Source organism: Fictibacillus terranigra (assembly GCF_030412265.1).
Lineage (GTDB): Bacteria > Bacillota > Bacilli > Bacillales > Fictibacillaceae > Fictibacillus_C > Fictibacillus_C terrinigri.
The window spans coordinates 1-57,671 of sequence record NZ_JAUHLN010000009.1 but is presented as its reverse complement, the minus strand read 5'-3'; the positions used below and the strand labels follow the sequence as shown (position 1 = coordinate 57,671).

Sequence of the window (57,671 nt, the reverse complement as noted above, 5' to 3'; positions counted from 1 at the left end):
GTCAATGCCGATAAAATAGTCCATCATTCTAATTGCTCCTTTATTAGGAGGATTCAACCATCCCTTTCAAATGATAGCCTGCTGTTCTAGCAATCTTCTTTGCAAGCGCTTTACATTTAATGTGCGAAAGCTTGAATTTTCCTCTGCACAAAGGCTTGCCGCAACCCCTGCCGCCTGTCCCATTGCCATGCATTGGGCGGAATTTCGTGCAGATGCCTGAGCACCATGTGTTGCAGAAAGGCACCGTCCGGCTACAATTAGATTCTCAATATTTTGCGGCACAAGTGATTTGTACGGTATATGATAGATTCCATCCCCTTTAACATACGCCCAGCGTGTTCCGCTGCCTGAGTGATGATCTTCTACAGGAGCACTGCAGCAAGCGATCGCATCTTCAAATTTGGCCCCCCGCACAACATCTTCCTCCGTTAAAATATATTCTCCTAGAATTCTTCTTGTCTCCCGAACTCCGATATGCTGGCTCGTTGCTATTAAAAAAGACTGCTCAAATCCGCTGATATATTCTTTTAAAAAACGTGCATACTCCTGTGCTTGTTTTCTCCCTTCTACTTCAGCAAGAGTCAGCGCAAATGGATCTGTTGCATCCACTCCGGACACTCGGACCATATTACATTGAATAACACCTTTGTTCGGTGTCCTATGCCACGATCCGTCTTCTCTTGGAAGTTTGTATGTGCCTGATCGATTCGCTTCCTTCATTAAATCAGCCATCTTTTGATGAGGAATACTTTTCGCTTTTTCTACATCAACATTCGCCATAAAGAAAATAGTCGTAAGAGATTGCAAGTCTTCGGAATCCGCCTTGTCAAATGGCGCGCCGGAGCGAGCCGCTATGTCGCCGTCCCCCGTCGTATCAATATAAAATTTTGCTGATATTTCAGTTAATCCGCTTTTGTTTGCAATCACGACGCTCATGATATGATGATCTTCAACGTTTACCTGACAAGCATACGTATGGAACAACAGTTTAACCCCAGCCTCTAGGACCATATTCTCATACGTAATCTTCAGCTTCTCTACATCATACGTAATGCCCGTACCTGCACCATACGTATTCGGCCTTTCAAAACTTGAATGTTCAATAGACAGCTTCTGTGCGATTTCCCACGGGATCCCTCCGACTATGCGTTTTTGATTCTCACCTGGTGTATAAAACCCATAAAAGGTATCTACTCCGGCAGCCGTTCTTGAACCACCGAGACAACCTTGGGATTCAATCAAAACGACCTCTAACCCATGTCTTGCGGCAGCAATAGAGGCGTTTACACCTGCTGCCCCTCCCCCTAAAACAAGCACATCCGTATTCCTTTTTTCCATCTCCACATTTATCACCCACATGTTTTTATTAATGGCTCATTTTTTTAAATAAATGTCATAGGAATACTTGTCAGAACGTGCCAAACCCGTTTCGTAAACGATGGGCTGGCTAGAAGGATCATATCCTATTCTCCTAAAGCTTAAGAGAGGAAATCCTTCGTTTACATCTAAATAACTAGCCATATCTTGATTGGCTATTGAAGCTTCAATCGTATGTTTAGCTTCAACGACTGGCCTTCCAGTTATGACATGAAGAAGTTCATACAGTGATCCACTGAAATCATCATTTAATGTGAGACCAATATGATCTGGAAGATAGGAGTCTGAATAAACGATGGGCATGTCATCTCCAAGCCGAATCCTCCGAATGACAATCGTTTTCGCACGTTCACCAATTTGCAGAGCCTCAGACACAACATGAGGCGCATCAATTACCTCCACACTTAACAGCTTCGCGCTTGGCTTCTTTCCCCGTTTTTCCATCTCTTCACTAAAACTTAATAAATTCGGCAGATCCACACTGAGCTTTACGGGGGAGATAAAGATGCCCTTACCTGTCACTCGGAAAATTAAACCATTCGACTCGAGAGGTTCCAGCGCCTTACGAATCGTAGCTCTGCTTACGTTAAAGTCCTTTTGCAGTTCCATTTCTGTTGAGAAATGATCACCGGCCTTATAAAGGCCCTCTGTTATTTCTTTCTCTAAAATTTTAGTTATTTGATAATATAAAGGAACGGGATTTTGTCTTTCAAGTTGAATTCTCATTTATAAATAGCGGGTAGTTGCCCAATATTCCTCATAAGACTCCTCAAACAGCCGTTTCGATGCTTCCTCCCCTACAAACAAAGAACTCGTAATTACTTTTGGCGGCTTTCCATTTGCCGTTAATTTCTCTGCGATTTTGCATTTCATCGTATTTACAATGATGGTATTCCCTATAGTAGAACCTGGTCCTACAGGTGTTTCCAGGCCTGCGATTTCCACCATTGCATCACCCGGCACAGCACAGTTATCAATGGTTACGTCTGCAATTTCATAAAGCTTTTTGCCAGAACTGTGCTTGGATTTGGCGAGTTGGCTGTGAGCCAGTGATGTGACCGCAATGATAGGGATTTCCCTTTCTTTCATGCCCAGGGCGATATCCACAACCACATTGCTCGTTCCACTGTTGGAAAAGAGGATGATGCTGTCATATGCCTTATAATGATAGTTTGATAAAATCACATCCCCAAATCCTTCAACATTTTCCAAAAAGATCGCTTGTCTCTGGCCGTTATTGCCAACGACATTATGATGATTGGTTAATGACAGCTCCACCATGGGATGAAAGCCGGGGAAACTTCCATACCTCGGATAAATTTCTTCAACTGCCATCCTGGAATGCCCGCTTCCAAATAAATGAACGACACAATCATTTAGTATACTGTGTACACAAATGTCAACAGCCCGCTCGATGTTTTCCATCTGGGTACTTTCAATCCTGCTTACAATGTGCTTAACCCCTTCTAAATAATCTGATACAAGCTCAATGGGTTTTGCAGTTGTTTTACTGTTTTCCATTGGATAACCTCTCCTTCATCGTATATAGCGGCTACTGCGCAGTCCATCCACCATCAACAGGCAGGGTAATGCCCGTGACAAATTTCGCTTCATCGGATGCAAGGAACATAATGGCCTGTGCCACGTCATTTGGATAACCGACATGTGGAGCGAGCGGCTGAAAATAGGTGAGTGCATCCATAATCACCTCATCATTGATTGCCCTCTGGGACATCGGTGTATCTAATAAACCTGGACTGACAACATTAATGCGAATATGATCTTTGGCATAATAAACAGCGGCAGAACGGCTCATGGCAATCACTGCACCTCTGCTTGCAGCATAGGCATGTGTTGTAAAATGCGCTTGTGTGCCAACCAAGCCCAGAACCGAAGATATATTAATAATCGAACCATTTCGCTGTTTCTTCATCACTTGCAACGCGAAATGATTGGTCAGATATACACTTTTCAGATTGGCGTTCATGACGACATCAAAGCCCTCTTCGCTGCACTCATCAAGAGGTCCGTCTCCCCACTTTCGCCCGCTGATTCCCGCCACGTGAACGAGAACATCCACCCTTCCAAACTGATCCATCGTTTTTGAAAAAATATTCTCAACATCGCTGGCACATGTGGCATCTCCATGAATGGGGACAATAATAGCCCCTTCCCTTTTCATTACTTCTTCTGCCGCTGTCGTTGTCCTATCCTTGGTTCGGCCCGTGATGATGACCTTAGCTCCATGTTTGGCCATTTGCGTTGCTGTTTCCAAACCAATTCCGCCTGTTCCTCCTATGATAACGGCTACTTTGTCTTTAACATTCATCCCATCACTTCTTTCAGAACGTCCGAATAGCGTACGCTTTTTGAGGGTTTTCTCTTAGAATACGTGACAACATATCTTCGGGGATTCCTTCTTCCTTTAACCTCGGAACAAATGATTTCAAGAGGTAGGCCATACCAGGTCCTCCACCGTAAGCTTTCCAGTAGCTGCGAAGAGCAAAATCCGTGCCGAGTAAAAGCTTGTCCCCAAATCCTGACTCGATCATTTTCATAATTAACTGAACCGTGTGACTATCCGAATGATATTTGATCCGCGTAGCATTATCGTATTCGATGTAACATCCTGTACGAGCCAGTTCCTTATGGACGAACAGATCAGGATTTCGATCCATGTGGCAAATGATCACATTTTCGGGTTTCACCCCAAACCCCGACAGAAGCTCCACTTGTTCCATCCCGCACGTACCATGCTCTGTGTGTGTGGCAATAGGGACACCTGTTTCCAGATGAGCCAAAGCTACCGCTTCGAACAATTTTTTCGAAACCGGCGTCGTCACATTGTAATCAGAGGCTCCCTTAAGTACACCAGCCTTCGCTTGTATTCGTTCAATTAACGGACCATTGTAGCTATATCGATCCATCCCCTCTTCGCACTCTTTTATGAGAAGATCCGTGATTTGATCGATAGAATAATGATAAATCCAGTGAAGGTCATCATAATACATAGGCTTGTGGAAGCCCGTCGCTGCGATAATGTGTGTTTTTGTTCGATTCGCAATTTCAACCAGGGCTAATGGATTCCTCCCGCAGTCGAGGGGCATGAAGTCAACAAATGTCTGGGCTCCTGCTTGTTTACATTCCTCTACCTCCTCTATGGATTTATCTATACTGTCAAGCCGCAAATCACTTTTCTTCATAACGCCAAGTCCGCCTTGAATGATCAGGTGCTCATGAGCATAAACGATCCCAAGCTCCGTACTGGGAATGTCCCCAAGGACAGTCCGGACAATTTCTTTACTCATGGTTCCCTCCTCTTCTTTCATCACAAGATTGCTTGAAATCTATCTTTTTCTAAAATGAACGATATTACGTTTGTACGTACAAAGCTATCCATAAATGAACGAGATTGATTTAAGAGACCTTTACACCCGTATTTCTCCTTTTGGCAATCCGGACAAAGACGTTACGTGCTATATATGTCAGCCATAAGGATAACAAGCTCCCACTAAGAAAAAGGGAAAAGCCCGGAAAACGAAGGTTAAACACAACGATTAAAACCATTCCCCCAGCCATCACTAGACTATGCACCGGATAGGAAATACCCAATATCAACGCATTTTTGAAATAGGAAAGCAGATTGGTTTGAAAGTATGCGTATATCGGAAAAATAAACATGGCCGCTATTAAGTAAAAGACAATTAAGCTGAACATGGAAGCTATTAGGAATGGAGACTCCTTTACGGCAAAATGGCTTTGCATATAGTGATAGTCCACAAAAAAGATTACCCCTGTGGAAACAAGGACCAAGCCGAGACTCTGCACTTTAAAAAACTCCTTTTTATACGTACGCCAGAAGGTTGTAAAAACAGGAAGGTCGGTCTCCCCTTCGATCCACTTTCTGCTGATCTCAAACATCGCCGCTGTAGAAGGAAAGAGACCAAAAAGAATAAGCCCCGCCAATGTAAAGATTATCCATAGTACATTTAAATAGGCCAGGCGCATTATCCATTCGCATACTCTATAAAGCTTGCCAGCCAAGTTGTGATTTTCCATCTGTACTGCCTCCTAGTGATCTCCATCCCTACTCCCAGGGCAATTTTGCCGGTGAACCAATCTTTTCAAACCGGAATAATTCTTTCTCCTTTTGAGATAGCTGGTCATACGTCTCTTGCGGAATTTGAATAGACGAACCGTAGCAGTACCAGCTTCTGTTGTAAATTAGAGCGATGTTGGTTCTTCTTTCATTGGACCGGTTAGGAGTACCTCGGTGCCACATTCTTATATCCCTGATCACAATCGAACCGGCGGGCATAATGACTTTTTCGGAATGCATATGCTCAGCGGCCCGTACAATGTGGAGATGAGGGTTGACACTCCCGTTTAATGTATCGTGAACTGCCCAGTCCCCATGTAAGTGGGTACCGCCCGGCCAAATTTCCAGTGGACCGTTTTCCTCTGTTGTATCGACAAGCGGAATATTGAGTACAAGACTAAATGATGGAAGAGGAACGGACAATTCGGGAAACAGCGAATTTAAATCACAGTGCACCGCCTGGTAATCTGAACCTGGCATTGGTGTATCAGAAGCAAAATAGGTACATCTGCAATCATTGCCCAAAATCTGATCAATGACAGACATCGCAATCGGATGAGCAATCACATCTTTTGAAATATACGGCTTAGCGAAAGGAAGAAACATCTGTGCCCGGTTCGTTCCGGTATTGTATCCCTTGCGTTCAATATATTCATCAAACAACGCATTAAAGGATTCGCGGATTTCACTAATGAGTTCATCACTTAAAACCCTTTCAAACACAACATAGCCATTTACCTGGATCTGTTCGACTGCTATGTCCAAAGTTTCCTTTTTCAAAACACCTGTACTCAATTCTTCTTGTGTCAGTTTGATATGCAAAATTTTCCCCTCCTCAGATTGATGTGTATTTAGTGCTGGATTTTTATTTAAATGAAGTTAATGATGATCCGGCTTTCATAATATTCTTTTGCCCGATAAAGTATAGGATGACCGATGGAATAGTGAAAATCGCGGAACCCGCCATTAACAGCTCCCATTCGCCCCCATGCTGGGACATAAATCCTTGAAGGCCGAGAGTAATCGTCCATAACCTGTCATCATTCAAGTAAATCAGCGGACCCATAAAATCATTCCATACGCCTGAAAACGTAAAGATTGTAATCGTTGCCAATGGAGGCACGAGCAATGGATAGATGATTTGCCAGAAAATACGAATCTCGGATGCCCCATCAATACGTGCGGCTTCCGATAGTTCATTCGGAATACCCATAATAAACTGGCGCAGCAGGAAAATGTTAAAGGCAGATCCAAAAAATGCTCCAATGGTTAATGGAAGATACGTATTGACCCATCCGAGCTGTGCGAAAATAATGTATACCGGAATCATCGTTACCTGACCCGGGAGAATCATCGTGGCAATGATAATGCCAAAAACAACATTGCGCCCTTTCCATTTGATTTTTGAAATGGAGTACGCAGTAAGCGGAGATGAAATTAACTGCCCGACGATATTGGCTGCGCATAAAAACAGTGTATTTAAGGTGTACTGAAAAAACGGCATCGTTTCAAACGTTCGGATAAAATTGTTCCACTGCGGTTTTTCCGGAAAAATGGATGGCGGAAATTGAAAGATTTCTTGAGGCGTTTTAAGCGCCGATAAAAATAGCCACACGAAGGGAGCAATGAAAACTAACCCTATTAATGACAATACGATATGGGCCAGAATGGATTTTCTTATCTTCGTTTTTGGTTTAACCTCCACCGTTTTATGAGTGGTGTCCATTGATCTGGTTGAGAGCTCCATGCTATTCACCTCCATAGTAAACCCAGCGCAGTGAGGTTTTGAAAATGACAATCGTAATCAGCACGACGATAACAAATAAGATCCACGCCAATGCGCTCGCATAGCCCATATTCAAGTTCACAAATGCCTCGTTGTATAAGTAAACGGCATAAAACAACATGCTCTGATCTGGTCCGCCAAGTGCTCCGTTTGTAAGAATGAACGATTCGGTAAAGATTTGAAAGGCACCAATGAGGCCCATTATTAATTGGAAAAGGGTGACCGGCGATAAGGCAGGAAGAATAATGTACCTTAATTTGTGCCACCAGTTAGCACCGTCAATGGATGCCGCCTCATAAAATTCTTTAGGAATGCCCTGTAATGCAGCAAGGTAAATAAGTGCTCCGCCTCCAGATGCGAACAGCCCCATAATGATTAACGACGGTTTTGTGAAATTCGGATCTAACAGCCAAGCAGGATCTGGCAGGCCTAATGACCGTAGAAGGTTGTTTAAAATACCCATATCAGGATTTAAGATCCATAGCCAAAGAATGGAGGTGGCAATCGCCGGAACGACAGTCGGCAAATAATAGACTGTACGGTAAAAAGCAATGCCCTTTACCTTAATGTTCAACAACAGCGCAATCAACAAATTGGCCACCAACGTAATCGGTACAGCAATGAATGCCATATACGAGGTATTAGTTAAAGCTTTATAAAACCTTTCATCGTGGAATATATTTACATAGTTTTCTAACCCGATCCATTTTGGTTTCGTGAAAATATCGTATTCCGTAAAACTAAAATAGAGGGACTGTAAAAAAGGAATGACGGTTAACAATAAAAATCCGATAATAAACGGAGATGCGAACCCCAATCCAAGCCAGAATTGCTTATGGCTTCTTTTCAGAGTTAAGCCATTATGTCTCATAGCCCATGGCACCGTCCTTTCCTGTATATTCTTGGGGTTTAATAGGTAAGCGCTTACAATAATTGATCTTTTGCCTGTCTAGACTTGCCGGCAAGATGACCTCTTCACGAGTCGTGTTTCCAGCGTATAAAGCTGCTGCTCAAAGGATTCTCCACTGAGCGCACGAAAAATTAAATGAGCGGCCAGAGATCCCATTTCGTATTTTGGCTGATGGATGGTTGTCAAGGCAGGTGTCGTATATCTCGACAGCAATATATCGTCGAAGCCTATAATGGAAACATCCTCCGGCACTTTAATTCCTTTTTCACTAAACGCCTGAATCCCGCCAATGGCCATTTCATCATTTGCGTAAAAAATGGCACTCGGCAATTGCCCCTGCATGATCAGCATTTTTGTGGTATGATATCCGCCCTCTTCTGTGAAACTCCCGGATATATTCCATTTGTCCGGTTGCTCCAATCCAAATTCATCCATAGCCTTTTGAAAACCACGATAACGGCAATGATTGTCGGTGGATGTCGCATTTCCGCTGACATACGCAATGGACCGGTGACCCAAGCTAATTAGGTAATGAACGGCATTGTAAGCCCCTTGTTCATTATCCACCTGTATATGAATGGTATGTCTGCTGTCTAATTGCCTGTCCAATAACACAATGGGAAAGCCTTCCATGGACGCATGCAGAATCATTTCATTCTTCAGGGTATGAGCGAGGATAATAACTCCATCTGTTCTTTTCTCCAGCAGAAATCTAGTGGGAGTGGAATTTTCTCCGCCTATTGCACTGCACGTTATTAAATCATAACCCTTGGACAGCGTGACATCCTGCACACCTTTAATCAGCTCAGAGAAGAAAGGGCCCGATAAATCGTCTACGATTAGCGCCAATGTTTTTGTTTGACTTTTTTTTAAATCTGCCGCAGACCCATTTTTTCTATAATTCAGCTTTTTTGCGGCTTCAAGCACTCTAACCCTTGTTTCTGTCTTTACATTTTTATTGCCGTTTAAAGCAATCGAAGCCGTAGAAACAGACACAGACGCCAGTTTAGCTACATCCTTAATTGTTGCCATTTTCTCTCCCGTGTTCAGTACCTTATTCACTATGAACACCCTTTCTCTATCTGTAAATCGAAACGTTTTAAGACAATAAAAAAGAGAAAACGCACATCCAATTCATGCATTCATTCTCTAGTTGACGATCTTATGTTGACCTGCAATTTATCTAAAGACTCTAGTGTCATTCCCCTCCCTATCATTGAATTGGAAAATCCATCGTCGAATATCAATTATCGAAACGTTATAGGCCCATTATATTTCCAGAGTTCTTGCAAGTCAATTTAAAATATTCAGAATAATAAATTTATTGGAATTCCTTTTGTAAAAACCCCAATATAAAAGAAAATAAAAAAAGCGTTGACTTATCAAAATAACATTTCTATAATTCAAAATAGTCGAAACGTTCTGATTTTTAAGGAAAATCTATCACTGTGGTCTTTAAAATTAAAACAGGAGGTTTCAAATATGTGTCGTTTGCCCGTTAAAATTTTGTTGATTCCGTTTCTGATTTTAACTATCGTGTCAGGCTGTTCCGCAACTTCAAGCCAAACCGGTTCAGGTGCCAGCAGCAAGGATAAAGTAACGATTAATTTTTGGTATACGTGGGGAGGCGACGAAGCCAAAATCATTTCTGAACTGATTAATGAATACAACAAAAGCCAGGACAAGGTTTTTGTTAAGGGCTTGAATCAGGGTGATATTCAAAAACAAATGACCGCAATAGTTGGAGGCAATCCCCCTGACCTCGCGTCCCATTATGATGAAAATAAGTTGGCTTCATGGGCCGACCGCGGGGTGATGCTCCCTTTAGACAAATACATCAAAGAAGATAACTATGACATTAACGACTTTGTGCCAGCCGCAAGGTCCGCTGTGCAGTATAAAGATAAAACGTATGCCCTGCCTATCGTCATGAATACATGGATGCTCTACTACAACAAAGATATGCTTAAGAAAGCTGGATTTGACGGACCTCCGGAAACCATTCAGCAGCTGATGGAATATGACAAGAAACTAAGTAAAATGAAGGACGGCAGAATAGAACAATTAGGCATTTGGCCTTCCCAAAATCCTTACATGTGGATGAATGCCTTTAACGGGAAAATTTGGGATCCGGAGAAAAAAGAAGTGACTCCGCTTGACCCTGGATTTAAAAAAACCGTTGAAACCAATAAAAAAATGTGGGACCGCTACGGAACGAAGGCTCTTGACCGCTTTGCCAGCGGATCGGGACAGTATGCGTCAGCGCAAAATCCATTTCTCGCCGGTAAATACGCCATGCAATTTGACGGAGAGTGGATAGCTAAATTTGCAGAGCGATATGCGCCAAACCTAAATTATGGCGTCGCTCCTATGCCGTACGACGAAAATCATCCAGAATCCAAGAATGCAGGATTTATGAATGTTGGTACGTTGTATATTCCGAAAGGTGCGGATCACCCGGATGAAGCATGGAAGTTTTTAAATTGGATCACCCAAAAAGAACAGATGGCCAAGTTTGCTGCTAGTCTAGGGAACCTAGCTCCAAGGCAGAGTCTGCAGAATGATGCGATGCTGAAGAAAGAGGTTCCAAAGTATGAGGTGTTTATGAAATACGTTACTAACGGAAAAATCAAATCAGTCCCAAGTGTCCCATTTTTAGATGAATATCTGGAAAAAATCAATAAGACGCATGACGATATCCTTCGCGGGAAAGTATCTGTTGAAGAAGGCTTAACCCGATTGAAAAAGGAAGCTCAGCCGCTTGCCAATAAAACGAAACAATAACTAATAACATCGGGGTATCTCTTATTCTTTCATTTTCTATATAGATCACAGATGCCCCGTTTTTGAAAGCGCTAAGGAGTGAACAAATGAAAATTCACGGGTTTTCGTCGAACATGTTCGGCTGGTATACGAGAAACGAATTAGACGGCAAAGATCGGTCTTTGGAACAAATGATTTATGATTGTGCCCAAGCAGGTCTTGATGCTGTGGAAATTGACGCCACCCCTGAGACAGTTAGTATCTTAAAAGCAAATCAATTGCAGCTATCATCAAGTTATGCCGGTGGCCACTTTCATAAACCATGGGCAGCATTAGAGGTTGACCAAAATATCATGCCAATGGCTCACCGTCTTAAATCGTCAGGGGGGAAAGATTTTATCGTGAATGCCGATCCTAAAGGGGGCTGGTCTTCCCCACTTCCAAAAACGGAAGACGAATTAAAAATGCAGGGGGAAAACCTTGCCCGGCTGGGGGATTTAATTCAGCCACTCGGATTGAGACTTTGTTTCCATAATCATGCTGATACCCAGGACATGGCTGAGGGAGATATGCGTTCGGTCGTTGAATATTCCAGCCCTCTCGTAGGTTTATGCATTGACACGGGTTGGGCACATGCTGCAGGATGTGATCCGATAGCATGGGCGAAACAATATTCTAATCGTGTTTTCGCTGTCCATTTGCGAAATCAATTAGGATCCGTCCCGACTGAAAATGTTTTTGACGGGGAAATTGATATGGCTGAATTTATGGAAACATTGAACGAGATTCATTACGAGGGATGGCTTACGTTTGAATTATGGCATCGCAAAGATACCAACCCGCAGCTGACAATGATTGAAGCTGTAAAAGAATCGATTACTTATTTAAAAAATAGTATAAGCAGCATACAAAGCAATACTTTAAAAAGCACACTATAAAAAATAAAGGTGAGGATCATAATGCCACTTCGAATTTATTTAATCGGTGCAGGAGTCATTTCTCGTACACACGCAAAAGCGATTAGTGAATTAAACGTTGGGGATGACGTAGAACTTTCTGTTGCAGATACGAACACTAAAGCACTCCAGGATTTTTCAAAAGAGTTCCCTCATGCACGTTTGTTTGAAGACGTACCGTCCATGCTTGAGGAACCAGCCCAGCCTGATGATATCGTCGTTGTTGCGACACCCCCATTTACCCATTTCAAATTAGCTTGTGCTGCTCTTCATACAAAACGTCATGTATTATGTGAAAAACCTTTGGCTGTCAGTCAGGAACAAGCCGAGGAAATGCTGGAATTAGCGCGTTCACAAGACCGTTTCATCGGGTGCTGCAGTGATCGTTTTATAGGTACGCCTGCCACAGAGAAAGTGAAACAGCTTATTCAATCCGATCAATTAGGTAATCTGTATCATGTGACTTTCATTCATCGCGGGCAGCGGGGCAGACCGGGCATTGAGTATCAGCCAAATAGCAAATGGTTCCTTAATCACCAGCAAAGCGGCGGCGGAGTTGTTATGGATTGGGGACCTTATGACTTTGCGACATTAAATGATCTATTATCGCCGGTCAAAATTGAGGTATTAAGTGCATGGCTCGAAACTCCTGAAACCGATTTACAGCTACCTGAGAATACTGTTTTTGATGTAGAAACGCATGCAGGTGCTCAACTACTTTACTATTTATCCAACGGATCTACTGTTTCAGTGAACTATGAAAGATCTTCATGTACCCACGGATCCGAGCGCTCAATTGCTGAAATTGAAGGATTAAAGGGTGCCGTAAATTGGGACTGGCAATCATGGGAGGGGCCAGGTAAGGTCGATTATACCTTCGATAAAAATGGGATATTGGAATCCGATCAACATATCGCCAAAAGTGAAACTACCATCCACGCCATGGATCGGCCATTGATTTATTTTTATTGGAAAACCCAGGGGAAACCGTCCCCGGCTATCGTAAACGAGCAGGCTGTATTTAACTTCTCCTGTATCCAGGCCATTTATGAGTGTGTCGCTACAGGACGGCCTCAAACCGTGGATCTTAATTCTTTTCATAAGGCTTCTTTCTAAAAGATTGCTGCTAATGAATAAATAAAAAAGGAGTACCGTAAAGAGTAAGCGGTACTCCTTTTCATTTTATTTTGATTTTTTAAGTTGGATAATCTGCGTAGAACTTCTTTGTTTTATCAAAGAGCATATTTCGGCGGTAAAGCAGGATCACACTGGAACGGACTATAATGGTTTGATTTGGTTGTGGCATTGTAGTAGAAAGCATTCCAAAATAATTGAATATAGTAACGCCGTCTGCAGCAGCTGCACGCCTCAACCCACTTCATGGTTTCCATATTTTTTATGCGAAGCTGCGATCAAACTGCATGTTGATCCACCCTCTTTTTTTCTTTTCTATTGAATTGAAACATGGCGAGCAAAATCATGATCACGATACAAAGCAGAAAAGTAACAAACAGCCAGCCGTAAGTGTAGTTGCCGTTCATATCTACCATCAGGCCAAAAAAAGGAGGTGCTACCATTACACCAAGAGAACCGATCATGATGCTCAGTCCACTGGAAATGCCGGCATGTTCGGGACGAACGAGCTCACTCGCGAGATTCATCCAGATACCGTTAAAACCAGAAACCGCAAAACCAAAGACAGCAACGACCGGAACGAGAAATAGAAATTCCGTATTAGCAGGGATACTGACTATCACCAAACTGGATATGGCCGAAATGATTGTGATCAACAACAGAATGATGGTCCTCTCTCCGTTAAAAAGCCGGTCACTTACGACACCCCACGCAACCCTTCCGAAAGAACCGCACACTTCCGAAATAACGAGGAGCATTCCCGACAGTACCAAGGAAATGCCCATCTTTTCATGAGCATAAAGAACAAGATACGTGTTTAAGCACATTTGTGCTCCGTTTAGTCCAAACGCACTTAAACTAACAAGAAGCAACGGTTTATTACGAACCATCTTCCACATGGACCGGTAAAAAGCAGACAGTCGCTCACTATGGTTCGCTGAATGAGAATGTTCCGAATCTCTATACTGATAAAATGAAAGGAATCCCGCACCAATCAGCAAAGCGGACGCTCCTATGACCGCAGTTCGCCAGCCGTACTTTGCCGCCAGCGGCAGCAAAATAACCGCTGAGAGTGCAGAACCTAAAGTCACACCCATCTGCTTGATTCCCATGGCTGTTCCCCGCTGAACTTGAGAGAACCAATAGACGATTCCCCTGTTGGATACAGGGTGCATAGCACCGTAGCCGAGTCCCCCCAATACAACAAACAAGAGCATTGACCAGAATTCATTAAGGAAGGTTGACAGCATAAAATTGATCCCTAAACATAGCGACAGTGCCAGAAGCAGTCTTCTGGAGCCTAACCGGTCTGCCAAAAAACCAGCCGGAATGGAGGCGATCGCCTGCCCTAAAAAGAGACCCGCAGGAAGCATACCGATCTGAGCTTTCGTAAGAGAAAGATCATTTCCAATCAGCACACCCAGGGGGACAATACCGCGGCCCACAAAAGCCACAAGTATTTGAACAAATAAGAGCCAGATCAGCATCTGCCAATGTTCTTGTATTCGGATTTGTTTTACCTTCTTTGTTTGGTTTGCCACATGACTTCATCTCTTTTTTTAAATGCTAGGCTCTTTGAGTCATGCTGCGGTCTCCAATACGGCGATTTCTGCCTTTTTTAAAGCTGTACAGAAGAAACCTGTATCATTAAAGAGCCTGCGATAAAATAATAGATACCAAAATCCGTCTTTATTCGGAGAGTACCTCTACTACTAGGAGCGTCTCGAGAATACTGTCTAGGATTTTCATGTCGTTCCTACCTTTAAATAAAATGTTATTGATTTTTTGATTTATCCCATATAAATAATTCTCAAATTATTTATCCGTGATTGCTAAGGTTTTCGAAAAATTCTATCAGATTATTGTCGGGGTCTGATACACCAAAATCACGTACTCCCCACCACTTGTCAGTTAGCTGCGTATTAGGGTGCAAAATATCCAATGGCTGAATGTGTTGATACAGTTCATCAATACCCTCTACTTCTATTCGACAACTGGCAGTACCTGCAATAAACGATTCTGCACCCGAGACGATCGGTTTTAAGTTGCTACGAGTACGCCAGCTTTCATCACTGGCTTCCCAAAGATGAATAAGTCTAACGTCATTATAAAGAAGGACAGCGAAACCACCTTCATGGTAACCTAGGGAAAAACTAAGTTTTTCACAATAAAACTCTATGCTTCGTTTAATATCCCTTACTGGCAAAGCCGGAATGGCTTGCAACATCCTCATATTTTATTTCCCCTTTTATTACTTTATAAGTATCTACCATCGAAAAAATCATATGTTTATTCTTAATATCGTTTTAACTTAAGTAGCGTAACATCTGGAATTTTTCTAGCGGGGGGCATCTCGCCCACTTCATTCTTTCCATATTTCTTGAAACTTGACGAGCTGCGGACCATTTTCAGTGCGTAACATAACAGGACTTTTCTCTTGCGAATATTCATCCAAGGAAATAGCACCATGGAGAGTTTCAAGCTGAACATATACCCTAACCCGGTTCTTTTTGATTTGGCGGTTAAGCCTATTGCTCTTACTATAAATCTGAACCTAATCTCATCTTCAAACATAATATTCAGCTCATAAAACCCCATTTTTGGTTTTGTAGAAATATTAATCTTAATCATTTCATCCTGTTTATCAACATGCCCTAAAATTGGTTAGGATTGTGTTTTGATGATAATCCTCTTTAAAACCGTTGATTTATGCGGATGACGAAGTGTTCCACCAGAATACGGACCGTGATTTTAAAGAAAATCACAAATTATCATGGCCGCTTTGTATGCTCTTTTTCCATCGGTAGATTGATAGCCTTCTGATTTTGTCTCTAAGCAATTAGTTATTGAATTGATACGTTGGGCAACCTTTTACACTCGTTTTTATTCGGAACACGCCTCCAGCAATTGGAAATATTTTAGAGTGATTGTTTTCCATTCTTGCAGTGGTTATGTATAACTCGTTTAAATCTTTTCCACCAAACGTACAAGACGTTACATAAAATGCAGGTATAGGGACTGAAAGCATTTGTTTTCCACTTTTAGGATTCCACCTTGATATTTTAGAACCTCCCCAGTGGGCAATCCAAAGCATTCCTTCATCGTCTATGGTCATCCCATCAGGGAGCCCTTCATCGTCGACGAAGTAGATAACATCAATGGGATTTTCTATATGTCCAGAGTTTAGATCATACTCAAACTGAACGACCTTTCGTGTAGGTGTATCAATAAAATACATGTATTTATGATCAGGAGACCAAGCTAGTCCATTGGACGTACTTACTTTTCCTAATTTCTTTTTCGTAAGCAAGTCTTTTCCTAAACAATACAGAGCACCTGCCTCGTTGGTTCCGACCGAATCAGTGGTCCCCGCCCAAAAACGCCCCTTAGGATCACATTTTCCGTCATTAAACCGATTCTCTTCTAAATGACTTTCTGGATCAAAAATAGCTTGAAGACTTTTAGTTTCTAAGTCTAAAAAATAAAATCCTTTTTCTAGAGCAAGTACAACTCCTCCTGATTTTCTCGGTACTACTGATCCTACCAATTGCCCCAGAGCAATAGATTTATTTATACCAGTAGTTGGATTGTAAAGATGGAGCTTTTGACCTAGAATATCCACCCAATAAAGCAAGTGTCTTTTACTGTCCCAAGATGGTCCTTCCCCAAGCGTCGCTTTGGCATCAATAACTAATTCCACTTCACCTAACAAAAATAACCCTCCCTACTCGATTAAAAAATATGATATTTGATTTTGTATTTTGCGTTTTTTATAAAGGGACTGTCCCTAACGAAGTCATTGCGGGGAGAAATGTATATAACAAGAAAAGTAAGAGCCTACCAGGCCCGTACTTCTCTTTTTTTAATTGACCTTTTTTACTCAATTTTAGAGACCCTAACCAGTTCAGGTACATCTAATACCTTTTTATCTTTTAGATATTTCAAGAACGCCCAGCTTCCATTCTCTTCTTTTATCCTTATAGGGTTACGGTAGTTTTTAAATGAAGGATAACCGTCAGTTCCTACTACTAGAGAAGCCAATGCCGCAACACGGTAAGACTTTTTAGGATTTAATACTTTGTTGTTTATCACTATATCGTACGTATTTACCCTCTCTCCTATAGGTTTTTTATTGGTATATGAGTAACGAACGTTATGAGAAACAGCAAGTGGGTAAAAGCTAGTAGTCCCATCAGTATTTAATCTCCATTGTTCTTCGAGTACTTGCTTGATCTGCTTTCCGGTCAAAGTAACAACAAGAATAGGGTTAACATATTCATGCGCTTTCCACTGCTCTCCGAAGAGAATCCGTCCATCCTGGTCATTTACCTCTTTGCTTTTTGCATAAAGTAAATCACCTCCCCTCAAAGCACCTGGAGGAACTAACGCAAAATCTGCAGGATTTTTCATTTTTTTACCTGCAGCATAATGGGCATCCGCAATTAAGTCTGCGAGTGTGCTTTCTCCATTCTCATTTCGGATTCGTGTTATGTCACCTTTCAATTTGGCAACCGGCTGTGAATACTTTTCGTCCCCTCGCTTCTTCCAGTACGAGACCATATTATTTATCTTCGCATCAGCTGGTACATCTCTTGTTACTAAATGATTAGTAGAAGTGGTTTTGTCACGAACAACGTCTCTACTTTCAGGATCAATCCATAAGTTTACTTCATTGATGAGTTTTCCATGAAAACTTCCTTCTATAACCGGACGGGGGTTCCCTACAGGATCATCTACAACACAATTAAAAGAGGTATGCCAATGCCCTGCCAATACGGCATCAATGGCTGGTGTGGCTTCTTTTGCGAAATCAAACACCATTCCTTGAGGATTTGAGCAGCCATTAAAATCTGTCCCAGCTTCTCCTCCTTCATGAACAACAGCAATGATGGTTTCTACACCTTTGTTCTGCAGCTCTTTTGCATAATGATCAGCTGCTATCTTTAGCGGGTCCATGGTCAGAACTCCTTCCTGAAAGGAGAACGACTTGATCATTGCAGCAACTTCGGTAAGCCCAATAAAACCAACAGGAATTGTGCCACCTTTACCGTCCGAAAATTGTTTGATAACATAAGGCTTCAATAAAAGTTTTCCTGTTTTCTCCTCTATAACATTAGAAGCCAAGTATTCAAACTTGGCACCCTGAAACCGCCTGCCCGATGAATCTATAAAGCAGCTATCCTCATCAGGCCTGCCAAAACATTTTCCCTTGATCATATGATTGGTTAAAAATTTCTTTGACCAATCAAACTCATGATTTCCCGCAGCGGAGAGTTCTACATTGATGGTATTTAAAAATTCTACCGTCGGCTCATTACGATGAGCATAAACTTCAAACGGCCATCCCATGAAGTTATCACCCACGGAAATCCGAATGGAATTTTCATGCTCTTTTTCCAACTGGTTTAAGTGGGTGGTTAAATAAGCGGCCCCCCCTACCGTTACTAGTCCGTCTGGTGTATCTATTTTGCCATTAGCTGCATCGTTGAAGGCCTGAAGGTAACCATGGAGATCAGTCAGGCCAAGCAGCTGAAGGTTTACCAGATCTTGGTTACCTGGATTCTGTTTCCTGCTACTTCTGTCTGTTTGTGCACTTGCTTCAAAGCTGTAACTAATTCCCATTAAGAATGCAACCAATAATAAAATGAAGTTCCGAGAAAACTTTACTATTACCCGCACCTCCTGACAATTTAAGATCAAGATCAGTGATTAACTGGAAAATGTATTTTTTAATGATCCGATTTGCTCAATTTCTATCACGATTTCATCTCCATCTTTAAGATAATGCTGATCTTTTTCAGGGTATCCGTGAATGACTCCCTCCGGAGTTCCTGTCAGAATTAGATCCCCGGGGTACAAGGTCATGAGTTCTGAAATACTGCTTACTAGTGTCATACAATCAAAAATCATATCAGAGGTATTAGAGGATTGTCGCCGTTCTCCATTAAGAGTCGTTGTGATTTCTAAGAGGTTTGGATCCATAATATCGTCTTTAGTAACAACGCAAGGACCGAGGGGACAAAATCCGTCACCGTTCTTGCCGGCGAGCCACTGTGTTGTACGCATCTGTAAATCGCGGGCAGACAGGTCATTCGCTATGGTATAGCCAAAAATAAATTCTTGTGCCTTCTCAGGAGGGACATTCTTGGCTTCCTTGCCAATGACAATTGCCAGTTCAGCTTCATAGTCCAGTTTTTTAGTGACCTTTGGAATGTCAATAACCTGCTTGTGTCCTGCCAACGAATTTCGGAACTTACTGAACAAAATGGGGTGATCAGGTGGAAGTGTATTTGTTTCTTCAGCATGTTTCTTATAATTAAGACCTACACAAATAATCTTTTCCGGGTCGGGGATGCATGGTCCAAGTGTTATCGTCTCGAGCTTTAAACTACATCCACTTGTGCTCTCCATCGTTAAGTTCTCCAGTTCATTTAAGAGACATTCGTTTTTAATAATATCAATGATGGAAGTCACAGGGGCTACCCTATGCTTCCTGGACCATTTTTCTAAATCGATCACCTCTTCGTTAATAAGGATACCCGGATTACATTGATCATTTTTCATAAAACTTACCAATTTCAATATTTGGCCTCCTCTATGGGTATGTAGTGCCTTATAATTTAGTATTCAGTGCATCATCCACCCACCGTCTACATTAAGGATCTGGCCGCTGATGAAGTTGCTGTCCTGAGATGCGAAGAACACAAACGCACCTTCCACATCTTCAACTGTTTCACGTCGGGAAAAGCATTGCGCTTCCTTTAAATAGTTTGTAGAAGTTTCAATCGTTTCGGGGCTTACCTTTTCATATTCTGTTTCTGTTAACACCGCTCCCGGCGTTATACAATTAACTGTAATATTATATTCCCCCACTTCTCTGGCCAAGGCCCTCGTAAATCCTATGATGGCTCCTTTAGAAGAAACATAATGAAGAAAATTCTTTTGACCCGTAAAAAAGGTAACAGAGGAAACATTAATAATTTTTCCTTGCCCTTGATTTCTCATAAATGGAAACACAGCTTTTGAACATAAGAATTGTGATTTTACATTAACACCCATTACATGGTCCCAGTCTTCCTCGGTAATCTCATACCAAGCTTTTCTAGGATCGATAGCAGCATTGTTTACTAAAATATCAATTGTGCCGAATTGGGAGGCAGCTGCTGCCATCATGGCTTTTACATCTTCTTCCTGGGAAACATCTGCACGGAAAGTCATCGCCTGTCCGCCATTGTCAACTATATCGTTCATTACCTCTTCAGCTAGATCTGGATGTTTATTATAATTAATAACAACCTTTGCTCCTTCACGAGCAAACCGCTTGGCAACTGCTGCCCCGATGGAGCGAGATGACCCTGTAATTACTGCTACTTTCCCTTGTAATTTCATTCGATTGCCCCCTTCTTATGAATTGGAACAAGATCCTCCCTGCAACGCTGGCCTTGCTAATCTAGTGTATTGCCCAAGAACGCCTTTGTGGTTGAATTTCGGCGGATTCCAGCTTATTCTCCGTTCTCTAAAAGCAGCCAACACTTTTTCTTCGCTGCACTCCCTCCCCTCTAGACCAACAACATCAATTTTACGATTAGGTATATCAATCTTAATCAGGTCTTGATTTTTAACAAAAGCAAGAGGCCCTCCGTCCATGGCCTCTGGTTCCATATAACCAACACAAGGCCCTTTCGTCGCACCTGAAAATCTTCCATCTGTCAAAAGAGAAGTGGTTCGTGACAGAATGGGATCGGAAGCAATAAGTTCGGACATGAAAAACATCTCCGGCATTCCAATAGCCCGGGGACCTTGGTAGCGGATAATGACCACATCTCCTGGCTGAATTTCTTTCTTGATCAAGGCATCTACCGCCTCACGTTCATTGTCAAATACTTTTGCACTCCCCGTATGGACCATCATGTCCTTATCTACAGCAAATTTTTTGACAGTAGCCCCTTCTGGTGCAAGATTTCCTCTTAATACTGCAAGCGAGCCCTCAGATTGAAGCGGTTTGGAAATAGGATAGATAACATCCCTTCGGTTCAGCTTATAATTGGCTAAAAACATTTCTGCAAAGTTTTTCATTTCATTTTTACTGTAGTCAATGAGATTCTCACCCAAAGTCTTTCCAGTCACGGTCAAAACATCCAGATGCAATGTATCCTTAAGCTGTTCCATCACGAATGGCACACCACCTGCATACCAGAACAGTTCGGTAGGATAATGTCCTGCCGTTTTTGTATTTACGAGTACTGGTGTTTTTTGATGAATTTCATTAAATAGTTCAATATCAATCTCTACGCCCGCTTCCTTTGCGATCGCAATCAGATGCATGACGGCATTCAATGATCCGCCGATGGCGGAGTGAACCATTATCGCATTTTCAAACGCTTCGCGTGTTAAAATCATTTGAGGTTTAATTTCTTTGTCAACCAGATACATGATTTGCTGTCCTGCGGCTCTTGCCATTTTCCGTATCTCGGCATTAGTGGCAGGGATGAGCGCCGACCAGGGAAGAGCAAGACCAAGCGCTTCTGACATCACCTGCATCGTTGCAGCCGTACCCATGTACTGGCATGCCCCACAAGTCGGACAACAAGATCGCTGAAAAGCCAAAAATTCTTCTTTCGTCATTTTCTGCTGTTCCACTTCCACACTCATATGCCATAATTCTTCATTCGATCTCAGGCATGGGCCTGCTTCCATTGCGCCTCCGGGAATAAATACGGAGGGTACGTTTAGCCTGGCAATAGCCATTAAGTGGGCAGGCACAGCTTTATCCCCAGCCGATGATAATACCATGGCATCAAAAGGAGTGGCCATCGCATGGATTTCTACCATTGATGCAATCATGTCTCTCGAAAGCAGAGAATAATGCATGCCATTATGAGCCTGGGCGACCCCATCACAAATATCAGTAGTAGTATAAATGGCCGGTTTTCCCCCAGTCTGGAAAACCCCTTTTTCAGCCTCTCTTATTAATTCTGACAAATGATACGAACTCGGGTGGCTGGAACCATGGGAGCTTTCCACAAGGACTTGCACTCTTTCCAGGTCCTGTACCGTCCAATCCATTGACATTCGAAGGGCATCTCCTTCAAAACTGATTTTTCTTGTTTTTTGGCTTTGGTACTTCTCCTCCTCTGTTTCTGAACTTTTTGAATAACCGACAGTATGACTCATACGAGATCCCCCTTGAATAAATTAGCTGTATTCCTTGACAAGCGATGCTATGGCCCTGTCTGCTGCTTCCAAAGTGTTTTTCACATCTTGGTTACTATGTTCAGTTGAGATGTACCAGAGCCCATTTGGACGAATCAATACACCTTCTGACAACATCTTCTCGGCAAAGGTTTGATACGCTTTAGAATCACTGGTCATAAATTCATCATAGGAAGTCACAACATCGCAATTCGTAAACATCAGATGGAAGACAGGGCCAATCTGGTTAACTACTCCCTTGATTTGATGTTTTTCTAATAGATTCCTCAATCCCTCTACCAGATCTAGGGCAGTACGTTCCATACGGTCAAAAACAGCCCCGTGCTGTGCTGATAAGATGTTGATGGTCGAAATAGCAGCTGCTACAGCTATAGGGTTGCCATTTAACGTGCCTAGATGATTTACTTTTCCTTCTTCGATGAGCGCCATAATATCTTTTCTTCCGCCAACGGCACTTAGCGGAATACCACCAGCAATAGCCTTGCCCATCGTGGTCAAATCCGGTTTGATGTTAAATCGGCCCTGCGCGCCGCCAAGTCCCAGCCGAAAACCTGTAATTACTTCATCAAAAATTAAGATGATTCCCAACTCTTCAGTAAGCTCTCTCATTCTTTCAAGATAACCCTCTTTAGGAAGGATACATCCAGAATTACACATCACCGGCTCAGTAATAACGGCAGCGATTTCATTACGGCGGGCATATAGCGTTTCCTCCAGCACTTCAGTATTGTTCCATGGCAGAACAATGATATCTTCAAGGCTTTTTTCACTCTGCCCAGAAGTTCCAGGAACGGTTAATTTTCCGCCTGAGGAATAGTTATTATTCATATCTGCCGTTGGAAAAGAAGTGAATATGGAATCAGACCATCCATGATAGTGACCTTGGAACCGGACAATCTTAGTTTTTTTCGTAAACGATTTCGCAATCCTCAATGCAAGCATAACCGCTTCCGTACCAGATCCGCTGAACGTTACTCTCTCCGCAGAAGGAATAATATCAACCAGCAGTTTGGCCAATTCAATTTCCCCAGCATGCTGTAAGCCATAGGTATAACCTTTTTTCATTTGACTCTTCAGGTCTTCTGTTAATTGCGGATGACAGTGTCCTAGAATCAGTGGGCCGTAAGCCAATAAATAGTCAACATATTCATTGCCATCGACATCCCGTAGGCGAGATCCTTTTCCAGAAGTCGCAAACAGGGGGACAGGCTTCATTGAGGAACGCAATGAGCTTGAGACACCACCGGCTAAATAGTGTCTCGATTTCTCAAAATTTTTAGTGGAAAGATCACACTTCATATAATTTCCTCCTCCATTCAAAGTGATCTTGAAACGGATAACATGGAAAATCGATGTTTTTGTAATGAAGCGATGTTATATCTGCAGGACTACAGCCCGGAGTATCCAGAATAAAAATCTGTTTTGATAGCTTTTCATATTCGGCTCGAAACTGATTCGCCGATTTGACCACCACAAGATCAGCTTCTGATGGTTCCATCCCCATTGACCGGTACATGGCCGGATCTCCTGAAAAGGTAGGCTGTTCCGTTATAAGGATAGAGATCGTGCCTATTTGCAATACAGCACACCTCCCCATAAAGGCTTCAGTATTTTCGGCATAACCCCCACTTAAAAAGAACCGCCCATCTCCAATTCTTTTCACGGTGCCAGTTACCTTGATGGGTGAACCGTAGGATTTGTTCAGATTTAGGGAATATCCTAGAGAAAGGGTGACCTTTTTTCCTAAACCTGTATGGATGGCTTGATCTACTGCCGCAGCGTCAACTATGGTCAAAAGTACATGTAAATCCTCATCTGCCTTTAAACGGAGAAGCTCTTTAAGTACAATGTTGCTATCACCAGTAGCCCCCGCACCCGGGCTGTCGGCCGAATCTGAGACCACAAATGGAGTTTTTCGAATAGCCTCAGCCCTTAATTTCGCGACTATTTTATCAAGCTGGGAAAGTTCAACAACAAACTCATTCCTCTTATTCCAAAAAAGCTCCGCCAGACGGTCAGCCTCTGCGCTTGCTTTTTCCCGATTCTCTCCGACTACCACGACCGAGGCCCCCATTTCTTTTATATCCAGCCATGGCTGTACCGGAAATAGAGAGGTTACAATGGAATCTCCCCTTTTTTCTCCGATAACAGCCTCTTCCAATAGATCTGCAAAGGGACCATGGGAAGATTGGCTTTTTTCAGCCGGAATGATCATTGGCAATTTACGAAATTCAATAACAGGTACTATTTCTTTTTTCAATAAAGAAGAAAAATATTTGGCTGACCGGTATCCTGTAGAAAAAAAGTCAGTGTGCGGATAGGTCCTAAAACCAATGATTCCATTTACTAGGCGTGCCATTTTCCCCGTAACATTGGCATGTAGATCAAGTGAAATTACGATCGGAAACTTCTCTCCTACATGTCTCCTCACCTGTTCAAGAAGGTCTCCTTCTACATCCTCGCAATTCTCTGCAACCATAGCTCCATGAAGGGCAAGGTAAATTCCTTCATAATCATGAAAGGATTTAACTTTGGTTATAAACCAGGTCTGCAGTTCCTTATAGGCATCGGCCGTAAACATCCCGGAAGAAATAGCATGAGCAAAGATGGTAGGCTGCACCTCGAGGCCATCTTCCCTGGCACCTTCTATGAAACCCAAAATCTCGTTTTTCGTATTCTGCTTGAGAACTTCTTCTTCTTCCAGAAAAAGATTAGAGCGAAAATCCCTCATCGTGCTCATTACCGGACTGAATGTATTGCTTTCTTGGATGATTCCTCCAATTAGTATTTTTTTCATTCCAATCTTCCTCTCATGCCGACATGAGTTCCTTCATGTTTAACAGCCATTTTAAGCATGAGGGCTGAATTCGCACCAATCGCTAGTTTCATCGATTTGGATACCTTTGTTTGATGAATCAACTCTAAGTTATGAATCTCATCCACTGCCAATACTTGCATACTACGGTTTGCGCCTCCATTAAAGTCAATGGAATACTCCCTGTTCTCTCCATTGTAATTGCTGATTAGAATAACCATGTTGCCATCATTGTCCTTTCCTCCGCAGCAATACAATCCTGAAACTGACGGAGCGATGTCAGTTTTAATCCGAAGAGGGTGCCGGCTCAATTCAGAAAAGGCTTCAAATGCGTAGTATGTTTTTTGGGGTACGCCATGGGCATCAAATAATCCGCAAAACAAAGCCGTCGGCTGGGCGTCATAATAGTTGGCCATCTGTACAGGACAGTCTTGAAGAAGCAATAAGACGGATAAACTAAAGGAACTTCCAATGGCTCCCTTTCCTTTTGTAAATAAGTCTCTTCTTTTCCGTTCACTACCTTTAAGCCATATTGTTTCCCAGTCGCCATCAAAGAAGTTCCACTCATTCAGGTAGACTTCTGATCGCTTATATCCATGAGCATCCAGCTGCTTGCGGACATGAATCGCATGTTCCTGAACTTTTAAGGGATCATCCGTGTAAATGTGCCAAGAGAAAAAATCAAGAGGCAGCTTCTTTTTTTCACACCAAGCCAAAAAGCCTTCGAAATAGTCAGACGTTGCGACGGCCGCAGCATATCCCCCAACTTTTACATGAGGAAATCTTTCTTTTATCTTTACTGAAACCACTTCATAAAATTGATAATAGTCTTCGTCTGTGCCCGACCACATCCTCGTTCCATAATCGGGTTCATTCCAGATTTCCCAGTGCTCGATGCCATAATGAAAGCCATCTGCCCAGCCCTCATTATAGTGTCGAATAATCCCAATACAGATTTGTGCCCATTGATCGTAATCTTTTGGCGGATGCACATAATACTTTTTTTCAGTGTGCTCAATGCTTTCACCTAGTCTGTAAACAATGCCAGCTCCTGTATGGAGCACGGTTTGAATGTATTCATCCGTTTTTGAAAAATCATAGTTTGCAGGGTCACTAGGATCCTTATTAAAATCAGGAAAAATGGTATGTATATCCACCTCCCTAGGGTGCGGCCAGTTTGGATCATGCAGCCTGACCATAGGCACCTCTAATTTTTTGTAGTAATCGGTCACATCAATCAATGCTCCATAACAGACAGGCCCATTATTCACTCCATGCAGTGGCTTAATCCTTCTGCCGTCCGGTTTCAAATCAATATTGATATCTGCCATATAAAATCCTCCGAATTATTTGACTGCACCCATTGTCAGGCCTCTAACAAAATATTTTTGAGAAAAAATGGCGATTAATAATACAGGTGTAATAGAAATAACGCTTAATGCTGTCATGTCACCCCATTGAATGCCTTTATCTGTAATGAAACTACCAATGATAACAGGCAGGGTTTTAGCCTGATGTGTAGTAAACGTGATGGCATAAATAAATTCATTCCAGGATGCAATAAAGATGAAGATGCTTGTAACGGAAAGACCCGTTTTAGTAATAGGAACAACAATCATAAGAAAACGCTGCCACAAGTTGCATCCGTCAATCATGGCGGATTCTTCTATTTCACGCGGGATATTTTCAAAGAAACCAACCATAAGCCAAACAACAAACGGAAAGAAAACGGAAGTATTGATTAATATTAATGCTTGTAATGTATCCATCAGCTGGAAGTCTCTCATCATAAGGAAGTAAGGAATGAGAAGAGTAATGAAAGGGAAAAGCCTTGTAATTAAAATTCCAATCAGCAAAAATTCATTTACTCTCCTGTTACCAAGCACGATTTTCGTTAGTACATAGGCGGTCAGTGAGCCAAAGAGCATGGCCAATGCGGTACTTGAAGCTGCAACAACAAAGGAGTTTTTGATCGCCAGTTGCATCTCTGGAGAAGCAAGAAGTTTTTGGAAATTTGAGAAAGTGGTTTGTTTTGGAAAGATAACGGGCGGCCGGGACAGCCAGTCTTTTTGAAGTTTAATCGAGGTGACAAAGAGCCAATAGACCGGAAACAGCGTGACTAGGATCACGATGGTAAGATACACGTACCCAAGCACCTTCCAATGCCATTTTGGTTTCATCGTTATCTGCCCTCCCTTATAAATGTTTTTCTTAATAAATAGAGGGAAGGTGGCAATAGAATTAATAATAAAACCCAGGATGCAGCCGCTGCCCCGGTTACATCAAGAAACTTGATTCCCTGCTTATATATGGACAGTGTCAGAATTTCTGTACTTTCACCTGGCCCCCCGTAAGTCATGGAATAGACGTAATCGAAGGTTTTAAATAAATCCATTATCCTCAGCGTAATAATAATGAGGATAACCGGTCTCAAAAGCGGCAGGGTTACCTTCCAGAACATTTGCCAGGGGGTGGCCCCGTCTACCTTGGCCGCTTCAAAAGGCTCTTTTGCCAAGGATAAAAGACCGCCTGTTATTATAAAGATGACAAATGGAGTAAACAACCAGATTTCCACAATAATAACGGACATTAAGGCCGTATCTGGATCGGCAATCCAAGGGTTTTTTGAAATGCCCACCAAGCTTAAAAAGTAATTGATAGGCCCGTATTCACGATTGTACAAGGTTCTCCACAAAATCCCCGCTACCACAGGAGAAATAATCATAGGAGCAAGCAAGAATGCTCGCACCAACGACGTGAATTTTTGATTAAGATGTTCTGAAGTCACTAGCAGGGCAACAGACACACCAATAACCAATTGTATGACTAAAGCCGAAAAACTGAAAATCGATGTTCTTACTAAGCTTGAAAGAAGGGCATCATTGGTGAAAATTTTGTAATAGTTATGCATTCCTTGAAGTTTAATTTTTCCATCCGGATTAAATATATCCCAAGATGAAAAACTCAGGTATAGCGAATACAGTAAAGGATACACATAAGCTATCAGCATTAAAATAAATCCAGGTGTTAGAAATACAACCGCCCATTTTCTATCGGTCATTTTAAAAAGCGGCAATTTCTTGACGCTCTGTATTCGAATGCGTGCCTCGGTTTGCATGGAATCCCCTCCAATATCCAGTCACTAAATCCCTAATTCGCGCCTAATTCCTCATAGATTAAGCCTTGGGGATTTTTCTTTTTATCACTATTCCAATTCTTCTCCATCTTATCTAGTGTTTCTTGGGTGGAAGTCTTATCAGACAGTGCATCGGACAGTGCGGATCCAGTTTTGACAAACCACTCATTGCCAGCCGGATGCATCAAATAGGTTGGCAGGAAGCAATTTTTGATGGCTTTAAGAATACCTTCCGCGCCAGGAATAGCTTCTTTCACAGCAGGATCATCCCAAACAGATTTGAGAGTCGAATAATTCCCATACTTGACCATCAGTTCTTTCGAATTTTCTCTTTCAGAGAGATATTGAATCCATTTAAATGAAGCTTCTTTATTTTTTGAGAATTTAGAAATAGAAAGATACCATGGCCCTAGGTTTCCGGGTCCAGGTGGGGCGACGGCGTCCCATTTATCTTTTATCTTGGAGCTTTTTGTGTTTTGTAAGAGGGGACTCAGCGTGTTGGGCCATGCAAGAATAATGGCAGCTTCTCCATTTAGAAAAACTGGGTCCGCATCAGGTGTATCCATCGAGAGATAACCTGGCGGTGCATATTTAAACATTGTTTTCATGCCATCTATAGCGGCAGCCCCATCCTGATTGTTAAACTGAGGCTTAAAGTCCTTTGTGAAAAGCGGTTTACCCTGAGGGATATATCTTGCAAAAAACAATTTGGGCAATTGGACATTTACACCTGCGGTTACAAAAGGGTATACACCTTTCTCCTGCTTTAATGTTTCAAGAGCATTATCAAAATCATTCCATGTTTTAGGTACATCAAGTTTATATTTCTCGAAAAGATCCTTTCTATAATACATCGCCATCGTTTGGCCTGTTAACGGAATACCATAGCGCTTATTTCCCGTCAGTGTACTAATACCTGTTGTATTCTTATAAATATCTAAATAATTGTCCATGTTTACTTTATACTTTTTAATATAAGGATCCAATGGCTGAAAGTAGCGTGCCATTTCCCCATCCCAGCCACTGTCAATATCCATAACATCGTAGGTGCCAGTTGAGGTAACTAAATCATTAATAATCTTGTCATGCATTTGTTCCCAGGGAGCTTCCACAATCTTGACATTGATGCCTGTTTCTTTTTTAAATTCCTTAGCCATTTCCTTGTATGCTTCCGGTCTATTGGTGGCCGATTGCACCATATGGGTAATGGTAGCTCCTTTCAGATTTTCTTTTCCCGAACTGGAGTCAGAATTACAGCCACTGAGCACTGCAGCAAACAGCATAATCAAAATCAGCCATGAAACACATCGCTTCTTCAAGAAAATCTCCTCCCCTTTTGCCATTTAATAATTTCAGCTATGACCAAGTTCCTTTGAAATTTGTTCTGCAGCTCCCTTCACTTCAGTAATGATGTGACTTAAATTCTCATCTGTAAAATTATACTTAGACCCTGAAACACTGATTGCGGCAATAACCTTTCCAAACATATTAAAAATTGGGGCGGCAATACACTTGGCTCCAAGTACCACTTCTTCATTATCGATGGCTATCCCCCTTTCTTTAGTAAGTTGAAGTTCTACCATTAATTGTTTCATGCTGCATATTGTATTTTCTGTAAGCGGATACAATTTATTATCTGAAATCATGGCATTAAATTGTTCAAGAGGTAGGTTTGCTGTGATTGCTTTACCTATGGCTGTCGCATGGAAAGGAGCTTTAGCTCCTACAACCTCTGTAAACTTTAAAGGGTTACTCCCCTCTATACTGGCAACATAAAGAATTTCATGATTTTTTAATATCCCTAAATTAACAGACTCCCCAGTGGTTTGAACCAAGTGATCCATTTTACTTTTTGACACGTTTAGCAGTGTGTTTCCTTCTAAGAAATTTTTGGTTAGTTCTAGCGTTTTAGTGCCTAGACAATATTTATCATTCGTTTCATCTCTCGATATGTATCCCCTCAACTCAAGTGTTGTAATAATTCTATATAAGGAGGATTTAGGTTGCTCTAAGTGTGCCGACAGTTCAGTCAGATTAAGGGAGTTCTTTTTAGCCAATATTTCTAAAAGATCAAATGCTTTTTCTAATGTGTTGATTTTATAGCGTTCTGTATTAATGGATTCCTTTGTTTTCATTTTTTCACCTCTTAAAAATAAAACCATGTTTTCACTGAATAAAACCATGATATCAATGTTTGTTATTTTTGTAAATATCTGAATTTTAAAATATTTAAAAGATTGGGTTATTATTTCCGACAGAAAAAGCCAATTCTGCTTCAACCGAGGAAAATTGGCTTGTTATAATTCGATAATGGCGAAATCTAGCAATCTAAAAAGGAATAGTTCTTCTTGTTGATGGAGGCTATACCGCACATTAATTTAAATTAAAGGATATCTTTTATAAATCGGCTTTTATGCAGTAAGCCAGAAGGTTCCTGTTAAACAAATCATAATGAACTCGATGCCCAAATGATTTCCATAACAGGAGAGATTATCTCAATATATGCTACTTCCCTTGGGATTTCTATTATCGGGATGGAAAGTTCGTCGCCATCTTAATCACTTCATTAGGTATGGTATCGTAATACATACCTGGATAACATACTCCCAGCGAGGTTTTTATTAAATCGAATTGGGCTTCCACATTATTTTTGATCGTATAAAAGGCCGTTAGAAACAACTCTTTCCCTCTGAATCACTCATTGGACTCAGGCACTTCTATAACACTTACATGTTCAATTAATTTATCAACCCCACTGTGGCCAGCAATGATCTTAGCTTTTTGCAGCCCGCCTATATTCATAGCTTCTTTTACGAACATGCTCATCTGTCAGCTACCTTCCCTTATTGGTTTATATAGTTGCAAATAACATTCAGACGGATATATCCCTTTAAATCTGGAAATTTTGATCTATAGCCGATGCTATTTGTAACTATTTCCGTGAGTTCGGGCTGTAAGGTCCTGTCCGCAGATACAAGGCCATTTGCCATAAAGTTGTCGTCATTCGGCTTATCACTCCAGTCACCGCCATACGCAAAGTACCATTTCTCCTTACTTCCTTTTGGTGTCGGCCATTTTAATTGCTGATCCACCCAATCCCAGATAAAGTCCGGATATCCGTTATTTTCTTCACCTTGCACATGCCGTATATGGTATAAGTTACTTTGTATTTTGACTCATTGGTCGTTGCTTATCAGCTGACAAAATTAGATGCTATTGTGGTGAACGTCAAGTCAACTATGAACAAATGGGTGTAGGCGGTGACAATAGCTGGGGTGCCAGACCGCATCCTGTAGCGACGGTCATGGTTCTCTTTTCACGTAAGACTCTACTTTCTTGACAAAAGACCAAAAACGATGATTTTGTAGAACTTTATCTCGTTGCATATACTTTAACTTGCATGCAAGCAATGTGAAATAAGAACATAATTGGCCGTTGTGTAACCCGTCTTAGAACTATTGAAAGGCCAATGGAATTACGGGGTCGTTCCACAAGAAATATTAAATTAAAAGGATCAAGATTTAGTCCTTTTGCATCTAGGGATCCAGAATAACAGAGCCATTAAAAAAGTAACTTGTGTTTCTTTATTGCATTAACAATCTCACCCGCTTTTACCAAATAGGCATATCTACTAGGATGGATATTATCATTTTGATCGATAAACCAACGAATAGGTGTACCTCGATCGATTTCATTTAGCACACGTTGGTAAACATTAGCGAATGGCAGCTCTTCTTTTTCTGCAAAATCAATCGCTGCATGAAGGTACTGATCGGTATATTCTGCCCATTCTCTTCTTATTGCTACAGCAATATCTTTAAGCGGCAGGACATTATTAAGAAAATTATTTTTGTCTGGTGGTATAGTCACTAAAAACAAAACCTTGGCAGGTGTCGTTTCTTTGATAGTCTGCACGATCTGCTTCAGTATATTTTGGTAGTTTGATATATGATGTTGACCATCCAATCGATGATTATAAGCAAACGATTCTACGACGACCAAATCAGGACTAACGGCAGATAAACTTTTCTGTTTTCCTTCACCAAAAGGATTAGGATATTCATGAGTGATGCGGTAATTTCCATATTCTGCTCTTGTATTACCAACACCGTAATTATGCAATTCAAAATCTTGGTCAGTAAATGCCGATGATAAAGCTTCTCTTAACTGGGGCATTTCAGGACCCCAAAATGCTGTCATAGAATCACCAAGGCAAGCAATCACTTTTTTCTGCTTCAACAAAAAAACCCCCTAACCCTTATAAGATGCAAGCAAGTTACAAACTAAACTGTTCTTTTCCGTAGATCTGAATCGTCTTCTTATGTTGACCACATTGCACATGTAAAGTGAATGGACCATCGCTGTCTGCATCCACTTTCACTGTACCATTTGGCTGAGGTACTGCACGGAGATTGATGGTATGTCCTGCAAACCAATACCTATGACAGCCCACTTCTCCTAAACTAGAGTCTATCTTCCATGTCAGTTCATTTTTGGCGGAATTACCACGCAGCCCAATCCGATATTCTAAGAAATATAGAATCGGGGCAATACCTGACCACCCTACAAAGTCTTTATTATTTGCGTCGCCCGCTTTTAAACTGTCTGGAGCATAGTTCTCCCATATCGTACCCGTATCCTCAAATACTTGTACGACATTCTCCAAATGGCTAAGCGCAATTTCTTGCGCAAGCTCGTCATATCCATATTTCTCTAATCCCCGGGTCACCATCATATTCGTAGGAGCCCAAACGGATCCGCGCCAATAGCCTCCGTCAGGATTATATCCTTCTTCATCTGCTGCTAAAGTAGGAACTCGATGAACTCTCGCAAATGTTTTAGGATCCTGAAGCCATTTGGCTAACTGCTTTGCCTGCTCCTCATCGGCTACTTCTCCTAATAGCGACCAATAGGCGGCGATCGTTTTGACGGGTGATCGTTGACCGTCATCGGTGACATCATAATAAAAACCGCTGTCTTTATCCCACATCTTCCTATTAATGGATTCCGTGAAGGTCTTGACATCGTTTTCTAATTTTTTAATAGGAGCGGTAAACTCCTTTCCTAATTCAACTTTTCCCTCAGATTGATACTTAGCTGATAAGATGTTTGCCATTTCTACTAAGTTGCGGGCAAACAACACCATCTCGCAGCTGATATCAACACCACTGCCCAGATAGTAATTTCTTGGGGAGTTATCCATACTCGCCCAATCGGTAACGAACAATCCGTGTTGATTGTGTAGATGGTAACACATAGATTCATAGAATTTTAAAAGTGGCTCCCAAACGAGCTCTAAACGGTTAATATCACCTGTATGTCGGTAGCTTTCCAGTTCAGCCCATGCCATAATTGGATGATTCAGATTGTCTAGTGTTAAGTAAGGTGGGTTCTTTACCTCCCTTCCTAACTTAGGAACATACATCTCTTCATAACTCGGCGCCTCTGAGCCGAATAAGCCACGATGTTCATAATGATTATGAAAAAAGGAATGGAGAGGCCTCTTTTCATGGTTGACCCATCTTGAAAAATCCTCGCCAGATTCTCTAATGATTTCTCTAGGGATTTCCCCATCCTCTAACTGTTTACAATAGAAATTGTCGAGCGACCGAATCCCAGGTATATAAGGATGTCCGATATTACAGAACATCGTGATAAAAGCCGTATCCCACATAAAGATATCTTGGTTGAAAGCAGCATCTACAAAATTACTGACAAAGCCGCTTTCCTCTGTTGGCTGATAAATATTTTTATAGGCCAATTCCCAGGTTCGCCAGTAACAATTTTCTTCGTTAGGATATTTCTCGCAAAACGGTTCAGGCAAGAAGGATCGTGCTTCACTAAATGGAAGGATCGTTGTATCTTGATACGTTTTTTTGCGAAAGTACTGGCCACGTTGTTGAGTATGAGAGTGATTCTGTTCCATACAATTATCTTCCTCCTGGTACCGAATATATCTTATTACAAAGTTGGATTAGAATATCCGGTTGATTTCTTTACCCATTTTGATGAACGTTTCTTCGTTCACTTTTAACCCAAGTTCTTGAAGTGCTAAAATTCCTGCACCCGCTAGAGGGGATGCAAGTGGTTTTGATATATTGGCTGTTGGATAAGCTTCCTTTAGCATTTTAAAGAGATTTTTTGAAAAAATAGAGTCAGAAGATGCCAGACCGCCAACAGGAACAATAGGGAAATCCTCTTTAAACTCAAGTTTATTCACAACAGATCCAACAACTTTAACGAGGCCTTTGCAGCCGTTAACAATAATGGATTTTGCCACATTATCCTGCCCTGCAAGTTCTGTTACAATGGGCGCAAGCGCAGCGATCCCGCTAATATCTATGCGGGGGTGATATATCCGGTGCATGACTTCCATCATGTGATTGACCTTTAACGCTTCAAGAACTGGTTGGGTTAATGCGGTTGTTTCACCTGTGCCGTCATATGCATTTAGGATAGCTGTTAGTGCCTGATGTCCAAGATAATAACCGCTGCCAACATCTGCGAATAAGTAGCCCCAGCATCCTGCGAGGCATTCCTCGCCATTGGCATTACGTCCAAAACAAGAAGAACCTGTACCTGAAATCAAGACAATTCCCGGCTTTCCTCCCGTTCCCCCGGCCAAAGCTGTACTACAATCATGACTGATTTTTACAATGGTCTTTGGAGAAATATCAATCCCCTCTAACATAGCTTGAACGACTTGAATATCTCGACTGGAAACGACACCTGCGAGGCCAAGATAAACGGCATCCAGTTCGGAGGTGCTGGACAAAGAATCACAAGCTTGTACAACGGCAACCTGAAGATTTTCTTTGGCTTGCTCCATGCCGACTGCATCATAATCGGACGGTCCATTCATACCCGACCCTATCACGTTTCCCTTTTCATCTACTACAACCGCCCTTGTTTTTGTGCCTCCCCCATCCACTCCAAGAACTAATGACACAAATGGCCCCCCTTTGAATATACAGAGTGAAACTTTCTGAGTGAGGGAGCATTGTTTATTCCCCGCCTCACTCGACTTGAATCAAGTGACTTACTACAAGTTATTAACCTGGGTTTCTAAAAAACTTAACCTTTCACCGCACCGTCCATAATTCCTTTAATAAAGTAACGCTGAAGGAGAATAAATAAGATAACAACAGGTAGAATCGTTAATAAGTTAGCTGCTAATATTTGTGACCATGGAACGGCAACCGTCTCTGAAGATAACATCGCCAGTTTCAGCGGCAATGTGAATTTTTCTTCGCTTTGCAATAACACGAGCGGCATTGCAAATGAGTTCCAGTTGTTAACGAACTCAATGATCACTAAAGTGGTTAAAGCTGGTTTAATCAACGGGATGACAATTTGGAAAAATATCCGATATTCGTTACATCCATCCATCCGTGCGGCTTCAAGCAGCTCATCAGGTATGTCATCAATATATTGCTTCATGAAAAAGATAGCAAAAACCGTTACTCCAAAAGGTAAAATCAAGCTTAGCAAAGAATCATAAAACCCAAACTTAATGATGATAAAAAATAAAGGTAGTAATAAAACGGCTGGAGGTACGGTCATTGTACCAATGAGCGCCTGGTAGAGTACGTTTTTCCCAAAGATACGTTTTTTCGATAAGGCGTAACCAGCCATCGCACCAAAGAGCGTCGATAAAATGGTTGTCGAAACAGAGACAACGATTGAGTTCATAAAAGTTTGTGTGAAATCTAACCGTTCCCAAATCAATGTAAAGTTACTCCATTCAAAATGATCCGGCCAAAACGTAGGGGGAAAACGAGTAATTTCACTGGTTGTTTTCACACTGGAAATACAAAGCCAGTATAAAGGTAATAAGAAAATAAAACAGGATAACCACATAATAGATTGAACGGCTATTTTTTTTCTCATGTTATTTCCTCCTTAGCCAAGACGTTTATCTACTGATCGTTTTTGGATGACTGTTATAATGATCACAATAAAAAACAAAATGTATGACATCGCTGAAGCGGTTCCAATTCGATAGTATTTAAAGGCTTCATTAAAAATCAAGAACGGAACAGTTGTCGTAGAATCCCCCGGGCCTCCGCCAGTCATCACGAAAACTTCTTGGAAGACTTTCAAGACATCAATCATTAACAGCACACTTACAACGAGCGTAATACGACCAAGTAATGGCCATGTCACATGCCAAAATTTTTGAAATGAATTGGCTCCATCCATATCAGCGGCTTCATATAAACTGTATGGGATATTTTGAAGACCAGCAAGATAGATGATCATGAAGTACCCAATCATTTTCCATGAGCTCATAATCGCAATTACCGGCATCGCCAATAGTGAATTAGACAGCCAGTTGGGCCCGTTTAAACCACCAAATTTGTGTAACATGGCGTTCACCATTCCTTGCTCACTATTAAAGATATATAAAAAAATCAAACTCGCACTTACAATTGAAATAATATAGGGGATAAACAAGACGGTTCTGAAGAAGTTTACCCCTTTCATTTTTCGGTTGAGTAATATAGCGAGCCATGCAGCACTTATTAAAGTAATTGGAATATAAATAATTGCAAAGTAGCCTGTGTTGAACAACGATTTAATAAACAGATCATTTTGAAAGACTTCAATATATTGGGAAATCCCAACAAATTCACCTGGTATGTTAAACAGCCCAGAGTATTTCATTTCTAATGGTTTGATCTCTTTAAAGCTAGCTATGAACGCCCACATAATGGGAAAGATCAGAAATAACGTTAAGATCAAAAGAGCTGGAAACAAAAAAACATAACCGGACCAATCTACTTTTTTAAGTTTCTTTCTTAGCATACTCATTTTTAGACCACCTTTTTAAGGGGAACACCTAGCTATGGGAAAGGTGCTCATTCGCTATTTTCTATTGTTCAATGAGTTTATTTCCTTTTTCTTCAATTGTGCGGAGTACGTTTTCGGCTGATTTACCAGTAACAAGTTTGTTAAGCTCACTTTGGTATACTTCCTCTTGGACCCGTGCCCATGAATCGGTTGGAGAAGAAATGCTCGGATATTCCAGTCCTTCCATAAAGACTAAGAACTCAGGATGTTTCTTATAATAGTCAGTAGAGGCAAGATCCTTCCGCATTGGTAAACGTAATGGATAATATTTCCCATCCTTGCCTTTTTCACCTGTCAAGATCATTTCTTGCGCCTTTTTCGAAGCTAGAAAGGAGATGAGTCGTTTGGCTGCTTCTTCTTTTTCCTTTTCAATGTCTGCCGGGATCGAAAGCATATATAGTCCTAAATCAGACGCTCTTCCAGCGGGACCTGCTGGTGTAGGTGCAGCCGCGACTTCAAATGGACTGCCATTTTGCCATATATCCGTAATTCCCCAGGGACCTTGAAACTCCATTGCCACTTCTCCGTTTAAGAAATCTGCCATGACACCGCCGCCATCTTTGTTTGCTGTATCAGGAGGTGACACTTCGTCTACCATTTTTTTATAGTAATCTAGTGCTTGCTTGCCCTCTTGCGAATTTAGAGCAACCTGATAATTCCCATCTTCTTTTTCAACAAGATTTGCACCAGCTTGATTGAAAAACATACTTACTAACCATGCGATATCCGGATGTTGTTTCCCCACTAAACCTATGCCATATTGATCGATTTTCCCATCACCATTCGTATCTTTCGTTAATTTTTTCGCGATTTCATATAATTCTTCCCATGTGTCAGGAGGGGACGTAATCCCCGCTTCTTCAAACATTGTTTTGTTATAAACTAATTGGATGGAGCTGCCTAACCATGGAAATCCATATAACTTATTATTAACCGTTCCTAATTTAACAATATTTTCATAATAGTAATTTTTTTGATCATGAAATTCTTTTGTTAAATCTACAAATGCCCCCTGCGATCCTAAGCTTAGTTCATCACGATAAGGAATTTGAAGAACCTCCGGAGCATCTCCACTTAATAATTGTGTTAATAACTTTTGATTATTTTGTGAAGATCCTACTAGCTTTACATCAATGTTTTCATTTTGCTTTTCAAATATATCAATGATTCTCTGAATGGCCTTTCCACGTTCAGTGTCCGTTGCCCATGCAATTTGCATTCGAATAGAAACAGGTTGTTCCGTATTTGAGGAATTGTTATTGCTGCAGCCTGCTAATCCCAAAGACAAGACTAACCCTGCTATCACGAACCATCTTACTTTTTTCAATATAACCCCCTCCTTCTAAATGGAAGATGAAAACGCTTAAGATTTTAAATAGATTTCCAACAATCATTGGCGGCATAGGCATACTGATGTCGATGATAGCCTTCGCAAAACCTATCCATCAAGTCCTGAACTGTTACTGCAATCGCTTTCTTTTAGTTCATACTCCTTCAGGTTTGTTAAACTCTTACAAACGCCTGAATGACTGCAATGGTTTTTCCTTTTGCTTTCCCATACGGACGTATGGTATATTCTTTTACGTCTTCAGGGATGAAGAACGTTTCTGCATAATGAACAATAAACGGATTAAATTGGCCAGTAGGACTTTCAATTATGGCTTCTTCACCTTCAATAAGGTTTAATACATGTACACTTCCATTGGTGTGATGATGAATTTTTTTTGAAAACCAATGTCTTCTAGTTTCAATAAATTCCCGTTCGTGAAGACCAGTTTTCTCCTGAATCCAACCGTCTTCTTCGTTGATTATTTCAATTCGGTTGATTAGATTTTCTTTTACCCATTTCGTGTCTCGATCCCACTGGATGACTTTCTCTCCGTGTTTTAAGTGAACGGGTCTCGGTAAACCGTCTAGTCCTAATCGATCCCAATCCCATAATTTAAAGGTAAAGATGTAAGGTGTAGCGCTGATCTCAAGAATCATACAGTTTTTACCGGAGCAATGGATGGTTCCTGCTGGAATTAAAAAATGATCGTGCTTTTTCGCTGGGTACTGGCTGACATATTTTTCATCATCAAAAGATCCTAAACCATGATTTGCTTTTTTCAAGTCTTCAAGCATTGCCTCTTTATTAATGTTTTCTTTTAAGCCAAGATAAACCGTTGCTTCTTCTTTTGCATCAAGAATGTAATAGCTTTCATCCTGCGTGTAATGCATACCGAATGTTTCTTGAATATACTCCGTTAAAGGATGAACTTGTAGACTTAGGTTTTGACCATCGACTGTGTCTAAAAAGTCAAAGCGAATCGGGAATTCTGTTCCGAAACGAGCATGAACCTTATCTCCAAGAAGTTCAACTGGATGCCTAAATACGAGATTAATGGAAGGTACTTCAACTCTTACATCGTCATAACGCAAATAAAGACTATTTTCTTCCGGAACACCGTCGAAGCTCCATGCAAAATTGTCTTGGTCTGGATCGAGATCACACACTTCTTTCATCCATTGACCGCCCCATACCCCTGGATCAAAATAAGGTACGACACGAAATGGTTGTTTAACCACTTGCTGAAGTCCATTTAAATAAGCTTGTCCTTTGAGCATTTTCGGATCATTGGTTTCATTTGTATCTAATAGATAATCAATTTCTGAAAAAAATTGCTTTTTATGACGATCAGCAATCCGCCATTCTACAAAATAGGAACGTTTATACTTCCGTAGAAAGTCTTCATCAAAATTCTCCATTTTCCAGTTTCCTAATTCTTGTGACCGATAACGCTGTTGAATTTCCCACCTCGCCAAGTCAGCATAGACCAGTACATCCGGAATACAAATGAGACGGGCACCTACTCCATAAACGACGATTAATCCGCTTTCAACTTCACCGATGCTTTCTCTTGCATGCTCAACAAGAAGTCTATCAAAAAACTCGCATAATTGGTGGCTGCTCATCACTCCGAAAACTCGATCATCTGTTAAGTTCCGTTGTATCATCTCTGTTATTTTTTCACCTGAAAAAGCAAGATCATCTGAATGAATAATGAGATCCGGCTTAAGCGGTAAAATTAGACCCTCTAAGATCTCTTGATACCGAACCCCTGGATAACAATCTACCATGAGAACTGTCTTAGGATTTTGATTGCCATTAGTTATCTGTGAAATCTCCGACTGTATATGCGCATAGCCCTGCCACGCGCTATTATCTTGCTCTTCAATCCTAATCTCAGGAAATTTGTTATAGTTCCCCATGCTATATCACCTACACCATCTTTTTATATCATATAAATTGAAATATCATAATGTTATGACATTAAATCATAGACTGATATTATCATAATGTTATGACAATGAAAACCTTTTTTTAAAATAGCCCATTTTTTAGGTTTTGGCAGTAAGATCAATATAGTATCGATAACTTTCTCCAATATAAAAGCATTCTGTATACTCCTCAAAGTCGCCTGTTTGAGTTTTTGCACTTCTTACCCTTTTTAAAATAGGTGTATCTTCAGAAATGTTCAACCTTTGTGCAACTTCTTCATTAGGTTTTACTGCTTCTAAATATTCTTTTACATTTGTTAAAATAATCCCGTTTATCTTTAGCATTTCATAGAAAGAGCCGTAGTAATCCTTTGAATCAAGAGAAAAATTAGATTGATGTGCCCAATAGGTTTTAAAGAAAACAGGCACTTTATTCGGCATTCCTCTTAAACGCTTTAGTTCAATCACTTCATCCCCTTCTTTAACATTTAACTGTTTTGCTAAAGCTTGATCTGCTTTTATTTTTTTCACTTCCGCATGAATGGTCGTCACATTTTCTCCTAACTCATTCATCTCATAAGTGAAGCTTTTGACGTAAGTATAATAATCTTTGTCCGTTTCTTTTTGCTGATAATCAAGCACAAATGTTCCTTTTGCCCGGTGTCTAACGAGATATTCCTCCCAGACTAGCTCATTTATCGCTTCTCTTACGGTAATTCGGCTAACATTATATAATTTACAAAGCTCCATTTCAGACGGTATTTTATCTCCCGTCTTCCATTCACCCTTCTCAATTTTTCCTTTTAATTCAGATTTGATTTGTATATAAAGTGGAGCCGCATCTCTATCTGTATTCAGTCGGTTTACCATTATTTCTCCTTTATTCAATATAGTAATGTTATATCAATCCTATTTTACATAATTGCATGATGGATTAGCAAACCAATTTTAAAAACACAGATCCAAATACTTACTTTCTTGTCTAGATTCTGGATACGATTGGCTCAAGACCATAGTATTCGCTTTTCTCTGAAAAATTGACTGAAAAGGTTAACGGATGCAGATGAACAGCTTATTGATTGTGGCAAGGGGTAACCAGAGTGAGGACGACGCCCTCACTCCGTCACTCCGTCGCGACTGCCCCTTCGCGCGATAAAGGCGGGTCTTCCTCCGTTAAAGAGCAACCGGCAGAGAGGTTAACCCCTGTGAACTCAGAGTGAAGTGCCAGGTGACGCTCCCACTATGGATGCCATGTCCAAAGGCGAGATGACGTTTGATTGTTCTCATAATATCCAGTTCCTCTGGATCCGCAAACTGCTGAGGTCATTAAAGAAGTCGAGAATTTATGCTTGAAAGAAAAAACAGGTGGACTAGCCACTCTTTTTTGGGAATTGGTTCTTGGCAATCCGATGGAACAGCACCCTTTTTTCCCTGCCGCTTTCAATCCTTGAAGCCATTCGAAGAGAACGTCCAAATGCACTTAGAACATTTGTGATATGCCAGGAAAAGCCCTAAGTCCGCTTTGATAACAATTTAACCTTGGATGAAGGAATGGTATTTTGTATTGAACCGGGATTTATATCCCTGGTATAGGTGGTTTCCGCCACTGAGACACAGTTGTCCTGCGAACCAGTGGTGCAGAACTGATTACTCATTATCCGAAAACCATTGAACAATTAACTTTTGTGTAAATATATGAGGGTGTCCCAAAAGCTGAGACACCCAATATAGACCTCTTATTCTATAAGATTGTAATGCAGTAAAATTTGATAAATACTTCGCATGACCCTGATGTTATTGCATATGCTGATAAACGAAAAACCGATTTTTCCTACGCTAAGGAATGAAGAACCGGCTTTTGTTGTTTGTTTATTGTGCATTGTGCTATTAGTTCTTCGTTAACTTAGTGAGTAAGCTGTTCGTTTGGAGGTTCAGAGAAACATGCCGCCGGAAGCCTCCCGCATCCACAAAGAAAAGGTCAAAGTTGAGGAACTTATTTCTGAAACTATCAGTCTCCCTGTCTTCGGGTTGTAGGTTGCCTTGACAGGGACCATTTGATCAGTCGGTAGTACCTCAATCCACTGGTCGAAAACTTGGAAGTTCTTATCTTTGGTTCTGTGTCTCTATCAATGGTTTTTGCACCAGCACCGTTAACAGGATATTGCTGTTCTTTATTCCTATTAAGGTATTTTGTCACCAGAACTACATAATGATTTTTCTACAATTTCGGCAATATCCAACGTTTTAACCTGCTCCTCCATTTCTTTTGCCTTCGTCCCATCATTGATCATCGTTAAGCAGTAAGGACAGTTGCTTCCGATTGTTGTCGGATTCAGTCGGAGAGCCTGCTCTGTGCGCTCGATATTGATCCGTTTTCCTTGCGTTTCCTCTATCCACATCATTCCCCCTCCGGCTCCGCAACACATGGAGTCTTCGCTATTTCTCTCCATTTCTAATACTTCTACACTAGGGATCGATTTCAGGATTTTTCGCGGAATGTCATAGATGTTGTTGTATCGGCCCAAATAGCAGGAATCATGATAAGCTATTGCTTCTTCGACTTCTTTTTCCGGCTTAATCCGGCCTTCTTGAATCAAGTTCCAAATCAGTTCCGTATGATGATACACTTCCGCTTCCAATCCGAATTCCGGATACTCGTTTTTGAACGTATTGTACGTATGCGGGCAAATCGTGACGATCTTCTTGACATTGTAAGCTTGGAAGTTGGCAATGTTCTCCTGGCACAGCTGCTGGAAGAGAAACTCATTCCCCATTCTTCGAGCCGTATCGCCTGAATTCCGTTCTTCATTTCCTAGAATGGAAAAATTCACCCCGGCAATATTAAGGATTTTCGCAAAGGATTGGGCAATCTTCTGGCTGCGCTTGTCGAAAGAACCCATCGATCCTACAAAAAATAGATATTCAAAATCGTCAACTTCGTTTACGGTCGGCACGACAATGTCCTCGCGTCCTTCAAGCCACTTGATCCGCTCCTTACGGTTAATTCCCCATGGATTGCTCTGGCGTTCGATGTTTTGAAAATAACGTGTAGCTTCGTTAGGCAAATTGCCTTCGGTCAAGACTAAATAACGCCTCATATCAATTATTTTATCCACATGTTCGTTAGCCACCGGACATTGGTCTTCACAATTCCCGCATGTCGTACAAGCCCATAATTCCTCCTTGGTGATCACATCACCAATCAAATCAGGCATTTCAACCGTTGACGCAGTTTCCTGACCAGCCGATTCAATGATTAATGAAGGGGATAATGCAGAAGATCCAAAAATAAAACCGGGCATCCACGCGCTACGGGAGGTAACGGCCGCTCCCTTTTCTGTCAAATGATCCCTCATCCTAACTATAAGATCCATCGGGGATAACGTCTTCCCGGTTCCTGAAGCGGGGCACATATTCGTGCATCGTCCGCATTCTGTGCATGCGTATAGATCGATCAGCTGTTGCTGGGTAAAATTCTCTATTTTCCCGACTCCGAATTCCTCAGCTTCTTCATCCTCGAAATCAATCTTTCTCAATTTTCCAACAGGGCCGACTTTCTTGAAAAAGATGTTGATCATAGCGAATAACTCATGTAATTGCTTCGACTGCGGTACGAACACCATGAATGATAACACGGTCAGCAGGTGCACCCACCAAAATACATAGAACAATACTGTTGCTGCCGTCGTTCCGATGCCGGAGAACACTGCCGCAAACACTCCGGAGAATGGAGCATAGACGAAATCCGGTTGGTGCCCCAGCATAACCGTTTCAAAACCCAGCGTAAACAGGATGGAGATGGTCAGCGTGGTCAGAGCAACAATAACCACGGCGGCTTTGACGTCTCTCTTGAATTGCAACCGCTTCAGCTTCTCAATATACCGGCGGTAAAAAGCATATACCACAGCGCACAGCATGAGGAAGGTGGTCCCCTCCTGCATGAGACTGAAATATTTGTGCGCGGCGCCGAAAGGGAATTCATAACCGATAATAAATCCCTTGATTATGATTTCTATGAGTCCTATTTGGATGATAAAAAAGCCATAAAACAATACCAAATGCATAAGACCACTTTTCTTGTCTTTAAACAATTTTCGTTGGCCGAACACATTAACTAACACAGTATTGATTCGTTCTTTGAGGTTTGGTTCAAAAGCCGTTTTCTTACCAAGCTTTACAAACAAATACCGGCTGTATACGAGTTGGGCAAACAAATAAACTGCATACCCCGTCACGAAAAGAAAAGCTATGAAATTCAGCAAACCTACCATAATAAAAAACTCCTTTCCCGATGTTAATACAAACTCTGAATCTCTGCATTTTTATCAAAGATAAAAAATGCAGCTAAGCCAGGGCTTATGTTTTCAAAGTGTCGATTATTTATTTTTTGGGTCCTTAAAAACATCCTACCTACAAGGTTTGCTTCGGTCATCCCACAGATTGTTGGAACTGTATAACGAAAAATTGTACAAATTTATCATACAAACGATGGGTTCCCCCTCTACCATTTCACTTTATCCAAAATGTCGTGCTTTTTTAAATATAGTTCCAACAAAATGTCCAATGACCACTCCCCAATCTTAGCGATATGATGATTCTAAGGATTTCAAATAGTTATTCTTCAAAATCCTGCAATTCATAAAAAGGAGGCGCATAAAAAATGAGTAATTTACCACAGACGGCTGATGTTGTCATAATCGGTGCGGGATTAATGGGCGCAAGCACTGCATACGAACTAGCTAAAAGAAATGTTAAAAACATAGTAGTTTTAGAGAAAAATGCGATTGGTTCGGGGGCAACCGGTCAATCGAGCGGTGTTTTACGCGGACATTACAGCTATGAACTTCTCACGCGGATGGCAGTGCAAAGTTTGGAAACGTTTCAACATTCGAACGAGATTTTGGGTAGCGGTGTCGGGTATCAACCCGTTGGATATTTGTTTGGGGTCGATCACGTAAATATTGAGAACTTGAAAAAAAATGTAGAAATGCAAAAGAGAAACGGTGTCAATACGGGTTTAGTAACCATGGACGAAGTAAAGGAAATCTGGCCTGAATTGGATACGGATCATTTTGGAGCATTTGCCTTTGAACCCCAAGGAGGGTATGGTGACCCGGTCCTCACGAATCAAGCTTATGCCGATGCAGCCCGGGCCTTGGGCGTTATAATCAAACAACATTGTGGCGTTAAGAGAATCATCACAAGCGAAGACGGCAGTGCGATTGTAGGTGTCGAGACTACGAATAATCACATAATATCTACACCTCGTGTCATTGTAGCTGCAGGAATAGGGGCACATCACTTAATGAAGAATGTGGGAGTAAACGTACCAATCAAAGGACAGCGCGCCCAGCTTATCTACATTTCTCCAGGCGGATCTAAGAAAAACGTTCCTTCTTTCGGAGATTTCATGCATGACCAGTATATTAAACCCGAAGTAAGCAGCGGTCACCTATTATTGGGGAATGCCGATCACGCCGATCCACAATATATCGATCCGGCCGATTACGATGCTGATAAATATCTTAAGCACGCAACGGAAAAGGCGATTGAAAAGGCGATTATGAAATTTATTAATTGTTTCCCATCCTTAGAAAATGCCAAGTTGTTAGCAAGCTACTCTGCCGCTTATGAAATTACACCTGATGGGATTCCTTTTATTTGTGGCACACCTATCGAAGGTGCTTACCTATGCACCGGGTTCAGTGGACATGGATTTAAAATCACACCATGCGTTGGGAAATTAACAGCAGACTTAATTTTGGAAGGAGAAAGCAAGCAAGAAGGCATCGATCTTGCACCTTTCCGATTGACCCGTTTTGAAGAAAATGATTTACTCAAGCCGGCACACCCATACACAACAACAGTTAATAGTCATGTTTAGTCTTTTATAGACCATGTGTTGATACACAAGTAAAAAAGGAGGTTTTCGATCATGAATATGGTAGTCATCATGAAGCAAACATTCGATACTGAAGAAAAAATAACTATAGAAAACGGTCAGATTGTGAAAGACAATGTGGGGTCGATTATGAATCCGTACGATGAATATGCGGTGGAGGAAGCTGTCAAGTTAAAGGAAGAGCATGGCGGTGAGGTTACGGTTATTACAGTCGGACCGCCGGAAGCAGAAAGTGCCCTTCGTACAGCCTTGGCCATGGGGGCAGATAAGGCTGTTCTTATTGAAAATGAAGATCAACCGTTGGATGAATATAGTATTGCAAAAGTATTAACAGCTGCAATCAACAACAGGGAATATGATATTATCCTTGGCGGGAATATGTCAGTTGATAATGGAGCCAGCCAGGTAGGGCCACGTATTGCTGAAGAATTGGAGATTCCGCATGTCGCCACGATTACGAAGCTTGAGATTGACGGGGAATCCGTTAAGGCAGAAAGGGATGCGGAAGGTGATGTGGAAATCATCGAATCGACCCTACCGATTCTAGTGACAGCGCAACAAGGCTTGAATGAACCACGCTACCCGTCATTACCGGGGATCATGAAAGCGAAAAAGAAATCATTGGAACGGTTGGCTATCGAGGATTTGAATGTAACTGAGGATGATCTACAATCAAAATCGAAGGCAGTAGACCACTATTTGCCTCCGGCAAAAGCAACGGGACGTATTCTTGAAGGTGGACTACCGGCTCAGGTTGAAGAATTAGTTCATATACTACATGAGGAAACTAAAATTGTTTAAAGGAGGAAAATCGTTATGACGAAAGTACTTGTACTGGCCGAAGCCAAAAATGGAAAACTGAGAAACGTGTCCTTTGAAGTTTTAACCGTTGCAGGTTGCATTGCAAGCGACGGGGAAATCACTGCGTGCGTTTTTGGAAGTGATGCGGAAAAGTATAGTGAAGAAATCGCCAAATATGGAGCGCAGAAGGTGTATGTTGTGAACAATAAAGAATTGAACGAATATACGCCGGACGGATATAAGCAAGCGTTGCTAAAAGTAATTGATGAAGTGCAGCCACAGGTTGTATTAACCGGACATACTTCCATCGGAAAAGACGTTTTTCCTCGTGTAGCTGCACGGTTAAACGCTGGATTAATATCGGACTGCACAGATGTTCAAACGGGGAAAGGTATTGTCTTCACAAGACCGATTTATTCAGGAAAAGCGTTTCAAAAGAAAAAAATTACCGAGGGTCTTGTAATGGCAACGATTCGTCCAAACAATATCGAAGCCGTAGAAAATGAGGTTGCTGGTGAAACGATCAAATTGCCGGTCGAGATCAAAGATTTGCGAACAGTGGTAAAAGAAGTTGTAAAAAAAGCAGCCGCCAAAGTGGATCTTTCAGAGGCGAAAGTAATTGTTTCCGGCGGACGAGGAGTAAAAAGCTCTAAAGGATTCATACCGTTGCAAGAGTTGGCAGACGTTCTTGGAGGTGCAGTAGGCGCGTCACGAGCTGCCTGCGATGCCGAGTATTGTGACTACTCATTACAAATCGGTCAAACCGGCAAAGTGGTGACACCAGATTTATATATCGCATGCGGCATTTCCGGGGCGATCCAGCATCTGGCGGGAATGTCCAGTTCAAAAGTGATCGTAGCGATCAATAAGGACCCGGAAGCGAATATTTTTCACGTTGCCGATTACGGTATCGTCGGGGATTTATTTGAAGTCGTGCCTTTATTAACTAAAGAATTTAAGAAAGTACTTGCTGAGAAACAAGCTGTGTCAATCTAAATATATTTATTCATATATTTGAACCGGGTGGCTTTGTCACCAGGTTCAAATATAGTGACAAGATTTAATTATTTACTTCCCTATTACTGTTTTGTGCTTATCATATGTACTTATAGCCGTTCACAAGGGCTGACAAAAAAGAGTTTGAACCCTTTTTAGTCCTCAAGCAGTTATTAAAATAAATTGAGAAATGGTGGTAGAACAATGATAAAAGAAGCCAGTAAAACGATATCGGAAGAAATAATAGAGTGGCGTCGGGACTTTCATCAACACCCTGAACTTTCCTTTGAGGAAAAAAGAACATCAAAAATAGTTGCAGATTTTTTAAAAAGTTACGGTTTGCAGGTAAAAGAGAATGTAAACGGGTATGGTGTTGTTGCAGATTTAATAGGTGCTGAGAAAGGGCCAACCATTGCTTTACGAGCCGATATGGATGCCTTGCCGATTCAAGAAGAAACGGGATTGCCTTTTGCTTCGGAGGTTCCTGGTGTCATGCATGCGTGCGGCCATGACGGTCATATTGCGATTTTAATGGGAGCCGTTAAATTATTAACCTCGCAAAAGGACAAGTTAAAAGGAAATGTGCGGTTTATTTTTCAGCCTGCAGAAGAATTAAATCCCGGTGGTGCCTACGGAATGATTCAGGAGGGAGCCTTACATGGTGTAGATGCTGTGTTTGGTTTGCACCTCTGGTCTGAATTGCCTTCGGGGACGTTCCAGACGTGTTACGGGCCCATGATGGCAACAACTGATCGTTTCACTATTGAAATAGAAGGAAAAGGCGGACATGGAGGGATGCCCCATAAAGCAATAGATTCTATTGTGATAGCATCACACCTTGTCATGTCCGCTCAGCACATTATTAGCCGAAACATCGATCCTCTAGAATCTGGCGTAATTACTTTTGGGGAACTTAAATCCGGTACGGCTTTTAACATCATTGCAAACAAGGCTGTATTAGAAGGAACAGCACGAAGTTTTACTCCTGAAGTTAGGGAAACGCTGCAAAGGGAACTGCAAGAATTAACTAACGGGTTGGCTAAAATTTATGGGGCAACGATTAATATAAATTATCAACGAGGGTATCCCGCAGTGGTAAACCATGATAGAGAAGTTGACTTCATGATTGATGTGGCAAGAGTGGTGTTCGGAGTCGAAAATACAGGAACAATGAAACCGAATATGGTTGGAGAGGACTTTTCTTATTATCTAAAAGAAATTCCGGGTGCTTTTTGTTTTATTGGAGCAGGCGATCCGAACCAACCTTTGTATTCGCATCACCATCCCCGCTTTCAGATTGATGAAAGTGTGTTGCCTCTTGCCGCAGAATGGTTTTACCGGTTAACCTTAAAATATTTGGGGTAACCGTAGCTGTACGCTGTCCATGAATGGGGGATCAACCAACATACCCAAACGACAAAATCACAAAGTCCACTATCCAACAAATTGTATAATTTATTATCTGAAAATTCATACATATTAAAAGATGTATTTTCGACAAAATCTTTTTATAATTTAAATACTATACTATTTTGAAAGCGCTATCAAAAAAGGCGATAAAATTTTATGTTTTCCTCTTTATTTCATACACATTAGCGTAGTCTAAAAGGATTTCTACATTTTGGTATTTTCCAAGATTTAAGATTTTATGTTAGGAAATCTAACACGATTCTTTTAAAAAATAAAAAAACTAATTATATTAGAAGATAAGTCAGAATTAGAAGTACCATATTTCTTTTGGAAACGTAATAATTGAAATTTATATAACGAAAGAGATAAAAAAATGTGTTGAGGTCCTTTCGTGTTAGAACTGAGTAAAGTGCCATGATTGAAATTAATCAAGGAGGTGTTGGACAAGGCTAACCTTACTTCTTTGCTAGGGAAGGCATGGAGAATACACCAATAAAAACCTTATAGCTGAACAGAAGCCCCAATGGATGTTGACATCTCTATATTCAAGTTAAATCTTCCAAAAAAAATCATGTTTACAAGCGTGTCGGAAAAAGTTAAAAAAAGGACATATAAACATTCTGGACTCGGCTTTTTACCTGTTCTACATAATCCAAAAGATACTGTAAAAATGATTCAATTCCGGCTTTTAAATCCGAACGGTCCTGATAATACCGATTTGACAGCACACCCTCTTTGAGCCAATTCCAGATTAATTCCATCAGATTTAGATTAAGCAAAAAAATTGGATTTATATATATGTTTTAGACAACCCTATAACCTTTGATATATCAATATATTTTATAGGAGGAATTTATGGACTATAAATCAAAAAACATTCTTGGAGGATCTGATAAAAAGTTTAAAAAAGAGGATGTTAATATCGTAGATACGAAGATTGCTAAACAATCCGTTATTGCTACCTCGTTGGGTAACGCCATGGAATGGTTTGACTTTGGTCTCTATGCATATTTAGCTATTACGATTGGTAAAGTTTTCTTTCCAGAAATTGATTCTTCCTTCCAATTGATCTATGCTTTTGCTACATTTGCAATTGCTTTTATCGCTCGTCCGATAGGTGGTTTTGTTTTTGGTATGATGGGGGATCGAATCGGGCGTAAGAATATCTTGGCTTTAACATTAATCATGATGGCTGGATCAACATTAAGTATCGGTCTTATTCCAAGCTATGCTACTATCGGTATTGCTGCTCCTATTTTGTTACTTATTACTAGGTTAATCCAAGGATTTTCAACTGGAGGAGAATATGCAGGTGCAATGACTTTTATTGCCGAATCAACGCCAGATAAAAAACGTGGTTTTTTAGCGAGTGGTTTAGAAGTTGGGTCGCTCGTCGGTTTTATTGCAGGTGCTGGTTTAGTCACTTTATTGTCATACCTCCTCGGTCCTGACAAGATGGTTGAATGGGGATGGAGAATTCCATTTTTGATTGCCGGTCCTTTAGGATTTATCGGCTTTTACTTCCGTTCTCACTTAGAAGAAACACCTGCTTTCAAGGCTATGGCGAAAGCAGAAAAAGAGGAAAAACACCGTGCTTCTTTTAAAGAAATTTTAACCCACCATTGGAAACCACTTTTGATTTGTATAGGAATAGTTCTCTTTTATAACACGACGAACTATACGGTACTTACATATATGCCATCTTATTTATCCGAAGAACTTGGCTATGGTGAAACGAAAGGATTATTTTTGGTCCTTCTCCTTATGGTTCTCATGATTCCTATCATCTTAGGGATGGGATATTTAAGTGATCGTATTCGTAGTCGCAATCGTATTATAAAGGGAGCTCTAATTGGTAACATTTTACTCAGTATACCAGCAATTATGATGATGAAAACTGGTAATGATTTTATTGTCTTTTTGGGGCTGCTTCTCCTTGGTAGTCAGCTTGCTTGTTTCCAGGGAACACTTCCAGCAACGCTGCCGTCTTTATTTTTTACGAACGTACGGTTTGGATCACTTGCGATCACATACAATATTTCAACTTCCTTATTCGGAGGGACAACCCCTCTTGTTGTTGCTTGGATGGTAAGTATCACCAACAATAGTATGATTCCAGCTTATTATTTAATGGCTTCTTGTCTTTTCGGACTCATCATAGTTGGCTTTTTTGTCAAAGAAACCGCTGGTAGATCGTTACGTGGATCTATGCCGGCTGTTGAGGATCTAAACGAAATTGATGAAATCTTGAAAAATCCAGATGAAGCTCTTTGGTGGAAAGAGGAATTGAATATGGAAATAGACGAGGAAAAAATAATAGGTCTTGGCCATAATCGGGGTGTATCAATTAAATAATGAAGGGTTAAAATAAAGAAGTCGATTCCTGATCATACAGGAAACCGATTTCTTTATTTTGATATTTACTTAGCGGGCAAAATTTCGAAATGTTGGCAGTACCTCAATTAAGGCAACATCAATCATGCATAAAATGAAACTGTTTGTAAATACTGCGAAATATTCTTACTCTTGATTATGACTAATCGACCAAAGTTTTATGCTGAGGTCGAGCAAAAACAGGTCGTCCGGATTCATAAGCGAACGCCCCGTAAGGGTTTCAATCTTCTTCAGCCGGTATAATAAAGTATGTCTATGGACATGGAGAGCTCGAGCCGTTTGACTTACATTGCCTTGATTACGTATATAGGAGGTAAGTGTATGGATGAGATCTCCCCCCCGCTTGTTATCATAATCGATTAATCGTCCAATAGTGGATAAAATTACTGCGAATACGTCAGAGTTTTTGGAAATTGTAACCAAAATTCTTAAAATACCAGTATTGGAGTAAGTATGCCGATATCCTGGGCCAATTTGGCGGCGGCCTATATCCAGCGCAATCCTTGCATCATTAAAACTATCGTGGAAGGTTTGAATTCCAGCGTGATTCTCTCCAATTCCCCACGACATAATCAGACCCGGGAATCGCTTTTTCAGTCTGCTTTCTACATTGTCAAGAAAGAGATTAAACGTATCCTTCACCTGATTTAAGGGAGCTTCCAAAAAAACGATTAAACGTTCCCGCTGATAGGTCGCCATCACTTTCCGATGGATAGATTCCCTTGAAAGAATGACCTGTTCCTCGATAGCACGGGTCGTTACCTGTAACCATTGTTCGTATGTTGCTTTATCCGCTTCTGTCTTCTCAAAGATGCTTTCCAGATTCTCAGCGAACCCAAGGATACATACATACGGAAGATTTACATTATAGTCTAAGGATTTTGCCCTTGACAGAATATGATCCCAGGAGTCATATTCTCCCTTGGCTAGGCTCCAGACAAAATCATCCCTTAATCTCAATTCGGTTTCTTTGATGGTCGTCTCCCTTTGAAACCATAACGATGTGGCTGTTGCTGCATATTCCAGCATATATTCTTCCCCATTGGTAAAAAGCGAATTAAGCAGCACTTCAGATGGCTGTTCCAAAAGAAGGAATCCATTAATCTTATTGGTTGTTCGAATCTTCACTTGAATGATGGAGTCCTTCAAGTAGATCCAGCCAATGTCTTTGGAAAGGTAATCTTCCGGATTCCAAAGTTCCGGATGTGAAACGGATTGTACATATTCTTCCCATTTGGCAGTTAATGAGTCCGCGTTTTTGCTTCTGCCTTTCAAGATTCCATCAGTATCAACAATAGCTGCCGGCAGTCCGGTTTTTTCCTCGATAATATCCGCAGCTTGTGATAAGGTTCCATCCGTTAGAAACAAATAGAGCAGTTCTTTTTGGAGCTCTTCTGAACAGTCAACCGTCTTTTTCTGCCAACGGTTTATTTTACTCAGTACTGTTTGGGTAATATCGGAAAAGCGAATACCCCAAGGCAGTTCAATAATAGGAAAATCATGCTCCTCAGCTATCTGCAGCACTTCTTCTGGTATTTCCTCCACATATCGGCCTAATGCAATAGCCATTGCTGCGGCCCCGGAATCGATAACATCCCGGACGAAGTTTTGGAATACAACTAAATTCTCATGACAGCCAATAGCCGTACTCAATACGAATTCATTTTTTCGAATATAGTTTTCAACCGGGTACTCCATTACTGATATCCATTCAACCGGAATATTTTCAAGGTTATGTGCAGCTGTTCGTACTTTGGCAGGTTCAAGAATGTCACTATCCAGTACACATTTCATTGTAAACTTCATGATTACCTCCAGTTTGTTGACGAAATATCGAAATCCGGCTTTTTTCGACAACTCGGATTATCTGTAATAATTAAACTATAATGGTAGCATTTTAAAATATCAATTGGACAAGTTATGGAAAATACAATGGATCCTTTCCATACAAAATATATAATTGATATCAATTATACGCAAGTTTATATTACTGGACAAAAATAAAAGCACACTACCCGGGAATGAGTAGATGTGCTTTTCACATAAATGGGTTAAAAAGGAAGAAGCGCAATCTTATTCGTTGATTTTAACTTCTCTATCATTTGATAACACGTATCAGGCTTATTGGTTAGAAGCGTGACAAGGAAATCTTTAACCAGTTCGGAGGGGATCGAATCGATCCACGCATCTGTACTTTTAAAGCATAGATCCAAACTGATAACTTCCTCCCCGTCATTTTTCCATGATGGCTGTACATAGGGGAGATCTAGACGGCGATACCCGAGGTGGGAAAAACTTCACGCCTGACAAACCGATCCATTGGAATGATCGTTCCAAATAACAAGTGCTCTCCACGATATGGATTATAAACTTCAGCAAACATCCCAAACAAATGATTACCATAAGAAGCAGCCACAGCCCGGAGATCTTGATTTCGTTGCTGAGCGAGAAACCTCCCGACCCCAAGCTCTTCATGTCCAATAATTGTAAAGTCAGTCATCGCCACATTTAACTCTTCGTAATAGCGGTATTCAGTGGCTCCAACCACCTTACCATCATGAAAAACTACAAAGACACGGACCTTCGGATCCTCTCATGGTTCTTTCCAAACCTGGAAGTCTAATACCTCTTCAGGAGGCAATACTTTTTGCATTAATTTATACAAACTGCCAAATAGTGGGTCGCCAATATTAGTAACCTAACATACTCCATGGTTGACCCTCCTTAGTGGTTCAGCAGCTTTAAGCATGAATCGTTAGTGATTAATTGCATATCTCTTCAGGGGAACGTCTCCAGGAAGCTCTTGTACTGTAAATCCGAATCGCAGAAGAATCTTAAGAATCAAAGCCTGCAGCTCACGGTTAAAAGCTTCACGAAAATCATCGTTTTCCTTACGGAAGGCGGTAGCACCATACCCCCGGATCACTTTTCCGTCAATGACAGGTTGCGTGGGTTTACTTCACAAACAACTCTCTTGGGAATCTCGTTATCGTTTCACAACCATCTTCAGTCACTCTTAAGGTTTCAGTGATTGCTACGCCATAGCCGTCAAGCCACATTCCAGGCATCATATGGAACGTCATATTCGGCTTTAAGACCGTCTTTTCTCCCGGTTTAAAATACGCCGTATTTTCCGTCCATACAGGCGGATAGCTTAAGCCCACCGTATATCCCATTCTTGATTCTTTTTCCAAACCATATCTATTAATGGTTGTTTGCCACGCTTTTTCTACCTCCTCACATGATACTCCCGGCTTTACTGCCGACAGTGCTTTGTCTAGTCCCTCTATTACTATTTTCGCTGTTTCTCTTACTTTCTTAGGCGGTTCTCCTATAAAGATTGTTCTTGTTAGGGGGGCATGATATCGTTTATAACTTCCTGATAACTCCATGTATATTAGTTGACCATCTTGATATTTTCCTTCTGTTGTCCATGAGAAGTGGGCCCCTGCTGTCCTTTCTCCTGCAGGCATTATGGGCGCCAGTGATGGATATTCACCGCCATACACGCCCGTTCCTTTCATTAAGTCACTATAAATTTCTGCTGCAACATGGCACTCTCTTACCCCAACGCCAATGCTTTCGATTGCATTATACATTGTCTTTTCTACTATTCTTGCAGCGATCTGCATATATTCTAATTCTCTTATGGATTTTTGCCCTCTTACCCAGTTTACTAGTGCCGTAGCATCTATAAATGATGCATCCGGCAAACTTCTTTCTAATGTTTTATACCAATGTGCGTTAAAATAGGAAGCATCGAATTCGAGGCCGGTTTTTTTATTATGAAGTCCTTTTTCTTTTAAAAAGTCTCCAATAAAATCCATGACATGCAGCACTTTCGGCTCCCACAAATATTTGTCAGGATAAGCTATTACATTTTCTCCCGACATCCATGTTGTTTCCGTTGCACAGTATAAATCTTGCAATCTTACAATACATACAGGCTCCTCTAAGCCTGTTGCGACTATTACGACTTGAGGCACGTAATATGACATCGCATCATATCCCGTTACATAGTTCATATTCGCCGGGTCTGTAATTATTAATACTTCTATTCCTTGTTCTTCCATGCTTGTTTTTACTTTTCTTACCCGCTCTTGGTATTCTGTTTTTTCAAATGGCAACATTTTCACATACCTCCATAATTCTTTACTACTCTATATTTCATCATTTCTTTGAAACAAATTCCCCAATTGCTCACTCACTCATTTCTGAGTGTCGGAAAATCACCACTCTCTTTTTATTTCCTTTCGGTATTTCGTGCATCTGGTAACCAACAAATTCCACCCGAACGCCAAGAGGAGTCAAGTTCTTTATTTATCATACGGTACTAGAGTTTAACGAGCATCCTACAGATTGTTGGAATTATACTCAGATAAGTTTATACATTTTGTAAACAAGAAGTAGTATTATATGTGAAATTTGGTTCTGGTGCAAAAACTTCAAGAATCAGGCGAAGGACTGACGTGTTCTCTTTGGGTCAAAACATCGCACACAAGAGTACAAAGATTATGTGGCTACTCTTTCCTTGCTGCTGAATGGCGTGAAGGCTAATCAAACTGGATAGAAATGTCTTACCTGTTCCGACCCCCCTATAATAAATCAAGTTTTCCTGATTATTCAAAAACCGCCATGCAAAAGATATTCATTTGTTAAACCTTGTCCCAGCTTGCTGTCCTTCCAATGAAACGGGGTTCCAGCCACCTTCGGCAGCGTTGCCTGCTGAAGCAGAAGGTTGTTTTTCGTTCCTCGCGATGCTGCGATTTCATGTTTCATCAACCGCAATAAATACTCTTCGTTGCTGTCCGCCTTAATCTCATGATAATGCTCCCGAATCCAGCTTAACTTCAGGCGTTTGACGTAGCTTTTGCTTGCTAAAAAAGTTTTATTTACAGAAACTTTACAAATAATTTCCTCTTTTGAGGATTTAGAAGATGTAACATCTTTAGAAATTGGTGCCCTAATCAGTGACAACTTAGGTCAGAACTGGGGTTTAGAATCGAAGAGAAGGAATGGGAATGCTCTTTTAAGATGGTACAAATGGGGAAACAATGTAATAAATAACGAACTTGTTCATTTTAATAGCCAAAAAAAGGCTTATCTTACAACTTTGTTAAGATAAGCCTTTTTTATAACAAACTAATATTTTAACTACATTTTAATTTCTAATTGATTTTTCTGCTGTACCGGAATAAAGTGCACGCAAAATTAAGGAAGTACATATTAGTGTCTATTTAAAAATTCTTACCTTTTCTAAATGAAGGTCCATGTTATTTTGATTGATACGCTCTAAGTACATATTAGTTGTCGAAATATCCGAGTGACCAGCCCAATCCTTAACCACTGCAAGCGGCACATCATTCTCCAGCATAACCGTCACAAAAGTATGCCTAAACCAGTGAGGACTAATAGCTGTATTTTGCTCTGCCAGTTTGACGGCAGACTTTACGATTTTATAAAGAGCTGGGTAGGTCAAACGCTTCTTCTCGAAACGAGTTTTTTCCTTATTATATACCGAGTAAAATAAAGGACTGGTATCCTGCATATTGATATCCGTTGATTCATATAATACTTCCCGATAGCTAAACAACAGATTCTTAGTTTCTTGCTTTATTGGAATAGTGCGGGGTTTATTGCCTTTCCCGATCACATCCACTAATAAGTTGCCTCTTCGATTCTTTCGGAAACTTCCCCAATTCAGATTTAGGAGCTCACTTGCCCGAAGGCCTGTTGTGTATAAAAGATAACCGATGAGCAGGTTGCGTGTCTGCAGCTGCTTTCGGTATGTATCCGTCTTCACGATTTTTGGAAAATAAGAGATTAATAACTCTGCATCTTCCTGATTCAACTCCCTTAATTGAA

Annotated in this window: 49 protein-coding genes and 1 pseudogene (1 of these 50 running past the window's edge); 8 read left to right on the top strand and 42 right to left on the bottom strand. The window is 41.1% G+C overall.

The window, feature by feature from the left end; translation table 11 throughout:
* The 11 genes from QYF49_RS24060 to QYF49_RS24010 all read right to left on the bottom strand — a co-directional run.
* Positions 1 to 27, bottom strand: the start of a protein-coding gene (locus tag QYF49_RS24060; protein ID WP_290402130.1) for an ROK family protein. The gene continues 960 nt to the left of window position 1, outside the view; the window shows 27 of its 987 coding nt (coding positions 1-27); its start codon is at positions 25 to 27; its stop codon lies beyond the left edge, outside the window.
* A gap of 39 nt (positions 28 to 66) precedes the next feature.
* Entirely contained in the window at positions 67 to 1,338 is a 1,272-nt protein-coding gene (locus tag QYF49_RS24055) for an FAD-dependent oxidoreductase (protein WP_290402129.1), read from the bottom strand.
* Between the two features lie 36 nt (positions 1,339 to 1,374).
* The gene (locus QYF49_RS24050) at positions 1,375 to 2,103 is read right to left on the bottom strand and encodes a GntR family transcriptional regulator (RefSeq protein ID WP_290402128.1); all 729 of its coding nucleotides are present in this window, start codon (positions 2,101 to 2,103) and stop codon (positions 1,375 to 1,377) included.
* Positions 2,104 to 2,898, bottom strand: coding sequence for a sugar isomerase domain-containing protein (locus tag QYF49_RS24045; protein WP_290402127.1), 795 nt, complete (start codon positions 2,896 to 2,898; stop codon positions 2,104 to 2,106). It lies immediately after the preceding gene.
* Positions 2,899 to 2,929: 31 nt separating this feature from the next.
* Complete coding sequence (locus QYF49_RS24040; protein ID WP_290402126.1) at positions 2,930 to 3,706, bottom strand: SDR family NAD(P)-dependent oxidoreductase; 777 nt, start codon at positions 3,704 to 3,706, stop codon at positions 2,930 to 2,932.
* A 13-nt stretch (positions 3,707 to 3,719) separates the two neighbouring features.
* Positions 3,720 to 4,685: a phosphotriesterase family protein gene (locus tag QYF49_RS24035; protein ID WP_290402125.1), complete on the bottom strand. Its 966-nt coding sequence runs from the start codon at positions 4,683 to 4,685 to the stop codon at positions 3,720 to 3,722.
* Between the two features lie 109 nt (positions 4,686 to 4,794).
* Positions 4,795 to 5,436, bottom strand: a complete 642-nt coding sequence (locus QYF49_RS24030; protein WP_290402124.1) for a YesL family protein — start codon at positions 5,434 to 5,436, stop codon at positions 4,795 to 4,797.
* Positions 5,437 to 5,464: 28 nt separating this feature from the next.
* Positions 5,465 to 6,298, bottom strand: a complete 834-nt coding sequence (locus QYF49_RS24025) for a phytanoyl-CoA dioxygenase family protein (RefSeq protein ID WP_290402123.1) — start codon at positions 6,296 to 6,298, stop codon at positions 5,465 to 5,467.
* A gap of 43 nt (positions 6,299 to 6,341) precedes the next feature.
* Complete coding sequence (locus QYF49_RS24020; protein ID WP_290402122.1) at positions 6,342 to 7,223, bottom strand: carbohydrate ABC transporter permease; 882 nt, start codon at positions 7,221 to 7,223, stop codon at positions 6,342 to 6,344.
* Position 7,224: 1 nt separating this feature from the next.
* Positions 7,225 to 8,133, bottom strand: coding sequence for a carbohydrate ABC transporter permease (locus tag QYF49_RS24015; RefSeq protein ID WP_290402121.1), 909 nt, complete (start codon positions 8,131 to 8,133; stop codon positions 7,225 to 7,227).
* A gap of 78 nt (positions 8,134 to 8,211) precedes the next feature.
* Positions 8,212 to 9,204, bottom strand: a complete 993-nt coding sequence (locus QYF49_RS24010) for a LacI family DNA-binding transcriptional regulator (protein ID WP_290402120.1) — start codon at positions 9,202 to 9,204, stop codon at positions 8,212 to 8,214.
* Between the two features lie 450 nt (positions 9,205 to 9,654).
* Here QYF49_RS24010 and QYF49_RS24005 point away from each other — a divergent pair, with 450 nt between their 5' ends.
* From QYF49_RS24005 to QYF49_RS23995, 3 genes are all read left to right on the top strand, one after another.
* Positions 9,655 to 10,956, top strand: coding sequence for an ABC transporter substrate-binding protein (locus QYF49_RS24005; protein ID WP_290402119.1), 1,302 nt, complete (start codon positions 9,655 to 9,657; stop codon positions 10,954 to 10,956).
* Between the two features lie 86 nt (positions 10,957 to 11,042).
* On the top strand, positions 11,043 to 11,873 hold the full coding sequence (locus QYF49_RS24000; protein ID WP_290402118.1) for a sugar phosphate isomerase/epimerase family protein: 831 nt from the start codon (positions 11,043 to 11,045) through the stop codon (positions 11,871 to 11,873).
* Between the two features lie 21 nt (positions 11,874 to 11,894).
* Positions 11,895 to 13,007, top strand: a complete 1,113-nt coding sequence (locus QYF49_RS23995; protein ID WP_290402117.1) for a Gfo/Idh/MocA family protein — start codon at positions 11,895 to 11,897, stop codon at positions 13,005 to 13,007.
* A 296-nt stretch (positions 13,008 to 13,303) separates the two neighbouring features.
* On the opposite strand, the gene QYF49_RS23990 is transcribed toward QYF49_RS23995, so the two are convergent.
* From QYF49_RS23990 to QYF49_RS23865, 26 genes are all read right to left on the bottom strand, one after another.
* Positions 13,304 to 14,566 (bottom strand): MFS transporter, encoded by a 1,263-nt coding sequence (locus tag QYF49_RS23990; RefSeq protein ID WP_290402116.1) that lies wholly within the window; start codon positions 14,564 to 14,566, stop codon positions 13,304 to 13,306.
* A gap of 278 nt (positions 14,567 to 14,844) precedes the next feature.
* Positions 14,845 to 15,258: a bleomycin resistance protein gene (locus QYF49_RS23985; protein ID WP_290402115.1), complete on the bottom strand. Its 414-nt coding sequence runs from the start codon at positions 15,256 to 15,258 to the stop codon at positions 14,845 to 14,847.
* Between the two features lie 62 nt (positions 15,259 to 15,320).
* Positions 15,321 to 15,656 (bottom strand): hypothetical protein, encoded by a 336-nt coding sequence (locus QYF49_RS26060; protein ID WP_290402114.1) that lies wholly within the window; start codon positions 15,654 to 15,656, stop codon positions 15,321 to 15,323.
* A gap of 208 nt (positions 15,657 to 15,864) precedes the next feature.
* A complete protein-coding gene (locus tag QYF49_RS23975; protein WP_290402113.1) occupies positions 15,865 to 16,737 on the bottom strand; it encodes an SMP-30/gluconolactonase/LRE family protein in 873 nt (290 codons plus the stop codon).
* A 164-nt stretch (positions 16,738 to 16,901) separates the two neighbouring features.
* Positions 16,902 to 18,647: a bifunctional metallophosphatase/5'-nucleotidase gene (locus tag QYF49_RS23970; RefSeq protein ID WP_290402112.1), complete on the bottom strand. Its 1,746-nt coding sequence runs from the start codon at positions 18,645 to 18,647 to the stop codon at positions 16,902 to 16,904.
* Between the two features lie 87 nt (positions 18,648 to 18,734).
* Positions 18,735 to 19,607 (bottom strand): fumarylacetoacetate hydrolase family protein, encoded by an 873-nt coding sequence (locus QYF49_RS23965; RefSeq protein ID WP_290402111.1) that lies wholly within the window; start codon positions 19,605 to 19,607, stop codon positions 18,735 to 18,737.
* A gap of 45 nt (positions 19,608 to 19,652) precedes the next feature.
* Positions 19,653 to 20,414, bottom strand: coding sequence for an SDR family NAD(P)-dependent oxidoreductase (locus QYF49_RS23960; RefSeq protein WP_290402110.1), 762 nt, complete (start codon positions 20,412 to 20,414; stop codon positions 19,653 to 19,655).
* 15 nt (positions 20,415 to 20,429) lie between these two features.
* Entirely contained in the window at positions 20,430 to 22,199 is a 1,770-nt protein-coding gene (gene ilvD / locus QYF49_RS23955) for a dihydroxy-acid dehydratase (RefSeq protein ID WP_290402109.1), read from the bottom strand.
* Positions 22,200 to 22,220: 21 nt separating this feature from the next.
* Positions 22,221 to 23,537: an aspartate aminotransferase family protein gene (locus QYF49_RS23950; protein WP_290402108.1), complete on the bottom strand. Its 1,317-nt coding sequence runs from the start codon at positions 23,535 to 23,537 to the stop codon at positions 22,221 to 22,223.
* Entirely contained in the window at positions 23,527 to 25,035 is a 1,509-nt protein-coding gene (locus QYF49_RS23945; protein ID WP_290402107.1) for a M81 family metallopeptidase, read from the bottom strand. Before QYF49_RS23945 ends, QYF49_RS23950 begins: the two co-directional genes overlap by 11 nt.
* On the bottom strand, positions 25,032 to 26,384 hold the full coding sequence (locus QYF49_RS23940) for a GH39 family glycosyl hydrolase (RefSeq protein ID WP_290402106.1): 1,353 nt from the start codon (positions 26,382 to 26,384) through the stop codon (positions 25,032 to 25,034). The genes QYF49_RS23945 and QYF49_RS23940 overlap by 4 nt, the downstream gene beginning before the upstream one ends.
* 15 nt (positions 26,385 to 26,399) lie before the next feature.
* Positions 26,400 to 27,233: a carbohydrate ABC transporter permease gene (locus tag QYF49_RS23935; protein WP_290402105.1), complete on the bottom strand. Its 834-nt coding sequence runs from the start codon at positions 27,231 to 27,233 to the stop codon at positions 26,400 to 26,402.
* Positions 27,234 to 27,235: 2 nt separating this feature from the next.
* Positions 27,236 to 28,171 (bottom strand): carbohydrate ABC transporter permease, encoded by a 936-nt coding sequence (locus QYF49_RS23930; protein WP_290402104.1) that lies wholly within the window; start codon positions 28,169 to 28,171, stop codon positions 27,236 to 27,238.
* A 32-nt stretch (positions 28,172 to 28,203) separates the two neighbouring features.
* A complete protein-coding gene (locus tag QYF49_RS23925) occupies positions 28,204 to 29,532 on the bottom strand; it encodes an ABC transporter substrate-binding protein (protein ID WP_290402103.1) in 1,329 nt (442 codons plus the stop codon).
* Between the two features lie 9 nt (positions 29,533 to 29,541).
* A complete protein-coding gene (locus QYF49_RS23920) occupies positions 29,542 to 30,324 on the bottom strand; it encodes an IclR family transcriptional regulator (RefSeq protein ID WP_290402102.1) in 783 nt (260 codons plus the stop codon).
* 559 nt (positions 30,325 to 30,883) lie between these two features.
* Entirely contained in the window at positions 30,884 to 31,015 is a 132-nt protein-coding gene (locus tag QYF49_RS23915) for a hypothetical protein (protein WP_290402101.1), read from the bottom strand.
* Positions 31,016 to 31,032: 17 nt separating this feature from the next.
* Positions 31,033 to 31,329, bottom strand: coding sequence for a glycoside hydrolase family 2 TIM barrel-domain containing protein (locus QYF49_RS23910; protein ID WP_290402100.1), 297 nt, complete (start codon positions 31,327 to 31,329; stop codon positions 31,033 to 31,035).
* Positions 31,330 to 31,750: 421 nt separating this feature from the next.
* Positions 31,751 to 32,428, bottom strand: a complete 678-nt coding sequence (locus tag QYF49_RS23905; protein ID WP_290402099.1) for an SGNH/GDSL hydrolase family protein — start codon at positions 32,426 to 32,428, stop codon at positions 31,751 to 31,753.
* 37 nt (positions 32,429 to 32,465) lie between these two features.
* The gene (locus tag QYF49_RS23900) at positions 32,466 to 34,115 is read right to left on the bottom strand and encodes an MGH1-like glycoside hydrolase domain-containing protein (protein WP_290402098.1); all 1,650 of its coding nucleotides are present in this window, start codon (positions 34,113 to 34,115) and stop codon (positions 32,466 to 32,468) included.
* A gap of 48 nt (positions 34,116 to 34,163) precedes the next feature.
* A complete protein-coding gene (locus QYF49_RS23895) occupies positions 34,164 to 35,138 on the bottom strand; it encodes a BadF/BadG/BcrA/BcrD ATPase family protein (protein ID WP_290402097.1) in 975 nt (324 codons plus the stop codon).
* A gap of 125 nt (positions 35,139 to 35,263) precedes the next feature.
* Positions 35,264 to 36,079, bottom strand: coding sequence for a carbohydrate ABC transporter permease (locus tag QYF49_RS23890; RefSeq protein ID WP_290402096.1), 816 nt, complete (start codon positions 36,077 to 36,079; stop codon positions 35,264 to 35,266).
* A 12-nt stretch (positions 36,080 to 36,091) separates the two neighbouring features.
* A complete protein-coding gene (locus QYF49_RS23885) occupies positions 36,092 to 37,003 on the bottom strand; it encodes a carbohydrate ABC transporter permease (protein WP_290402095.1) in 912 nt (303 codons plus the stop codon).
* 61 nt (positions 37,004 to 37,064) lie between these two features.
* Positions 37,065 to 38,369 carry an ABC transporter substrate-binding protein gene (locus tag QYF49_RS23880; RefSeq protein ID WP_290402094.1) on the bottom strand — a complete coding sequence of 435 codons (1,305 nt, stop codon included), beginning with the start codon at positions 38,367 to 38,369 and terminating at the stop codon, positions 37,065 to 37,067.
* Positions 38,370 to 38,545: 176 nt separating this feature from the next.
* On the bottom strand, positions 38,546 to 40,294 hold the full coding sequence (locus tag QYF49_RS23875; protein WP_290402093.1) for a class I mannose-6-phosphate isomerase: 1,749 nt from the start codon (positions 40,292 to 40,294) through the stop codon (positions 38,546 to 38,548).
* A gap of 129 nt (positions 40,295 to 40,423) precedes the next feature.
* Positions 40,424 to 41,173: a GntR family transcriptional regulator gene (locus QYF49_RS23870; RefSeq protein ID WP_290402092.1), complete on the bottom strand. Its 750-nt coding sequence runs from the start codon at positions 41,171 to 41,173 to the stop codon at positions 40,424 to 40,426.
* A gap of 1,310 nt (positions 41,174 to 42,483) precedes the next feature.
* Positions 42,484 to 44,574 (bottom strand): (Fe-S)-binding protein, encoded by a 2,091-nt coding sequence (locus QYF49_RS23865; RefSeq protein WP_290402091.1) that lies wholly within the window; start codon positions 44,572 to 44,574, stop codon positions 42,484 to 42,486.
* A gap of 389 nt (positions 44,575 to 44,963) precedes the next feature.
* Here QYF49_RS23865 and QYF49_RS23860 point away from each other — a divergent pair, with 389 nt between their 5' ends.
* The 5 genes from QYF49_RS23860 (at position 44,964) to QYF49_RS23840 (ending at position 51,767) form a co-directional block, all read left to right on the top strand.
* Positions 44,964 to 46,187 (top strand): NAD(P)/FAD-dependent oxidoreductase, encoded by a 1,224-nt coding sequence (locus QYF49_RS23860; RefSeq protein WP_290402090.1) that lies wholly within the window; start codon positions 44,964 to 44,966, stop codon positions 46,185 to 46,187.
* A 51-nt stretch (positions 46,188 to 46,238) separates the two neighbouring features.
* Positions 46,239 to 47,006: an electron transfer flavoprotein subunit beta/FixA family protein gene (locus QYF49_RS23855; RefSeq protein ID WP_290402089.1), complete on the top strand. Its 768-nt coding sequence runs from the start codon at positions 46,239 to 46,241 to the stop codon at positions 47,004 to 47,006.
* 15 nt (positions 47,007 to 47,021) lie between these two features.
* Complete coding sequence (locus QYF49_RS23850; RefSeq protein ID WP_290402088.1) at positions 47,022 to 48,002, top strand: electron transfer flavoprotein subunit alpha/FixB family protein; 981 nt, start codon at positions 47,022 to 47,024, stop codon at positions 48,000 to 48,002.
* A 204-nt stretch (positions 48,003 to 48,206) separates the two neighbouring features.
* Entirely contained in the window at positions 48,207 to 49,367 is a 1,161-nt protein-coding gene (locus QYF49_RS23845; protein ID WP_290402087.1) for a M20 metallopeptidase family protein, read from the top strand.
* 900 nt (positions 49,368 to 50,267) lie between these two features.
* Positions 50,268 to 51,767, top strand: a complete 1,500-nt coding sequence (locus QYF49_RS23840; protein WP_290402086.1) for an MFS transporter — start codon at positions 50,268 to 50,270, stop codon at positions 51,765 to 51,767.
* A gap of 165 nt (positions 51,768 to 51,932) precedes the next feature.
* Here the strand turns inward: QYF49_RS23840 and QYF49_RS23835 are convergent, their stop codons facing one another.
* The 5 genes and pseudogenes from QYF49_RS23835 to QYF49_RS23815 all read right to left on the bottom strand — a co-directional run.
* Positions 51,933 to 53,612, bottom strand: a complete 1,680-nt coding sequence (locus tag QYF49_RS23835) for a PucR family transcriptional regulator (protein ID WP_290402085.1) — start codon at positions 53,610 to 53,612, stop codon at positions 51,933 to 51,935.
* A 245-nt stretch (positions 53,613 to 53,857) separates the two neighbouring features.
* A pseudogene (locus QYF49_RS23830) lies at positions 53,858 to 54,518 on the bottom strand (GNAT family N-acetyltransferase).
* A gap of 242 nt (positions 54,519 to 54,760) precedes the next feature.
* Positions 54,761 to 55,936 carry a M24 family metallopeptidase gene (locus tag QYF49_RS23825; protein ID WP_290402084.1) on the bottom strand — a complete coding sequence of 392 codons (1,176 nt, stop codon included), beginning with the start codon at positions 55,934 to 55,936 and terminating at the stop codon, positions 54,761 to 54,763.
* A gap of 493 nt (positions 55,937 to 56,429) precedes the next feature.
* The gene (locus QYF49_RS23820) at positions 56,430 to 56,588 is read right to left on the bottom strand and encodes a hypothetical protein (RefSeq protein WP_290402083.1); all 159 of its coding nucleotides are present in this window, start codon (positions 56,586 to 56,588) and stop codon (positions 56,430 to 56,432) included.
* 451 nt (positions 56,589 to 57,039) lie between these two features.
* On the bottom strand, positions 57,040 to 57,671 hold a 632-nt coding region (locus QYF49_RS23815; protein ID WP_290402082.1), incomplete at its 5' end, for a tyrosine-type recombinase/integrase.

What these genes read in the sequence shown, in the direction of transcription:
- QYF49_RS23960 (WP_290402110.1), bottom strand. Translation starts at nt 20,414, where the DNA reads ATGAAATTACAAGGGAAAGTAGCAGTAATTACAGGGTCATCTCGCTCC.
- QYF49_RS24040 (WP_290402126.1), bottom strand. Translation starts at nt 3,706, where the DNA reads ATGAATGTTAAAGACAAAGTAGCCGTTATCATAGGAGGAACAGGCGGA.
- QYF49_RS26060 (WP_290402114.1), bottom strand. Translation starts at nt 15,656, where the DNA reads ATGATTAAGATTAATATTTCTACAAAACCAAAAATGGGGTTTTATGAG.
- QYF49_RS23845 (WP_290402087.1), top strand. Translation starts at nt 48,207, where the DNA reads ATGATAAAAGAAGCCAGTAAAACGATATCGGAAGAAATAATAGAGTGG.
- QYF49_RS23875 (WP_290402093.1), bottom strand. Translation starts at nt 40,294, where the DNA reads ATGGGGAACTATAACAAATTTCCTGAGATTAGGATTGAAGAGCAAGAT.
- QYF49_RS23995 (WP_290402117.1), top strand. Translation starts at nt 11,895, where the DNA reads ATGCCACTTCGAATTTATTTAATCGGTGCAGGAGTCATTTCTCGTACA.
- QYF49_RS23945 (WP_290402107.1), bottom strand. Translation starts at nt 25,035, where the DNA reads ATGAAAAAAATACTAATTGGAGGAATCATCCAAGAAAGCAATACATTC.
- QYF49_RS23900 (WP_290402098.1), bottom strand. Translation starts at nt 34,115, where the DNA reads ATGGAACAGAATCACTCTCATACTCAACAACGTGGCCAGTACTTTCGC.
- QYF49_RS23840 (WP_290402086.1), top strand. Translation starts at nt 50,268, where the DNA reads ATGGACTATAAATCAAAAAACATTCTTGGAGGATCTGATAAAAAGTTT.
- QYF49_RS24045 (WP_290402127.1), bottom strand. Translation starts at nt 2,898, where the DNA reads ATGGAAAACAGTAAAACAACTGCAAAACCCATTGAGCTTGTATCAGAT.
- QYF49_RS23865 (WP_290402091.1), bottom strand. Translation starts at nt 44,574, where the DNA reads ATGGTAGGTTTGCTGAATTTCATAGCTTTTCTTTTCGTGACGGGGTAT.
- ilvD (WP_290402109.1), bottom strand. Translation starts at nt 22,199, where the DNA reads ATGAGTCATACTGTCGGTTATTCAAAAAGTTCAGAAACAGAGGAGGAG.
- QYF49_RS23850 (WP_290402088.1), top strand. Translation starts at nt 47,022, where the DNA reads ATGACGAAAGTACTTGTACTGGCCGAAGCCAAAAATGGAAAACTGAGA.
- QYF49_RS23885 (WP_290402095.1), bottom strand. Translation starts at nt 37,003, where the DNA reads ATGAGTATGCTAAGAAAGAAACTTAAAAAAGTAGATTGGTCCGGTTAT.
- QYF49_RS24035 (WP_290402125.1), bottom strand. Translation starts at nt 4,685, where the DNA reads ATGAGTAAAGAAATTGTCCGGACTGTCCTTGGGGACATTCCCAGTACG.
- QYF49_RS23970 (WP_290402112.1), bottom strand. Translation starts at nt 18,647, where the DNA reads ATGGGAATTAGTTACAGCTTTGAAGCAAGTGCACAAACAGACAGAAGT.
- QYF49_RS23950 (WP_290402108.1), bottom strand. Translation starts at nt 23,537, where the DNA reads ATGAAGTGTGATCTTTCCACTAAAAATTTTGAGAAATCGAGACACTAT.
- QYF49_RS24010 (WP_290402120.1), bottom strand. Translation starts at nt 9,204, where the DNA reads ATGGCAACAATTAAGGATGTAGCTAAACTGGCGTCTGTGTCTGTTTCT.
- QYF49_RS23915 (WP_290402101.1), bottom strand. Translation starts at nt 31,015, where the DNA reads ATGAGCATGTTCGTAAAAGAAGCTATGAATATAGGCGGGCTGCAAAAA.
- QYF49_RS24000 (WP_290402118.1), top strand. Translation starts at nt 11,043, where the DNA reads ATGAAAATTCACGGGTTTTCGTCGAACATGTTCGGCTGGTATACGAGA.
- QYF49_RS24005 (WP_290402119.1), top strand. Translation starts at nt 9,655, where the DNA reads ATGTGTCGTTTGCCCGTTAAAATTTTGTTGATTCCGTTTCTGATTTTA.
- QYF49_RS23855 (WP_290402089.1), top strand. Translation starts at nt 46,239, where the DNA reads ATGAATATGGTAGTCATCATGAAGCAAACATTCGATACTGAAGAAAAA.
- QYF49_RS24015 (WP_290402121.1), bottom strand. Translation starts at nt 8,133, where the DNA reads ATGAGACATAATGGCTTAACTCTGAAAAGAAGCCATAAGCAATTCTGG.
- QYF49_RS23860 (WP_290402090.1), top strand. Translation starts at nt 44,964, where the DNA reads ATGAGTAATTTACCACAGACGGCTGATGTTGTCATAATCGGTGCGGGA.
- QYF49_RS23825 (WP_290402084.1), bottom strand. Translation starts at nt 55,936, where the DNA reads ATGTTGCCATTTGAAAAAACAGAATACCAAGAGCGGGTAAGAAAAGTA.
- QYF49_RS24055 (WP_290402129.1), bottom strand. Translation starts at nt 1,338, where the DNA reads ATGGAAAAAAGGAATACGGATGTGCTTGTTTTAGGGGGAGGGGCAGCA.
- QYF49_RS24030 (WP_290402124.1), bottom strand. Translation starts at nt 5,436, where the DNA reads ATGGAAAATCACAACTTGGCTGGCAAGCTTTATAGAGTATGCGAATGG.
- QYF49_RS23925 (WP_290402103.1), bottom strand. Translation starts at nt 29,532, where the DNA reads ATGGCAAAAGGGGAGGAGATTTTCTTGAAGAAGCGATGTGTTTCATGG.
- QYF49_RS24020 (WP_290402122.1), bottom strand. Translation starts at nt 7,223, where the DNA reads ATGGAGCTCTCAACCAGATCAATGGACACCACTCATAAAACGGTGGAG.
- QYF49_RS23890 (WP_290402096.1), bottom strand. Translation starts at nt 36,079, where the DNA reads ATGAGAAAAAAAATAGCCGTTCAATCTATTATGTGGTTATCCTGTTTT.
- QYF49_RS23870 (WP_290402092.1), bottom strand. Translation starts at nt 41,173, where the DNA reads ATGGTAAACCGACTGAATACAGATAGAGATGCGGCTCCACTTTATATA.
- QYF49_RS24050 (WP_290402128.1), bottom strand. Translation starts at nt 2,103, where the DNA reads ATGAGAATTCAACTTGAAAGACAAAATCCCGTTCCTTTATATTATCAA.
- QYF49_RS23940 (WP_290402106.1), bottom strand. Translation starts at nt 26,384, where the DNA reads ATGGCAGATATCAATATTGATTTGAAACCGGACGGCAGAAGGATTAAG.
- QYF49_RS23935 (WP_290402105.1), bottom strand. Translation starts at nt 27,233, where the DNA reads ATGAAACCAAAATGGCATTGGAAGGTGCTTGGGTACGTGTATCTTACC.
- QYF49_RS23920 (WP_290402102.1), bottom strand. Translation starts at nt 30,324, where the DNA reads ATGAAAACAAAGGAATCCATTAATACAGAACGCTATAAAATCAACACA.
- QYF49_RS23835 (WP_290402085.1), bottom strand. Translation starts at nt 53,612, where the DNA reads ATGAAGTTTACAATGAAATGTGTACTGGATAGTGACATTCTTGAACCT.
- QYF49_RS23985 (WP_290402115.1), bottom strand. Translation starts at nt 15,258, where the DNA reads ATGAGGATGTTGCAAGCCATTCCGGCTTTGCCAGTAAGGGATATTAAA.
- QYF49_RS23930 (WP_290402104.1), bottom strand. Translation starts at nt 28,171, where the DNA reads ATGCAAACCGAGGCACGCATTCGAATACAGAGCGTCAAGAAATTGCCG.